Source organism: Pseudoalteromonas sp. 2CM32C (assembly GCF_023161925.1).
Lineage (GTDB): Bacteria > Pseudomonadota > Gammaproteobacteria > Enterobacterales > Alteromonadaceae > Pseudoalteromonas > Pseudoalteromonas marina.
Map to the genome: position 1 here is coordinate 1 of NZ_JALNTI010000013.1, position 57,671 is coordinate 57,671.

The window sequence follows — 57,671 nt, forward strand, 5'->3', positions numbered from 1 at the left end:
GCATTTGCTATGTGAAAGTAGGACATTACCAGGCTTCAAATTGTAGAAAGCCGCTTCAGAAATGAAGCGGCTTTTTTACGTCTGCAGAAAAGTAATATTCACATTCCATTCTCTAAAGCGTAGCGTCTCTTAAGCAAAGCGCCTCTTTGTGAAAAGTGTTTTGGCTATTCAATACACTGGCCTATGGTAGGTAACATTTCACTGTGACTCTCTACCGCTGAGGGCACCATGACATTAACAGGCTCAAATAATAGAGACCTGTTACAGCAGTGTGACGGTTTTTTACTTTCTTGGATAAAATAAAGAACTAAACTAATATCATCTCCATCAAAAATGCCAACCAACGTAAGGTTAAGTCAATTCTATCCCGTGTCTAGATCATAAACTTTTTACCTTTGACTACTGAGTTTTGTGATCTACTTTATTCTTTACATCTCTTCTCATTTTGTTGCAATTTCATTCTTGGCTTACTAAGTGACCTGTGTAAGACTAGCTGTGTTAATTTAGTAAATCAGGTGACATGAATGTCGAATAGTAAAGTTTGGAAACTTATAAGCCTGTTTTGTTTGTTTACGGTGCTTATGGGTTGTCAATCTAAAGAAGAGCAGCTACAACAAACAATTCAAGAGTCTATAAAAAAAGCGGATGCTGAGCTATCACAGCTAGGTAGTGCGCTAGATAATGGCAGTATACGCAATGCTGTGTTACTTAAAGAGTATGGTGCGCTTTTAAAAAAACAACAGCCAGAGCTTTCAAATGTTGTTGATGTAATTACTTTAGATGCTTCGCGCCAAGGTGCACTTTATAGTGGTTTATTACAGCGACTTAAAGAGACTAAAAGTACTTACTTAATCCCCCCTTACGAAGATACGTTGCACAGCATCGATCTTTTACGTGAAGCTGCAAAACCTTCACTGTTCTCTGACGCTTTAACTGATCCAATCAATATGCTTGCTGATATGTCAAAAGGATCCCTAGCTCGCGTTGGTGCTATTAGCCAACAAGCCGAGGGTGAAGGGGTAGGTAACCAGATGGTGGGTAATCCCAACTACGGTAACTGGCAAACAAATAGCAGTGGCATCAGTTTTTGGCAATGGTACGGCATGTACCGTATTTTAGGGGATGTATTTGACAGGGTTGAATACGGAAGCTGGAGTAAACGCCGTAAGTACAGCTATTACAACGATTATGGTCGTTATCGCTACTCAAGCCCTAAACAAATTAAAACACAAAGCGCGCTAGAGACACGTACACGTCAAACATATCAACGCCAAGGTAAGCAGTTCACAAGCCCGTATGCGAGTAAAAAGACTGGTGCATCAGGGTTAAGTCGAAGTAGCTATACACCGCCTAAGAGTCGCAGCAGTTACTCACGTTCAAGTAGCTATAGCAATAGCTCTGGTTCAGTTCGTGACAGTGGAAGCAGAACCTCTCGTGGCGTGAGCCGTGGTAAGTAAAGAATAAAGTTGGAGTTAGAATAATATGTATGAATTTAATGGAATAACTACGTGGTCGCTGCAAGCTTTAGCGATAGACTTTGCAATAATTGTGCTGCTATTTGTTAGCCTTAAATATATAAAAGGCTGGGTTTCAAATTTACATGCCAATGACGAAATAACAGAGCGTGATAATTTTGCCTTTGGTATTAGTTTTGCCGCTGGTTTGGTTGCGCTGGCTATCGTATTAACCGGTGTAAGCAGTGGTGCATTTGCTGCAACGCTTCAGCAAGAAGCACTGCAAATGCTTGGCTATGGTGCGCTTGCCATTGTGTTAATTAAGCTTGGTCACTTTTTTCAAGACAAAGTTGCACTGCGTAAAGTGAGCCTACATGATGAAATTGTTAAAGGTAATGTGACTGCTTCTATCATTGATTTTGGCCATGTAGTGAGTGTGGCAATTGTCATTCGTTCAGCACTGCTATGGGTAGCTACAGAGGGATGGCATGGTTTACCGATTGTCATTGCTGCCTTTGTTATTGGTAGCATCGTGCTGTTATTTGTGAGCCAGTACCGAGTTATGTTATTTAAACGCACAAATAAAAATGGTGACTGTCTTCAACAAGCTATTATTGATGATAACTTAGCTGTTGGTATTCGTTACGCTGGTTATTTAGTGGGTAGTGCATTAGCAATCACAGCGGCAACAGGTGTTGCACCGTATGCTGCAGATAATATTAATGCTAGCCTATTATATTGGGCTGTTAGTGCAGTAGTGAGCCTAGTTGCGTTTATTATTTTACACTTAGTGACCATTAAAATAATTTTATCGGGTTGTGATATTTCTGATGAAGTTAATCGTCAAAAAAATGTGGGTGTAGCAGCTATTTCTGCCGCTGTATCGTTTGCCGTAGGCATCACAATGGCAACCTTATTAGGCGCATAATTCGTGTCATCAACAACTCAAAGCCCAAGTAAGTCTCGCTTACTTGGGCACGATATATTACTTATCACTGTTATGGCTGTGCTCGCTGGGTGCGGCCTTATTTATGAGTACCTACTCTCTCACTATGCCGGCCGAGTACTAGGCTCTGTTGAAAGTGCTATTTACGCCATGATTGGCACCATGATAGTAGCTATGGGGCTAGGGGCTTTTTTAGCGCGTTGGTTTAAAGATGCGTTCACTGCATTTGCTTGGCTAGAAAGCATTATAGCTTTGATTGGCATGGGCTGTATTTTGGCCATAGCAAGCGTGATTGCAGTTAGTTATTCGCTTCCTCATTTGTTCTCGAGCATTTTTAACCTGCCACCTGACGTTGTACTTAATGGCTATGTATTTCAAAAGTTACAAGAATGGTCACGCTTTTTACCTTATGTATTTGGCTTAGTATTAGGACTGTTTATTGGTATGGAAATACCGCTTATAGCGCGTATTCGCCAACATGTGTACGGGCGGTTTTTAGAAAACAATGCAGGAACTATTTATGGTGCAGACTACATTGGGGCAGGTATTGGCGCAGCAATTTGGGTAAGCATAATGTTGGCTATGCCTATCATGCAAGCTGCTGCATGGACCGCTTTATTTAATATTATTGCAGGGCTTGCTTTTTTATGGCGCTACCATGCCCATGTTCGCTTTGCTAAAGCTTTGTTGGTTTGCCATATTTTACTACTTGTGCTGTTTGGCTTTATTTTAGTGCTCGGCAGCAGTTGGATGAACAGCCTAAGCAACGTCTTATATAAAGATAAAGTTATTTATTCTCAAGCGACTAAATATCAGCATGTTGTATTAACAGAACGACTTAGCAAAAATCAACCGCAACCTATTACCGACCTATACTTAAATGGCCGCTTACAGTTCTCAAGTGTTGATGAACAAATATATCATTCAATGCTAGTTTATCCGGCTATGCTTGCCTCTAACCGCCATGATAAGGTGCTAATTATTGGCGGGGGTGACGGTTTAGCATTAAGGGATGTACTAAAGTGGTCGGTAAACGAAGTCACTTTAATTGATTTAGACGGACAGTTACTTAACCTATTTGGCCACGAAGACGATAAGTTTAGCCCGCCCAAAGCCATCACGCAGCGATTAATAAACCTCAATAACGACTCAATGAAAGACCCCAAAGCTAACATAATTGTGGGTGATGCTTTTTTAGAGGTTGAGAAATTACTCGATCAAAACAAACAGTTTGACACTGTTATTATTGATTTACCTGATCCGAATCATCCTGATCTAAATAAGTTATACAGCGATTATTTTTATAATCATGTACGCCAATTACTTGCTCCTGATGGGGCTATGGCTGTGCAATCAACGTCGCCATATCATGCAAAAAAGGCGTTTCTGAGTATAGCTAAAACTGTTAAGGCTGCCGGGTTTGATTACGTGGAGCAATACCAACAAAATATTCCATCGTTTGGTCAGTGGGGGTGGACAATTGCTACCAAAATGGGTCAACCAGCCAGTGCACGAATAAATAATATAGGCGAAATGCCGGTATCGTCACGATGGATAAGTAAAAAATATTTACTAGCAAGTTTTGTATTCCCTAATCAGTATTTTGAACAAATAAATAATATTGAAGTCAATAGGTTAGGTTCTGGGCAGCTTTATGATTATTACCGTTCAGCATGGCAAATAGAGAGTGAATTGTATAAAAACTAACAAAACATGGTTGACATAATATGTCTACCGTGCGAATCTTAACTCAGACATAATATGTCAAACAACAAAAAGGCAGAGACATGGAATTAAACGAACTTTCAATAAAATTAGCTTCTTTTGAAACTGAAGGCGCTAACTTTGAGTCTTTCTTGATTGCCAATCCAGGTGAGCAAGATGTTTTACAAGTCATTGTTGATGGAAATGATGAACTTCCAATTTTTGTTACGCAAACTCAAGAGCAGTTGTTATGTATTAGCTACTTGTTTGGCGAAGACGAAGTGAAAAGTGAATTACGCAACGAGTTAAACGAAACATTGTTACGTTTAAACGTGCCAATTCCACTAAGTGCATTTGCTAAAATCGATAATAAATACGCGATTTTTGGTGCACTGTCGGTAAACTCATCATTAGATGATGTTACCCACGAACTAGTGACATTAGCTGACAACGCGATTGATGCACTAGAAGCCGTGACCTTGTATTTAAACGATTAGTAACTAGTTAGTGGAGTTAAGATTATGAGTATTTTAAAAAAATTATTTACAGCAGTACGTGGCGGCGCGCGTGAAGCGGGCGAAGCAATTGTAGATGCAAATGGTATCCGTATTTTTGAACAAGAAATCGCTGATGCACAAAATGCACTTCACCGTGCTAAAAAAAGCCTGACCGAAGTAATGGCTAAAGAAATGCAAACTAAGCGAAAAATTAGCGCTGTAGATGCATCAATTGCTGAACACGAAGCGTATGCAGGCCAAGCACTTGAAAAAGGTAACGAAGCCTTAGCATTAGAAATTGCAGAAAAAATTGGTGACTTTGAAGCTGAAAAAGCTGAAAACGAGCAAGTATTAGCAGGTTTTAGCAACCACATTGTAACGCTTAAGCAGCAAGTTAAAGACGCTGAAAAGTCGATTAAAGAAAATCAACGTCAGCTTACTATGGTTAAAACCACAGAAAGCGTACAGCAAGCAACAATGGCTGTTAACAGCACGCTTAATACGAATAGCTCTTCGATGACCTCAGCTCGACAATCACTAGAGCGTATTAAACAGCGTCAACAAGACCGTAGCGATCAGTTAGGTGCTGCAAAAGAGCTTGAGTCAGAAGTTAATGGCGACGATTTAAAAGCGAAAATGGCTGAAGCAGGCATTGGCGATACAAGTCCAAAAAGTGCCGATATTTTAGCGCGCATTAAAGCCAAGCAAAACGGCTAATAGTTCGTACATTTACAATAAAAGGTAATTAAGCGTCGCTTAGTTACCTTTTTTGCTTAAGGGATGCTTTATTATGTTTAATTTTTTCAAATCTAAAAAAGAGCCAGAACGTCAGCTTAACCATGCAAGTGAGCTTAAAAAAGGTGACATGTTTACCGTTATAGATTCGTTTGCTTATCCGTCGTGGTTAAAAGGACAAACATTGCGTGTTATTGATGTGCAAACTTATCAATATCAGCACAGTAGTGATACTGAGTTTGTGCTTGAGACAAACAGTGGTCAAGTTGTGTTTTTACAAATAGCACAAGAAGACGGCGAGCAATGGGCTAATTTTTCTATAAAAGTTCAACGAGATGAAGTAGACGATATTTTCACATTAGATGAATTTGCTCGTATTTTTGATGAAGAGTCGTTAACGCATATTGCAGTTAAAAATACTCCTGAGCGTTTTATGCAGTTTTTGGCTAAAAGTTACCAACAAACTGAATCGCCGTTTGTTTGTTATTTTCATAATAAAGACTTTCGTGGTCAAAGCCTACCTCGCTATGAGCAAGACGGTGGCGAGCCTTGTGAAATGATATGTTTAGAATCGCCTGATGAAGGGCATAGTCTAAATATTGAAATTTGGGATGGCGGCGAAACCGAAGTGTCATTAACACTTACGCGTCCAATTACCGATATAGTGGATTTATTTCCTGGAGACGCGAAGTGAGTGATGCTAAAGATAAGTGGTTGCGCCAAGAGCAAGCTGTACGTGCAACACAAATGGCATTTGATTTGAGTAGCGATGTTCAAAAGCAAATAAAAAAGCAAGCAATTGACCAAGAGCTCACGCCATCCGATATGATCCGCAAAATACTTGGCTTAGATGTTAAGTCTAAAAAGACTCGACAGCGCTTATCGTTCAATTTGAATGATGATGAGATAGCGCAACTAGCGAGCCGCTTTGATGTACCAAGCGAAGATAAGCGCGCGGTAAAGCAACAAGTAGCAGAGCTTTTAATTGCGCATACTAAAAAAGCTAAGTAGTTGACCTAAATCCTGGCTTATAAAAGTATGTTAAGTAGTTATTTTAGCTAAATAATAAGATTAAATGGATCGGTACTTCAATGTACTTTTAAATTTTTTATCAAAAGCTAATGAATTGAAAAGCAGTGCTTTTGCGTTCTTTGTATTAAGCCCTTACACTAAAGGTAACAACTATAAAGAAGTACTGCTTTGAATATTATACTGATTACTTACCTAATTATTTTTGCTTTATTTGGTACTGCAGCAAGTTATTTTGTGCGTTTTATATATGCATACTGGGTACTAAAAACCATGCCAATGAAGTACATACTAAAAGCAGGGATATGTGTGCTGCTAGTCGTGGTTATTTCAGCGCTTATTCCGTACTTAAGTCAATAACGCTGAAATAGTACTTAATACTTTATTTATTACTTAATATCTATTGATTGGCATTGCTGGTTAATACACAGCGATTGTACTTCAATAACCGGTAAGCAATCGGTTAGTGATTGTTGCTCATTTTGATTTTTTTCTTGTTCGGTGATTTGCTTTGCAATGCTTTCTGCTTGCTCTTGAGGGGTATTTAGCGTTGAATAAACAGCATATTTGCTCGGCCCGCCACATGCTCGCGCCCCTACTTCAAGTACCTTACACTGAAAGCTTGCTGTACAGCCATTGTTATCAACAATATTGGCAAGTTGGCTATTTAAAGCCGACAAGCTCTGCCCTTGATCGCTATTTACAGATGCTGTTGTTGAGCAACCGCTGAGTAAAAAAATGCTAGCAGCAACACTAAAAATTGATAATTTAACTGTCAATGTCAAACCACTCATATTGTTATCCTTAAAATACACTTACCGCTGAGCCTTCAAGTTTAACACATTTATTTTCAACACACTGAGTGCTTGGTGTTGTTAAATGCTGGCAAATACTCATCATTCCTTTTTGCGCATTAAAATTACTTTCAAGCTCGGTGATTGTTTTGCTCAGTGTTTTTACTTGCTCGTCTTTTGCTGTTTTGGTTGAATAAACTTCAAAGCTACTAGGGCCACCACAGGCGCGACTACCTACTGCAATAACTTTACATTGCATACTTGTATCGCAGCTGGTGTCAGCAATAAGCGTGTTTAATTGGGTTTTAGCTGTCGTAATATCTTCAACCGATACCGCTTTAACACTTGAGTTTGAAAGTTCCTCAACATCACTTTTTGTTTGAGTGGTTTCTTTTAGTGTTTGTTGTTGTGGTTTTATTACTTCAGCAGTGGTTACTGATTCTTTTTCTGCTGGTGTTTTATCTAAACACGCACTTAAACAAAGGGGTAAAACAAGAGCTAATAATACAGGGCGCATAAGATACCTTGATAGTGATGAATAATTCATCACTATCATACACGGTGCATTTTTTACGGCAATAAAAACTCTATAATCAAGTAATTAAAGCCGTATTTAAGGCTTTTTAAAAACTACAAGCCACCTTGTGTGAGCTTAGTCGGGTTGAGCAGTTTTTCGAGCTCTTCACGTGGTAAGTCAGTTTCTTGTTCGGCAACATCAATAATAGGGCGGGCTTCTTTATAGGCTTGCTTGGCTATTTTGGCTGCTTTTTCGTAACCGATCACCGGATTAAGTGCAGTCACTAAAATAGGGTTTTTGGCAAGAGCGCGGTCAATGTTAGCTTGATTTACGATAAATGTGGCTATGGCTTTTTCTGCCAAAGCTTTGGCGCTGTTTGTTAGTAGCTCTATGCTTTGCAAAATATTATAGGCAATAACGGGCAGCATAACATTTAGTTCAAAGTTACCAGATTGACCAGCAACGGTAATTGTAGCGTCGTTACCAATCACTTGTGCGCTAACCATCGCAGCCGCTTCTGGAATGACTGGGTTTACTTTACCCGGCATAATAGATGAGCCAGGTTGTAGGGCTTCAAGTTCTATTTCGCCTAAACCTGCAAGAGGGCCTGAGTTCATCCAGCGTAAGTCGTTCGCTATTTTCATTTGTGCTACAGCGAGTACTTTTAACTGCCCAGACAGTGCAACAATGGCATCTTGTGAACCAATATTATAAAAAAAGTTTTTGCTTGGCGAAAACTGGATCCCCACATTTTTAGTTAGGTTAGTGCAAAATAAGTCTGCAAACTTTGGGTCGGCATTAATACCTGTACCAACAGCTGTACCACCTTGAGCAAGCTCACACACTGGCTCTAAGCTATGGCGAATGCCTGAGGCTGCTTTGTTTACTTGCGATTGCCATGCATTAAGGGTTTGCTCGAATGTAACAGGCATCGCGTCCATTAAGTGAGTGCGACCTGTTTTAACAATAGCGCCTACCTCGCTCTTTTTATTTTCTAAATGTTGCGAAAGGTTTTCAAGAGCTGGCAGTAATGCTTGTTTAACGGCTAGGGCACTACTTAGTGCAATAGCCGTAGGGACTACATCGTTTGAGCTTTGGCCCATGTTTACATCATCATTAGGATGTACAAGCTCCAGTTGAGTACTGGCAAGTGTTGCTATTACTTCATTGGCGTTCATATTAGAACTAGTTCCTGAACCGGTTTGAAACACATCAACAGGAAACTGATCATGATGCTTACCATCAATAATCGCTTGGCAAGCATGCTCTATTGCAGTTGCCTTGGTTTTATTTATAAGCCCTAGCTCACAGTTACTTTGTGCTGCAGCTTGTTTTATATATGCCAGTGCCTTTATAAATTGTGCTGGCATAGTGAGGGCGCTAATAGCAAAGTTATTAACAGCGCGCTGTGTTTGTGCTTGATATAAAGCGTTAACAGGTACTTTTAATTCGCCCATACTGTCTGATTCTATTCTAAAGTTGCTCATTAATGTGCTCCTTAAAAAGGGTTGAATTCGTGACTAAGAATACGAGCTTCACGCTCAAGTAATAAAAATTTAGCACGGCTATTGTGGCTTATGTAGAAACGCTTTAATGCAAGTAATGGTTTGTGTAGCTGGTGTAGGCATTGTTTGCGAATTGCATTATGAGTAAGAGGATCGCACATTTTATTTATAATTTCATGGTGTGTGCGTCTTAGGTAATACTCCTCAAGTAGCGGATTATCAAGTTGTTCAAAGTTTTTAGCTACGTTGAGAGCTGCGTCTATATAATGAGCGACAAGCATTGGGGCATGCAGACCTGGCCTTTTGCAATTAAATGCAAGAGTATGTTGATAGTTATGTAAGGCGTGATTTGAAGACATAAAAAAACCGACTCAACTAATGATAATAGTTATCATTACATTTAATCGGTTTCAGTGTAAATAGTTATTATAAAAATTATTTACGGCGTGTATTTTAATTATATCCGAGAATAAATATCTGGTCTGTTTCATGTTTAGTGATCGCCTTTTGATTATGTTTTGGATGAGAAAGTAAATCAATTACTGTTGCTCTCATATCAAGGGTTTCACTGTGATCATCGGTACTTTTTTCGGTTATAGCTACTGCTGCATCAACAGCGGTATAGGGAGGCATATGCATAATTTTATCCTTTTGTGATTAGTTAATTAACCCTTAAATGGGTCAATTATGTTGCTGCATAATACATACCAATCAAGCCAGCTACATCTAACTACATGATTATATTTAACTTAATAAATAAATCATAATTAGTCACGACAACATATTGCAAATTTGCTTTACTATTGTGCAAACATCCACAATTTTGGTGCACGCAATGACAAAGCCATTTTCACAAGCATGTGAAAACAATAAAGGGCCAATTTTAGAGCATTTAAACTGCGCGTTAAAAAACGTTAAAACAGTATTAGAAGTTGGTTCTGGAACAGGTCAGCACAGTGTGTTTTTTGCTGAAAAATTACCTTATCTACAATGGCATACAAGTGATCGTGTCATTAATCATGAAGGTATTAGGCTATGGCATAGTGAAGTGAATTTAGCTAATTTACATGCCCCTATTGAGCTTGATTTAAACCAGCCATGGCCTATCGAAAAAGTAGATGCTATATATACTGCGAATACATTTCATATTGTAAGTTGGTTATTAGTTGAACGTTTTTTTGACGGGGTTAAACGTCACTTAAATGATGAGGGGATTGTGTGTATTTATGGTCCTTTTAAGTACAAAGGCGAATACACTAGCCAAAGTAATCAAGAGTTTTGCGCCTTTTTAACTGAGCGAGATCCTTTAAGTGGTATAAGAGACTTTGAAGCTGTTTTATTATTGGCCAAGCAAGCAGGGCTTTCGCTTATGAGCGATCATGCTATGCCTGCTAATAACCAGTTACTCGTTTTTAAACGGCAATAACGATGTGCACTGTGCTTTGTAAAGTGCAATATGCTGGCGTTCTCGAAACAGGTAATCTTCAATTGCACTGCTAAAGTCATTGTTAACAATATGGTGGGCTGAAAAAGTAGTAACGGGTTCAAACCCTCTGGCTATTTTATGCTCCCCTTGTGCACCTGAATGAAAGCAGTCGAGTTTATGTTTAATAGCAAATTCTATCCCTTGGTAATAACATAGCTCAAAGTGAAGTGCGTCAATATTTTCGCTTGCCCCCCAGTACCTGCCGTAAAGTGTGTTTTCACCAATTAAACTGAGTGTTGCAGCGATGACTTGACCGTCTTTTTTGGCAAGCATAATAACCAGCTGCGATGCCATAAGTGCATGCAAAAGGGTAAAAAATTCACTGTTTAGATAGCCTAAATGTCCTGAGCGTTTTAAATAGGTGCGCTGATAAAATTCGCAAAACAGCTGCATTATTTCAGGTGTGATATCTGAACCCTGTAGCCACTCAGTAGTAATATTTTGATGTGTTATTTTAGCGCGTTCTTTTTTTAGCGATCTACGTTTACGCGAGTTTAGCGTTGTTAAAAAGTCGTCAAAAGTATCAAACCCTTTATTAAACCATTGAAATTGAACGCCCTCTCTGAGCATCGCTTGCTGCTTAGTGAGTAACGTTGCTTGTGTTTGGTCGCAAAAGTTTATATGCCAGCCAGACCATCCTTGCTCAATGCTGTGTGTGCAGAGTTGCTCTGTAATATAGTTGTATACGACGGTGTGGTTTGTGTGATGAATGGCAATACGTTTACCTTCAATTGGGCTAAATGGCACGCCTGATAGCCATTTGGGATAGTAATGCAAACCATTTTTTTCGTATGCTTCAGCCCATGCCCAGTCAAATACATACTCACCATAAGAATGGCTTTTTACATAACCAGGTGCAAGCGCTATTAAGTTACTCCCTTCATATACAGCTAAATGATAGGGCTGCCAGCCACTTTGCTGTGTTACACATTGGCTTTGCTCTAAGGCGTATAAAAAGGCATGTTGAGTAAAAGGTTCATCACCAAAAAAAGCATGCCATTGCGCTTGGTCTATTTCATTAATATTTTTAAACCATCGATGAGAAAAGCTTTTCATGATGCCGACCTTGTAAATATTGCGCGCTTAATTGTGCGCTCTAATTTGTAATTTTATTGGCACTTATTTTACTTCTAAGCTTCAATTTATTTTTTCAGAGCTTTTAATACTCACGTATTAAAGTGATTTTTTACGATTCGATTAGGCTAATTGTGTTATTAAACACCACGAGTGACCATAATAACTCAGTCACGTAGCGTGATGATAACAATTTTTTGGGTGCTATTTAGTAACTGTTTTTACAAACTGACTCAAGCACTCGGTCAGTTTTGCAAGTTCTATGGGTTTTGCTAAATGTTCGGTAAAGCCTGCTTTTTTAGCTTTAATTTTATCTTCTGGCATGGCATCAGCTGTTAGCGCAATGATGGGTAATGTGTGTTGCGATTTAAACGCTCGAATTAATTCTGTTGCTTTATAGCCATCCATAACAGGCATTTGGCAATCCATTAATACCAAATCAAAATGTTGTTCTTTGATTATATTTACAGCTTCTTCACCATTTTCAACCAAGTGAGGAATGATACCTAAAGATCCCAACATCGCTTTTATTACCATTTGATTCACAGGATTGTCTTCTGCGACCAAAATATTTAAAGACGTAATATCAATATCTTTTGATATGGCTTCTGGCTCTATATCTGGCTCTGATGTTGTTAAGTTAACGGCAAACGTAAAGGTTGACCCTTCACCCAGCTCGCTTTTTAAATTAAGTGTTGCTCCCATTAGCAAACATAGTTCTTTAGCTATTGTTAAACCAAGGCCAGTGCCACCAAATTTTCGAGAGGTTGAACTGTCAGCTTGGGTAAATGCGTTAAATAAGGTGTTGTGTTGGTTTTTTTCAATACCTATGCCAGTATCTGATACTGCAATGCTTAGTTTTACCTTATTGGCAGACACAAACTCTGTATCTATATCGAGCGTAACGCTTCCTTCGTTAGTAAATTTAATCGCATTACTACATAAATTAAGTAGTATTTGTTCTATGCGCATTGCATCGCCTAAAAACCAGGTATCTACAGGTAAGTTACATTTGAGAATCCATTCAATGTTCTTATTTTTCGCACTTTGCTCAAACATTGTGTCAATGCGCGTTACAAGTGCTTTTGGATCAAACGCAATGGACTCTAGTATTAAATGTTGTGACTCTATTTTTGAAATATCAAGAACGTCGTTAATTAGGTTTAATAGACTGTTTGAAGAGGAGTAAATTTTTTTAATGTAGCTGAACAGCTTTTGAGCATCATCACCTTTTTTCGCAAGTGACGATAGGCCAATAATGGCATTTAATGGGGTGCGTATTTCGTGACTCATATTGGCTAAAAATTGGCTTTTAGCGCTATTGGCTAAGTCAGACTGTTTTTTGGCTTTTACCAATGAGCTTGTTCGTTCTGCAACTTGGCGGCTAAGCGCTAGTTGCTGCTGGTTAAATAGCATTAACACTACAATAATAAGTAAACACACAGCGGTTTGTAGCATAAGTAAAAATAAAGACATTTCAATGTTTTGTTGTGAAATGTAGTTTTCTTTAAGTGCTAATTTTATTACCCATTGCTGCCCTCCAAAGTTAATATTGAATGACATTAACTGGCTTTGGGTTGCTTGCTCAAAGTTTTGAGAGTCGTTACTGTAAAAGGCGGGTTCGTTGTCAAATTCAAACACATCAATAGAAAACATTTCAGATTGCTGCTGTGTAATAGCTTGTTCAATAATTTTATGGGCCAAAAATACACCGGTGGCATAACCCTTTATATTTTCATTTTGACCATAAACAGGCGCAAATAGTAGATAGGCGGGTGTTGGTGTTTTTGTTTGGACTAATTGAATGATTTTAGTGCTGATAGGTAAATATTTGATAGCTGGATTTTGCAAAGATGCTTTTCGATCTGGGTTTGAATATACATTAAAGCCAACCGCCTTTTGGTTACTTTCTAAAGGAGCTATATATTTAACAACCACTAGAGGGTCATCATCTTCGAGAGGATCACCAACAATGTTTATATTTTGCCGATAAATTGTTGACATTGTATTACTGAGTGTTTGGCGTTGCGCTTGTGTTATTTGTACATTCCAAGACAATGCTTTAATAAATGAATGCTTTTCAAGTAGTTTATTTGCTGAAGCGTAAAAGTCTTGCTCATTAAACTCAGGTGATGATTGTACTTGGCTTGCTAAGCTTTGCACGGCGATAATACTTTGATTTATATACCTGTATAAACTGTTTTCAATAACTTCAACTTCTCGCTCTGCAATTTTAATTGTATTTTTGCTGTTTTCGCGTTCGTAAATTTGTGCTGTAAGCGCCACAGATATAAATAAAATAGAGCAAACTGCAATGGTTTCAAAGGCTAAGACTTTGCGTTGTCCAGGTGCTTTGGGCAGTAGCGACAATAAAAAAGGTGAGGCAATAAGTACCCCTAATATATCTCCTAACCACCAATAAATAACATGAAGCCAATGGTCCTCAATACTATAAAGTGGGTTAAAGTTACTTAACGCAAATACACCAATATTTGATGATAGTAAGCTTACTAAAACAGCAACTACAGCAATAAAATAAGCAATGTATTTTCGTTTACGAAAATAAAGCGGATTTCCCAACCAATACCTTAATATTGCGGCACCGACCATAGCTTGGATAATAACGCCAAGGGCAATGTAAATGGCCTGAGTAAACGTATTGCCGACCAACATTATTTCATGAGCTGAGTTATCGAATATATTTAAGTTAAATGCAATTGCTGCTGCAAATAAAGGCGGTATAAAACGCCACCACCATATATAACAACCAACTAAAGCAATACCTGCCGGTAGCCAAATAGGGACTATTTGCGAGTTAAATGCAAACGCAGTAAGTCCAACGCCCAGTAAGTAATAAGCGAGGGCGAATAATATGTAGAAAATAATTGATTGAGAGGTTGAGGCGAATATTTTCACATAATATCCATATATCTATGTTTCTGTTTAAGAAATATCAGTATAGCTAACAACTTTGTATTTGCCGTACTTTTATAGCGGAAGCTGCTTTTTAGTGAACGACTGCTTAAGTACCACCGTTGACTCTATATTCGCTATGCAGCTCAAACTACCTAACCGATGTTTAACAAATTGTTCATAGCTTTCAAGATCGTTAGCAATAATTTTTAGTAAATAATCATAGCTACCTGATATTACACTGCACTCTAATACATGAGGTAGCTTTTCTACCGACTGTTCAAATAAGTCTGCCGCGCTAACAGAATTTTGATTTAGCCTAATAAAAGCATATACCAATACGTTCAGTTCAAGTTTTTTAGGATTAATTGACGCGTGGTAGCCCGTAATAACATGCTCTTTTTCAAGTTTTTTGATTCGCCTTAAGCAAGGCGTATCAGACAAGCTAATCGTATTTGCTAAATCTGAAACCGATATTCTGGCATTTTCTTGCAGTGCTGTGAGTATTTGCTGATCTTTTTTATCTAACATTTATTGTTATCTATTTTTAAATTTTTAGTGATTATCACTAATTATAGACACTTTCACTTTGTTTTTTGATGATTTACGCTCACGTTACTCTGTTAGCATTTAAATATAAAAATAATAGAGCAAAATAATGAATACACATACGGCCACATTTGATGATTGGATACGCACTGAGTTTGTAGAGATAAATACTGAATTAGAGCTGCTTTATTGGCAGCAATTCGATAAAGCAAATGTTGAAGGTGTTGGTGAGAAATTAAAGCAACAATTAAAAAGGCAAGGCAATGTATTAATTTCACACTTGTTAGCAGAAGGAAATACCGATCAAGGGTTTGATCGTGCATTTGATTTATTAGGCAATGTTGGATTATTCATGGCTGCATGTCGCCGCCATGAAATAACTGAGCCCAGTAGAGAAACTACTTCACCTTTGGTAGAGGCATCGGCATTGGCAATGCATATTGGTGCGTCGATTGGTGTAACACCGCGGTTTGCTACCGCGCATTTAACCACCCACAATAAAGCTGTTAATGGCACCTATAAGCGCTTTACTAATTTACCTGATGAAAAACTTTTTTTAGATTATAACACTCAAGGTATTTTAGCCTACAAGCGAGCAAGTGATGCCTTATTAAAGATAGTACCACTGGGTATTTCGCACCCTTTGTGTGGTGAATTACTAAAGGCTGCAAAGTACGCGCTCATTAATGTAATTGAATCTAACAATGCACTTTACACACAATTAGATACAGATCGTTTTTTTAACTGCGTTCGCCCTTACTACAAACCATACCGTGTTGGTAAAGAGATTTATCGAGGTGCAAACGCAGGCGATTTTGCCGGAATTAACGTAATTGATATGTTGCTTGGTCTTTGTAGTGCAAATGAGCCAAGCTACTCACAAATGCTGGTGGATAAGTTTTTGTATATGATGCCAGAAGATCAGCAAATATTAAGAGAGTCAATGCGAATACAAAGCTTTATGGACGATTTTTTACAGGCGCAGCAATATAAAAATAGCAACTGGTTTAAATCACATGGAAAGCTATTTATGCAAGTATGTAAGTTACATGGTGACACAGCAATCGGACATCATAACCAATTAGTAGAAAAATTTATTGCGCAACCGTCAAAGCAAATGCACGAGCAACATTTAAGTAAAGTAACGGCAAGTGGACCGCCACTTCATGTATTACTCGATTCGTTAGAAAAGTTGAGGGATAGACGCGCAGCGGCAAAAAGGGACGATATAAAAACGCGGTTTGATGATCTCAATTCATTAAAAGAGTGGGTGAAGTAATATGCTTAAAAATGATTTTTGTATATCTGAAGGTTGCTACTTTTTAAGCCACTCCGTCGGCAGGCCACTAAAAAGTTCTCAACAGTACTTTACAGAGCACTATCTATCACCATGGCAAGATTCAAATAAAGAGCCATGGCAACAATGGTTACCTCAAATAGATGCGTTTACTTCTGCACTAGGTAAGTTATTTAATTCGCCAAGTTCACAATTTTGCCCGCAAGTTAACTTATCAAGCGGTTTAACTAAGTTAGTTATGTCGCACCCTCAATTACAACAAGCACGCTGCAAAGTGCTTATGGCACAAAGCGACTTTCCAAGTATGGGGTTTGTAATGCAAAAGGCGTTACCGCGTTGTGCAGAAATACTGTTTATTCCTGAAGAAGAAGACCTAAGCGATATAACTGTATGGGAGCGTTATTTAACATCCGATATAGATATGGTGTTTGTAAGCCATGTTTATTCAAATACGGGGGTTCAAGCACCGATAAGCGATATTGTACTACGCAGTAAGATGACTAATAGCCTTTCAATAATTGATGTGGCGCAATCTGCTGGAGTGTTGCCTATTGATTTAACAACGCTTGATGCCGATTTCATGATTGGCTCAAGTGTTAAATGGTTGTGCGGCGGGCCAGGTGCAGCCTACTTATGGGTTAATCAAAAGCAGCTGGAGCAGTGTAAGCCAAAAGATGTAGGGTGGTTTTCTCATGAAGACCCCTTTGAGTTTAATATTAACCATTTTAGTTATCATCACAGCGCGCTGAGATTTTGGGGAGGCACCCCTTCTATAGCCCCGTACGTGATTGCTGTGAATAGTATAAATTACTTTGCAGATCTGACAGTTAGAAAGGTAAGAGAGCATAATCTCGCGATGATTTCGAATATTCATCAGCATTTAAGTGAATTTGTTGTATCACCAATACAAAGCAATCAATGTAGTGGTACCGTTATTTTGTTTTTTAAGAATAAACAGCAGCAAATATTAGCAGCGCTGGGTAAAGCAAACATGAGTGTTGACGAGCGCAAACACGGAATACGAGTCTCACCGCATATTTACACAACGAAAAAAGATGTAAACGCGCTTATCAACACCATAAAGCAAGCGCTTAAGGAATTTGACTAAGCAACTGCTTTCGTTGACGTAAAGCATCTATTTGTTGTTGTGTACGCGTAACTTTTGATTCATATGCGCTGGTAATTGGCGCTGTTTTTTTAGCAATGGCGTCAGCAATAGAAGAGGCGCCTAACCGGTTAGCCTGATCTTGTGTAACATAGCTGGCTTGCTTTACTTGCTCTTGGTAAGTTTTTTCTGTTTGTTTAAGTGTTAATTGTAGCTTGCTTATTTCACGTTCTATTTGCTGAACTTCTAAAAAATTGTCTACAGAACTATCTATTACATTATTTGATTGAGTGGGGCTTTTATAGGCTTCAATTATATTGATTTCTTTTAGTGTGATCTGTTCGGCATCTTTTGAGCAAGGTGTTTGGCTAAAGGTAGGAACGCCTTTAATTACACACTTGTATACCGTTGTATTTTGCGAAAAAGAAAAAAAAGGTAGCACTGCGCATGTAATTAACAATATAAACCTGTTCATAGCAAACCTAAAGTGGCTATCGTTTTAGTAATAATGCACTAAGTCATAGCGGGTTACAATTTGTTTAATTTTTATAAATTTTAGGCACAAAAAAACCACAATTAAGTGGTTTATATAGTATATGGTGGAGAGGGAGGGATTCGAACCCTCGATAGAGCTACAAACTCTATACTCCCTTAGCAGGGGAGCTCCTTCGGCCACTCGGACACCTCTCCAACGCATAACCGGTTGTATTGATGATATAAAAAACCACCAACTAAAATATGGTGGAGAGATAGGGATTTGAACCCTAGATAGGCTACAAACCTATGCCGGTTTTCAAGACCGGTGCATTCGACCACTCTGCCATCTCTCCGTGACGCAGAATAATACTTAGGTGATGGGGGTGTGTAAATAGCAAAATGTCTGTTTGCCTAAAAAATAGACGTAAATACGTGTTTTTTTTACAAATTAGGGGAAATTAAGGCAATTATTAATAAAATAAAGAGGTTGCAGCAAACTGTGGGAGCTAAAAAAGAGACTTTTTAGTGGTTGGGTGTTTGCTGCACCGAATAAATAACCATGGTTGGGTGATTATTTATATTGCGCTGCGCCGCCAAGTGCTAATTTTTTTCCAAGCGTATTAAGTCTAGCTAGCATTTTTGCTTTTCGGTTGGTTGGTTTAACTGCAATTTGTGTGTTTGCTGTTTGGTTTAATGTATTTATAGGGTTCATCACTTGGCTCCGGTTTAGGTCTGTTGAAAACATGCGCATTTTGCATGCAAAGCGTACAAAAATAAAACGATAAAAATTACCTGTGAGACATTAGTTATTTTTATCTGAAATGGTGATTGTTAATCAAATGTTTAATTGTGTTTTTTCTGTTTTTTAATTTTTATTTCACCCTGTTGTTTTTTAGTTTGTTGTTTTAAATGTATTTTTACTATTTTTGTTTTTTATTTATGCATATTCGATTGTTTTAAATGGGTAATTATTCAGATTATTTTATTTAGGTTTTTAATCATTGTGTTTGTAGTGTTTTTTATTGCAGCTAGTAGTTATGTTTAGCGCAATAAGAATCGTCAATAATTTGATATTTAAAATAGTAATTGACTTAAAAATACGATTTTTTAATAGTGTGCTTCTCTAATAAATAAAAAGCGCCTGCTATGAGGCAGGCGCTTTAGTGTTAGTTACGTTTAAACGTGTCTAACTGGGGATGGAGCCTCTCAGCTTTTTGCTAAGGGCATAAATTTTGAAGCAAATTACTTGCTGAATATTTTAGTCTTGCTTAGCCACTAAAAATTGGATGATTAAATCTTTAGTGTTATCAAAAACAGGGGGGCATATGAGTTAAATTTATGTCCATAAAACGCTGCTTTTATCTTTATTATTTATAACGATAAATAACGAACGCAGTCTATGTTTGTATAAAGCCATAAAGTTGTTTACTTAGGCAAGTACTAACTAGACCAATAACCCTTATTTTGAGCCGAACAACATAAACGAGAAAAAAGAGACAGAACAGATACAAAAAAGCAGCATTCAATAAAATAAAATGCTGCTGAAGGGATGTTAAATATAGTGAGTTAATTGCGGGTTATTTAACGTGTTTAAAGGTAAATAATTGATAACCTTCTAGCTCAGGAACTAACGTTACTAGCTGCTCTTCTTGTTTTGCAATTTCAGCAAAATTACCGCATAACGAATTAGCTCGTTGCTCTAAATTGTTCGCGTGTAACTCTACTTTCTCTTCAATTTGTGCGCCCATATTTTCCATGCGTTCTTCGAATGCATCCATATCGCCGCCAGAACCTAATAACTCCGATCCAAGCGCGACCAGTATACTACCCATAGATTGCATGACTGCTGATTCAACGGCTGTTTCTATCTGTTTTTCAAACTGATGCTCAAAGTTTTCACCAAATTGGTTAAAACTTTGCTGGCCCATAACAAAGGTGCCTTCTTGATAAAACGTGTTTTCTACTTCTACGCGTATATCGTCCATTAACGATGACATATCGTCTAAGCCATTAATGTTAAAAGCATTACCGACTTCTTCTAAAGCAACACCGGCGATTTTTACGCCGTCTAATGCAATATTAGCGACTTCGGGTAGCTGTATACGTAAGCTATCAGAGTATTGAGTAAGAGCTTGGCGTTGTGAGTTATTAAGCGCTACAAACTCACCGTTTACCATTAAATCGCCATTGTTGTTGAATTGCATAGCTTGGTTTTTTGCTGTAAAAATTTCTAGTTCGTTTGGCTTGATGCGAACGTCATTTTTAAACTCTACGTCGCATTGATCGTTGCTAAATGAAAGTGTTGAATCATTATCGTTGTGTGCCATAGCAACAGGTGTACAGATTAATGCGCTAACTAATAGTAATTTTTTCATGTGATGACTCTATTTTTTGTTGATAACAAATAACTAATAACAAGTTTGGTGCCACTATTTTTTTATCAACAAAAGCAATGGCTTGTGTTTTTTGCTGGGTTTAAAGGTCTGTTTTGTTTTTATTATTAGACTATATTTTAGTGAAATTAACCAACGAATGTAAATTTATAAAAAAAATTTATCGATACGATAAAAAACTCTCACTTTCCACAATTGCAATTTAGCGCTATTTATTCACATTAATGACATGAAGGCTATTTACTATGGCTTTGTGGCTTTACTTTGATGCTAATTTGCACAGCATATTGGTGTTAAATTTTTTAATTTACCAATTACATTAATTAAAGCGTAATTGGTCTCAAACACTTTATGGAGTGGGTTGTGGGTAAGACATTTAGTTACGATGCGCTAGATGATGATTTTGTTGAAGACGAATACGAAATGGTCGGTCGAAATCAACACGATAAAAACAAGCAAAAGGTTAAGAAAAAGTTGGAAGACTACCTTGAGCAAAAACGCTTGCGCAAAAATCTAGGCGAAGATGACTTAAGCGATTACATTGATTAAATTGCACTAGTATAAATACAATACCAATTAATAACGGCAGCTAAGTGCACAGACAAGTACGCTTAAGCAGTTGTTACATTGGCAATAAAGAGGCTAATAGCCTCTTTATTACTTTTTACTGTGTGCTTTTAGCCTTACTTAATGCTTTTTGTATAGTGAGCTCTATCTTTTCTGGCTTAGTAAAAGGGGCATAGCGCTTAATTGGTGTGCCATCGGCTGCAATTAAAAACTTAGTGAAATTCCATTTTATTTTTCGAGTTAAAAACCCCGGTAAAGCTGATTTTAAAAAGCGAAATACAGGGTGTGCATTTTTTCCATTCACATCAACTTTGTCTGTTATTAAAAAACTGACTCCGTAATTTATTAAGCACCCTTGCTCTATTTGCGACGCATTTCCAGGTTCTTGTTGGCCAAATTGATTGCACGGAAAGCCTATAATCACAAGTCCTTGACTGGCGTACTTTTCATGAAGCGCTTGTAAAGATGCGTACTGGTAGGTAAATCCGCATTTACTTGCAGTATTAACAATGAGTACAACTTTTCCCTCAAAACCATCAAAGTTAATAGGTTGGCCCTGTAGACTTGTTGCGCTTAATTGATGAAATTTTTGCATGGTGGCTTCTTATTATTGTTGTTAGGCATACTTTAACGCGGTAAAGGTTTTACATAAAGTATAAAGTTTATTTGTGGAGCGAGACATGTGACCTAACGGCCTTGGTATAGCCTGAGCTAAATTTTGTGTATTGCTTATACCTAATTTCACATCCTTGTAGGTGAAAATAATAAACAATCTTCAGGCTGCTAAAACCTAACTATAGAGGGTAATAAACCCTAATTTAAAATTAGAAACAAACCCATACCGGCAAGTGTTGTGTAATAAATGTTATGTGTTTTATAAGCTACAATAATGGCTACAATAGCGGCACTTAAGTAAGGGTTTTGCCAATGCAGGTTTATGCCTTCGTCACCCAAAAATACAATAGGAACCCAAATAGCGGTAAGTACGGCCGGAGCACTAAAGCTTAAAAATTGCTGCATTTTAGGGCCCACTTTAAATGGCAATGCACGGTGTAAAAATAAATAACGCGTAAAAAACGTAATGCAGGCCATGAGTAAAATAGTGGTCATCATGTTTTAGTGTCCTTTTTCGCTGTTAGCCTTGCCGTTGTATAACCTGCACTCATTGCTAATAATGCGGAGCACACTAGCCATAATTCAAACCCTGTGCTTTTTAACCACGTAGCAGTAATACCCGCCACAATAACAGTCACTAAAGAGGCGGTATTTTTAATACCGGGAATAACCAAGGCGATAAAAGTAGCTGCAATTGCAAAGTCGAGCCCTAAGTTAGTTAAATCAGGAAGCATAGATCCTGCAACAATGCCTATTAATGTCCATATATTCCATGCGATGTAAAAACTAAAGCCTGCACTAAGCGCATAAACTAAACGCACTTTTGTACGATAAGCTTTACGGTGATGAGAAAACGCAAATAATTCATCGGTTAATACAAAGCTAACAGGTAGGCGCCATCGCATTGGTTGATCTATGACTTTATGTCTAACAGCAAGTCCATATAAAAAATGCCGAGAGCTAATTATAAACGTAGTGAATAATATGGTAAGTAAGGGGGTGTTACCCGCCATAAGTTCAATAGCGACAAGTTGAGCTGAACCTGCAAAAACCAGTAACGACATGGCTTGTGTTTCAAGAGCTGTAAATCCATTTTGAATAGCTAAAGAGCCGCAGAGTATTCCCCATGGAATAACGGCTAAGCAAAGCGGAAGCATATCTAAAAAGCCTTTTATTATCGCTTTTTTAACTGGTTGCATAGCATTTACCTTGCTGGCTTGTAGAATGGCAGATAACGACACCTTATTATGAGGTTGATTAGCATTTTAATAATACTGTTTTTTAGAGGGTAAACACAATGACGACGATAAAAGTATGGGATGGGTTTATACGGTGTTTTCATTGGCTGTTAGTCATTAGTATTGCTGTTTTATATTTTAGTGTAGAAGAAGGCATGATTGAGCTGCATTTTGTTGCTGGGTTCTTTACTTTAGCGCTCATTGTTACGCGAATAGTATGGGGGATTTTTGGCAGCCGAACAGCAAAGTTAAGTGGCTTGTTTCACTCACCTAAGGCTGTGTTACAGGGGCTTAAAAAACCGATTGACACCATTGGGCACTCTGCTCCTGGTAGCTATATGGTTCTTGCTTTCTTTACGCTTATATTAACGCAATTAATTACCGGGTTGATGAGTAGCGACGGTATTTTAACTGACGGCCCGCTTGTTGAATATGTATCGAGTGATACGGTCGATTTTGCTAATTGGCTGCATCACCTCAATTTTGACATATTACTGTATGCAATAGGCTTGCATATAGCGGCAATTGTTGTTTACAAAATTAAAGGTAAGCCTTTAGTAAAAGCAATGATTACTGGAGAAAAAGCATCAAAATCAAACAGTGTACAAAGCTCCGTAACTAAGTCGCCTTGGCTCGCATGGGCTATATTTGCAGGCTTACTGCTTATACTCGCATTTACTTGGGGGCAAGAGCCTTTACAGTACTTATTTGGATAAATTTAGCTTTAAATTGGTCCTTAATTACTGGTTGTAAATCTCGGTTACATTCTTTTGTTTGATTGTTGGGGAGTGGGTACTTATAATTAACCCTTCCTTGGCAAGTTAATGGTTTGCAGTATTACTTGTTATTGGTGCTTGTTGTTTATTCATAGTGAATAAACTATGTCACTCTTAAGGTGTAGCCGTGTTTATGCATACGTCGTTGGCCTGCGGGGAATGGTCAACAATTGGTTGCTTAAATCATCACACTCAATTATTTATTGGTGATGTGGTGAAAGTAACTTTTTATGACATGCAAGGAGAGCTAATTAGCTTATCGTTTGATTTTAAAATTACTTCATTTGAACAAGGGGAGCCTCACGCTTGGCCGCGTTTGATAGCAGAATACATTAATGTTCACATTCCTTTGGTTAGTGCAGGAAAAATGACTGAACACGGTTTAGTAGTCGCTTATCGGAATAATAAAATCTTTGCATTGCAAAGTAGCGGTATATGCAAAGCGCATATTGATTTTCATTGTATTGCAAAATGCGACGATCATGACGTGAGTACTCAAAGCTTGTATGAGTATGTTTACCCTGAGCATAGTGAACGCTATAACGCAGGTACTAAGGTGTTACAGCCTAAAGATGGTTGCATATATCAATGTAGGCCTTGGCCTTTTAACGAGTTTTGTCGAAAAGCAAAGGATAAACAGTCAATATTTGAACCAGGGATAGGTAAAAGTTGGGCTATGGCTTGGCTGCAATTATAAATTAGTTAATTACATGTTTCTTCCCATAGGTATTACAGGTTTAGGAATAAATCGGTTGCCTTTAAGCCCACTCAACTATTGAGTGGGCTTTTTTATTTTTATGATAAACTGTGAGCATTATTACTTCTTTAATTTGGTTTATTTGTGCCTAGTTCAGACTACTCTTTACGCTTGTTGCCTCATTTCCCTGTTGCTGAAAAGCAGCCCCACACATTAACTACACATAATAAAAAAAGAACCGACCATTACTATTGGATGCGTGATGATGAGCGCAAAAATGAAAAAGTACTCGCACATTTACAAGCCGAAAATAACTATTGCGATGAGCAATTAGCATGTATTAAACCCTTGCAAAATACCTTATTCGAAGAGTTAAAAGCGCGTATTGTAAAAGACGACAATTCCGTGCCCGTCAAAGATGGAAAATACTGGTATCACTCTGAAGTGCGCGGTGACGATGAATATGCGCGTCATTATCGTAGCACAAGTATTAAAGCTGAAAATAAAGCCCTTTTGCTAGATGTAAACGAACTTGCACAAGATTTTGAATTTTTTGACCTTGGGGAAGTTGCATTAAGCCCTAATGAGCAGCTTATGGCGTATTCACAAGATACTGAGGGTCGCCGTATTTATAACGTTCGTTTTAAAAATATATCAACAGGTGAAATGCTCACTGATGAGCTTGAAAATACAGAAGGGCAAGTTGTTTGGGCAAACGACAATAAAACCGTTTTTTATGTTAAAAAAGATCTGCAAACTTTATTAGGGTACCAAGTATTTAGGCATGAGCTGGGAAGTGCGCAAAGCCAAGATGTGTTGGTGTATGAAGAGCAAGACAGCAGCTTTTTTATGGGACTGGGTAAAAGCCGAGATGAAGCGCTAATTATAATTGATTTGGCATCTACTGAGTCCAACGACACATGGGTGCTTGATGCCAATAATCCGCAAGGTCAATTTAGCGCACTCATGCAAAGAGAAGAGGGTCATGAGTTTGATGTCGATAAGTTAGGTGACACATTTTATATTGTCACCAACTGGCAAGCTAAAAACTTTAGATTGATGACTGCAACCGAGCAGACCATTGCAGATAAAACTCAGTGGCAAGAGCATACAGCCCACAGGGAACATGTATTACTTGAAGGCGTTGAGCTTTTTAATGATTTTTTAGTCCTCAGCGAACGAGAGCAAGGACAAGCACGTTTTGTTGTAGTAAATAAAGAAGGCAAGCGTATGGCGCTTGAGTTCGACGATCCTTGCTATTACGCTGCTGTTGCAATGAACCCAGAGCCCAATGTTAAAACGGCGCGCATTTATTACTCAAGCTTAACCACTCCAGGTTCTTTGTACGATGTTGACCTTATAACGGGTGAAAAAACATTGCTTAAACAGCAAAAGGTATTAGGTGACTTTAAAGCCACAGATTATAAGTCTGAGCGGCTGATGATTACTTCGCGTGATGGCGTCAAAATACCTGCTTCCGTTGTATACCGAAAAGATAGTTTTAAAAAAGATGGCACCAACCCATTATTTCAATATGGGTATGGGGCTTATGGTTACACCATTGATCCGAGCTTCTCTAGCACGTCGCTCAGCTTACTTGACCGTGGTTTTGTTTATGTCATTGCACATGTGCGTGGTTCCGAAATGCTAGGCCGCAATTGGTATGAGCAAGGTAAAAAAACACATAAACAAAATAGTTTTAGTGATTTTATCGACGTAACAAAAGCGCTGGTTGAACAAAAATACTGTGATAGCAGCAAAGTATTTGCATCAGGCGGCAGTGCGGGTGGCTTGCTTATGGGCGCCGTGCTGAATCAAGCCCCACAGTTATATTGTGGCGTAGGGTGTCATGTGCCATTTTTAGATGTACTCACCACTATGTTGGACGAGAGTATTCCACTGACCACCAACGAGTATGATGAATGGGGAAACCCGAACGATCCACAGTTTTATAATGTAATAGAATCGTATTCGCCTTATGACAATATAAGCGCACAAAATTACCCTAATATATTAGTCACTACCGGCCTACATGACTCGCAAGTGCAGTACTGGGAGCCCATGAAGTGGGTTGCTAAAATGCGAGAATACAAAACAGATAATAATATATTGGTATTTAAAACCGATATGGACGCAGGTCACGGCGGCGCATCTGGACGCTTTAAAAGCTTGGAAGAAAAAGCACTTGAAATGGCATTTTTTATTGCGTTGGTTGAATGATACATTTTGTTAAATAAACAAAAAAGCCTCAGTGGTAGCTGAGGCTTTCAAAATAAGAATAACGTTTAGCTTAATCCAAATAAGCTTTTAGCATCCAAACTAGTTTTTCTTGTTCAGAGATGTAGTCTCCCATTAATGATGCTGTACCTTCATCGCCTGCATCACCCGCTTGGTTTAAAATCTCACGTTGCTTTTTAATTAATGTACTGTAGCCCGCTAATATATTTTCTACGGCAGTAACACCATCACTTATGCCTTTTGCTTCTTTTATTTCACTTACTTCAAGGTAATCTGAAAATGCATGTAACGGCGCGCCATCGAGCGTTAAAATACGCTCTGCAATCTCGTCTACTTTCAAAAGTAACAGGTTATAAATTTCTTCAAACTTAACGTGTAATTCAAAAAAGTTACGGCCTTTGATGTTCCAGTGAAAACCACGAGCATTCATATACTGTATTTGGTAGCTACTCAGTAGAGTATTAAGTGATTTTACAATGTCGTCGCTTTTTGCGCTGTTTAAACCAATTGCATTTACATGTGACATAACTTGCTCCTTAAGAACCGTTTGTTTGTTAACTTGAGTAAAGTATTACTTTTTTAGTTAGATTAGTAAAATTGTTTATATCTATAGAATTAATAGTTAAAACCTATTAAATGACTGGTGCATAAGTTTTGTTTGCTCTATACAGACATGGGGTCTAATTATTAAAATTCACCTCATTTTTTTAAAGTGGTTTGTTGCGTAAAATATGATCTAAAACAAGCTTAGACGGGGTTATTAAATTTGTTATTTTATTTTTTGATTTAGGTCAAAAATCACTCTTTTTGAAAGCGCATAATAATGATGCTGAATTAATTAGGAGAGTGAACATGTATGCAAAAACAGGCAAACAAAATAAAGCAGAGTTAATTGTGGTATGTATTGCGCTGGTGGCATTTGTGCTTGGTTTAGTAGCTCATCTAGCGGGTGCAAGTATCGCTAACTCAGACGTGTTTGGTTATATAGCTGCGCCAATCCCGTTGGTGCTCGGGGTTATTGTTATACTAAGTTATAAAATAGCTGAGGCAGCAGAAGATTAACTGCCTTCGCCTAAACACTTTAAAATATAATCGACCACTTCACGTGAGTAAATCATACTGGTATGGCTTAAGTGAAACACTTTGTGTTCTGCCATACCTTTTAGTTTAGTTTCATCAAGAAGAACCGTGCCGTCTGACTTGCTACCCTTTACAATAAGAGGCATTAAGCCGATTGGTAGGTCGCCAGCAATACTATAAAGCTTTGCTTTAAATGGCCAGTTACCATTTTGTGTGAGTAAAAACTCAACGCTATTTTTTAAAAAAGCTTCAAACCCTTTTTGCTTCATTTTATGTGCAATGTGACTGCCTTGATGGGGAGTACCAAGCGTTACTACTTTTGTAACGAATTGGCTCGCGTCTGAGTTAGCTTCTAAGTAAGCTCTAGCCACTAACCCACCCATAGAGTGGCATACTAAGGCTGTGGGCTCATTACCAATAAACTCATCTATTTGTTTAAAAATAGCATCACGATTTGGGTCAAGAGTATTGTATGTAAGGTTTAACACGTTAACGCCTGAGCTCTCTAACCTAGAGCAAAGGGGGCGCATAACAAAGCCAGACATATACAAGCCATGTAAAACAATAACGTGTTTAACTTTCATATAATCCCTAAAGCAACTGCAATTACATTAATTGCTGTGGTTTTATCTCAATATTTGTATTATCAGTGTTAACCCATACCTCACCATCTTGAATGGTGACAGTAAGCTGTATGTTGCGGTCAACTAGGTCTGCAAGTGCCTGTGTTGCTGCATAGTCTAAACTAAAAATACTTAAATTTTTAAATTCGTACAATTTTGGTTGGTGTTTTTGCCACCATATAGCTTGGTTGTTTTCACCGTAGGTATAAAGCACAACTTTTTTAGATTTATTGCAGGCTTTTTTAAGGCGCTTTTCGTCAGGTAAGCCTAGCTCAATCCAAAGCTCTATTTCTTCACTGTAATTTACGTGCCAAAGCTCTGGCTCGTCATCAGCACTTAGCCCTTTGGTAAACTCTAAACCATCACAATAGTTAAGTGCAAACGCGAGCAGGCGAATCATTAACCGCTGGTCAGTTTCCGATGGATGCTGAGCCAGAGTTAAATTTGTGTCTTGATAAACATGGCGATCCATATCGCTAAGCGATAATTGTGCCTTCATAATGGTTGATTTAAGAGCCATAACAACTAATCTAAAAATATTTTCGCCAGTATAGCGCAATTAAATGAATTGCCAGTTAAAATAGCGCTTAAATATACGTTAGGAGTTAAAAATGGCTATCCAGTGGTTCCCTGGGCACATGAATAAAGCCCGAAATGAAATTAAAGAAATAATGCCACAAATGGATGTGATCATTGAAGTGCTTGACGCACGCATTCCTTATAGTAGCGAAAATCCAATGGTGACAACCCTTCGTGAAGGTAAACCGGTCATCAAAATTTTAAATAAGGCTGATTTAGCCGATCCTAAAATGACTCAAGTATGGAGAGACTACTTTGAGCAAGAAAGTGGTGTTAAAGCCATTGCGTTTGGTCATGATAAAGCTGCTGAAGTACACCGTATTAATGAGCTTTGTAAAAAGTTAGTGCCACATAAAGTGGGTGCCGATAAGCAAATAAAAGCCATGATCATGGGTATTCCAAACGTGGGTAAATCTACATTAATTAATGTATTAGCTGGTCGTATAGTGGCAAAAACGGGTAATGAACCTGCGGTTACCAAGGCGCAGCAGCGCATTAAGCTTGAAGACGGCATTATGCTATACGATACGCCAGGCATGCTTTGGCCAAAAGTAGAGAACGAGAATTCAGGTTATCGTTTAGGTGCAACGGGTGCAATACGCGACACTGCACTTGAGTACGAAGAAGTTGCTAGTTACACCGCTGAATATCTACTGCATGCTTATCCTGAACTACTAAAAGCGCGCTATAAGTTAAACGAATTGCCAGAAAGCGATTGGGAATTTGTGGAAATGGCGGGTAAAAAGCGTGGTTGTATTCGTGGTGGTAATCAAATAGACACGTATAAAATGTCTGAAATACTCATTAACGAACTTCGAGATGGCATTATTGGTCGCATTACCATGGAAACACCAGCCATGCGTGAAGAAGAAGAAATAATGGTTGCCGGATTACGCGCCGCTGCAGAAGCTAAAAAAGCTGCTAAAGAAGAAGAGAAAAAACAGCGCCGTGCACGCGCACGAAAAAACCGCCGTTAAATTGTGAGCTTATGTGAGTATGTTGCTCACTAATTTACAGACATAAAAAAAGCCCGTAAGGGCTTTTTTAGTTTCATATCTACCGTCACCGATATGAGCAATGTAGCAAGTAAAATAGTAGGACGGTTACTTATCATCAACATCAAGGGGCGTTGCGGTTAATAACAAGTAACCATAGCTGTTAACGTGCGCCACACGTTGTTTCAGGGTCGAGAAACAAGTTATTCATTCCGTTACAAAGCTGTATGTTCTGCCTTGTTGATAGTGATTATCAATTAGATCTAAGTGTCTGTCAACACTCAAATGCAAATAATTATCATTATCTTGGTGCGCGTTTTTTATTCTCTTTTAAATCGGTATGTTAGCGTTAAATAACTACTCTTTTTTATTTTCACTTAAGCGTAAATTTATTTTATCAACTAGCACTTCATCGAGCTTATTAAACCTGCTAACAATAAGTAAAAAATCACTTCCATCTGTTTTTATTACTTTAATAGTGGTGTTATCTAGTTCAGTTTTACCGTATGAGGTTTCTATTTTATCAATATCATTAAAGTGACTAAGGTCTGACTCAAGCTTTCCAGCATCGTTTTTATAGTAGCTAAAAATATAATTATCAGTTATTCCGTTTCCATCGTCTCGATAGTCAAACATGGCATCACTATAAAAATAGAGAACGTCTTCATTTTCTGGTGTTAGGCGGTTACGTTTTAAAAAGTGAGTTTGATAAGCCCATAACTTTTCGCCTTTTATTATAGCGCTACCAGGTAAAATATTAGCTTCTTGAAGTACACCGAAGAGTAATATTGGCGCAAGCGCCAGAGACATAAAGTACTGTCTGGCTCGCCAGTAAGAGTTGTAATGTAAAGCTTTTTGGTTGGTGTTTGCGTGCTCTATGTAACTCACTAATGGAAGCCATAGAAAAGGCATAACCAGCAATGCGATAGTGGCGTATTCTTCCATGCGGTAAACCAATGTGGTTGCAAGTACTAATAAAAATAAAACAGCAGCCCCCCAGCTTGGGATTATTTTACTTTTACTTGATTGCAATTCACTGTGTTGCTTCAGTGCTTGATAAAGCGGGTAATACCATAAAATGGCGAAAATACCGCGAGCAATAGGCATTATATTAGCATTGCTGTGCTGCTTTATAGCTTTAAAGTTACGGTAGCACCAATAGTTAATATAAATACCTAAGCTTAAAATGCTGTAAATAATAAACTTGCTGACCGATACAGCGTAAAATGGGTTATTTTCAAAAGTAGGGCGCTTTGCCGACTCGAGTCGCCAGTCTGCAATAAAGAAAATAAATAATAAAAGGTAACCGGCAAGTGCGTATTTAAGCCAGTTACCTCCAAGGTTATCGAGTATGTCGGCCGTTGTTTGAGGCGCCTCAGTTGTGTTTGCATACTTTAAAATTGAGTAGTGCGTGGCTGAAATAAGTTTGTTTCGTTGCCCTAGGTAGTCGCTGATTTTATCAGCGGGAATATGGTCTTTCTTTGCGTAAAAGTGATAGCTTAGCGTTAAAATATTATCATTAAAGCTAACGGATGTTTTTAAATAAAAGTAGTCGTTATCAATCTCGTCTTGGCTATTGTCAAACGCCCAGTTTTTTTCAGTAAAATGAAGTTTTATGCTGGTGTCGATTATATTGGGGTATTCAAAATAAAGTGGGTCTTTGCGATTAGTTTGCTTTGGCTCGTAAACACTGTTTTGTATTTCAGAGGCGTAAAAATCAGCTTCATATCCGTCACTGGTTTTTTCCCAAAATTGGCTAATAAGGTACGACTCGCTAGTGATAAACTGACCTGTTTGTTGGTCCTCACTTACCGCCATGGGTTTATCGATTTTGAGCTCGTCAAAAAAACCTTGGTAGTATTCAAGGTATGATTTTGCAACGCTGTCTAGCCCGTTGCGCGCTAAATTACTTCTGCGATTAATAGCCTGAAACTCGGCATAAGAATATTCGGTAGTAAATAGGACCGGTTCTTTTACTGTTTTAGGAATATAAAATTGATCGTTTACTGTTACCTTTATATGCACAGGAGTTTGTGCCATAGGCGTTAATGTATTTTCGCCATTTTTTATAATAAGCGCATATCCGTAATCCGGCTGCGCTAAATAGGGAAGTGTTCCTCGTTGATAACTAATGGTTGGATCCAGCCAATAGCGTTTGCCTTTGTACTCAAGAGTTACAATTACGTGGTTAAAAACGCTTGCTGTGGCCGGTAGTTCTATTAAGCGCTTAGTTTCTTCTGTATCTACAAGAGCAGGGTATGCCTCTATTTTCATCGCTTTTAATAATGAAATGAGTAGAGTTGTTTTATCTTTACAGTCACCATACCGTAGAGATAGCGTTTCTGAGGCAGGTGTTGGCTGATGAGAATTGGTGCCCATTTCTAAACCTAAGTAGCGTATTTCGTCTTGGCTAAAGCGTAATGCTGCGGCAATCCTATCGGCTGTATTGGTATGCTGTGCCTGTATAGATTCTGCTATGGCGTTAATGCTACTAGGTGTTTCGATTGCTGACTCATAAAGTGGTAATGCCCAATTAACAACTTCGTCCCAACTATTATATTCAGAGAGATAAACTTGCATGTATGGGTTGTACCAGGTGGGTGTTTCAGAGTCTTGCGTGAGTAAAGGGGCTTCGAACTCTGATATAGAGTAGTCCGTACCGTATTGGTTTTCAGTCTGTTTTGTTTCGGCAGTGCCATTTATGGTTTTTATATTAAGAGGTGTTTTTTTACCCCATAAAACACGCATATACTGTTGCACTACGGGCACTGACCACCTTAGTGTGCGCCGAGTACTAAATTTATTGGCATAGATAGGATTACTGCCGGTAACACTGTAGCTATAATCGAGCATATCTCCGCTTCGCATATCGTCAACAATGATATTTAAAGAAAGCCTTCCGTTATAAATTTTATCAGCTAATTCAGGCTCGCTCTGGATAACAGATAACCTTGCAGTTGAAAGCTTATCTATGTGCTTACCATCTCTAATTATGGAGAGTGTGTGCAATGTTAGGGTCTGATAGCTTGGGTCAAAATCGAGGCTTAACTGGCTTATATAGTCAACGCCACTTTGATTAAGTGCTTGCATTACTAGGCGTGTGTATCGTTGTTGTTTTTGACGTTCAGGAACATAAGTCTGGTTGTCGAGTAATAGGTAAAGTGTGCCATCGCGCACTTTTGCCATATCACTTTTTTGGGGCTGTTTTACGTCATGTAGGGTGACCCAATTACCAGGTGCATCTATTTTATATTGCGTAGCATAAGCTGGTGCATTACATAGAAATAAAACACATGTTAGTAGCCAATAAAGAGGGTAAAGAAATGTCCGTTTCATTTTTAATTCTTATTATTTGTTATTAATGCATACCACTTATAGGTTTATATAGTGGCCTATTTTTAATCGATATTATCATACAGATTGAATCGTGAAGAGCTTTAGTAATGCGTTATTTTTAAATACTCGCCTGCTTTAACTGTAATTAAATAAACCTTTCTTCAATGTGTTTATGGGAGAATTTATGACTATTTATTTATACCTTAAAGGGCGCAGCTGCAGTAAAAATTATTAAACATAACAATATGCTCGATATCAATAAGGCCTTTTAAGTTACCGATACAAAATTAAAAAGCATTATTTAAAATGCAGTGTTTATGAAATAAAGCCTAACGTTTTTATTGGTTTATATAATAAACAGCGTGTTGTACCGTTAATATATTCTCTTTGTAAAAAAAATATAGTGAATTGATTGCATTTTAAGCGACTTCTATGGTGATGTTCGCTTTAAGTAATGCTATACTCCCGCCGAATAATTTATCGACTTTATTAAGAGTAAAATAATGGCAGATTTATCGAAGTACAGAAACATTGGTATTTTCGCGCACGTTGATGCGGGTAAAACCACGACTACTGAGCGTATCCTGAAGCTTACAGGTACTATCCACAAAACAGGTGAGGTTCATGATGGTGAATCTACTACCGATTTCATGGATCAAGAAGCTGAGCGCGGTATTACTATCCAGTCTGCGGCAGTAAGCTGTTTCTGGAAAGATCACCGTTTCAACGTTATCGATACTCCTGGACACGTTGACTTCACAGTTGAAGTTTACCGTTCACTTAAAGTATTAGATGGCGGTGTTGGTGTATTCTGTGGTTCTGGTGGTGTTGAGCCACAATCAGAAACTAACTGGCGTTACGCGAACGAATCAGAAGTTGCACGTATTATTTTCGTAAACAAATTAGACCGTATGGGTGCTGATTTTTACCGTGTAACTGAGCAAGTACGTAAAGTACTTGGTGCTGTACCATTAATCATGACTTTACCAATCGGTATTGAAGATGATTTTGTTGGTGTTGTAGACGTTCTTACTAAAAAAGCATACGTTTGGGATGACACTGGTCTTCCTGAAAACTACGAAATCACAGATGTTCCTGCAGACATGGTAGAAAAAACTGAAGAATACCATGAAATGCTTATCGAAACTGCTGTAGAGCAAGACGATGATCTAATGGAAGCGTACATGGAAGGTGAAGTACCTTCTGTTGAAGATATTAAGCGTTGTATCCGTAAAGGTACTCGTGACCTTGCGTTCTTCCCAACGTTCTGTGGCTCTGCATTTAAAAACAAAGGTGTTCAACTAGTACTTGATGCTGTTGTTGATTACTTACCGGCTCCTACAGAAGTTGATCCTCAACCTCTTATGGATGAAGAAGGTAATGAAAACGGCGAGTTTGCAATTGTTTCTGCAGACGAACCTTTCAAAGCGCTTGCATTCAAAATCATGGATGACCGCTTTGGTGCATTAACATTCGTACGTATCTACTCTGGTAAGCTTAACAAGGGTGACACTATCCTTAATGCGTTTACTGGTAAAACAGAACGTGTTGGCCGCATGGTAGAAATGCAAGCTGACGAGCGTAAAGAGCTTACTTCAGCGCAAGCGGGCGATATCATCGCTATCGTTGGTATGAAGAACGTGCAAACTGGTCACACTCTTTGTGATCCTAAGCACCCAGTAACACTTGAACCAATGGTATTCCCAACTCCAGTAATCTCGATTGCTGTACAGCCTAAAGATAAAGGCGGTAATGAGAAAATGGGTGTTGCTATCGGTAAAATGGTTGCAGAAGATCCATCTTTCCAAGTTGAGACTGATGAAGATTCAGGCGAAACTATCCTTAAAGGTATGGGTGAGCTTCACTTAGATATCAAAGTAGATATCCTTAAGCGTACTTACGGTGTAGACCTTGTTGTTGGTCAACCACAGGTTGCTTACCGTGAAACTATCACTCGTGAAATCGAAGATAGCTACACGCATAAGAAACAATCTGGTGGTTCTGGTCAGTTCGGTAAAATTGATTACCGCATCAAGCCAGGCGAAGTGGGTTCAGGCTTCACGTTCACATCATCAGTTGTTGGTGGTAACGTACCTAAAGAATTCTGGCCTGCAGTTGAGAAAGGCTTTAAATCAATGATGCAAGAGGGTGTGCTAGCTGGCTTCCCTGTACTTGACGTTGAAGTAGAACTTTTCGACGGTGGCTTCCACGCCGTGGATTCATCTGCAATTGCATTCGAAATCGCTGCTAAAGGCGCTTTCCGTCAATCGATCCCTAAAGCGGGCGCACAACTTCTTGAGCCAATCATGAAAGTTGACGTGTTCACGCCAGAAGATCACGTTGGTGATGTAATCGGTGACCTTAACCGTCGTCGTGGTATGCTAAGCGACCAAGAAGCTGGTTTAACTGGCGTTCGCATTAAAGCTGACGTACCGTTATCAGAAATGTTTGGTTACATCGGTTCACTACGTACTATGACATCAGGTCGTGGTCAGTTCTCTATGGAGTTCTCACACTACGCACCATGTCCAGCTAACGTATCTGAAACGGTAATCGCTGCAGAAAAAGAGAAAAAAGCTGCTAAGTAATTAGCCTTTTAAACTCTAAAAAAAACCCGCACATGTTGCGGGTTTTTTATTGGCTAAAAATTTTTCTAGCTTCTGTGTAATTTATAGTTAGCATATATTTTAAGCATAAAAAAAGGAGCGCTAAGCGCTCCTTTTTAGTGTGATGCACGGTTAATTAAACTTTCTAATTAACTTTGCTTTGAGGTTTTTGATTTTTAGCTTACGAACACGATGAAAACGTTGTACTGGCATTGTTGTTAATTGCTCTGCTGGTAGTGCTGGCAAAGCTTCAGGGTATTGTCCTTTGCTTGGTACTGATACTGTTTGTAAATGTACTTTAAGTGCAGCGAGTGTTTTGCTGTTATCGACTTCACTAGGGCATATAAATATACCTAGTTTTCTGAGCGCTACACCAAACTTAATACTACTCGAGTAACGAACAATGGGAGCTGCAAGTATCAGCCCTAATAAAATAGGTGATAACCACCAGAAAAATACAGGGGTAAAGTAATAAGCAACCCCGCCCCAAACAACTGCAACTACGGTTGAAAATAGTGTATAGCCAAAGGCTTCTTTCCACGACACCATGCGGCCTTCTCGCGGTTGAGCATCCCACGTTACTTTTTTACCTAAAAATACACATACTACAAAGTAAGCATGAAAAACCATCATCAGCGGTGCCACAATAACGGCAAACAAAGTTTCAATAATTGAACCAGCTATGAGTTTAATTGACCCACCAAAACGCTTATTTCTGTGGACTAGGGTAACAATGACCCCCATTAACTTAGGCATTAATAAAATAATAATGGTTAAATAAAGTAATGAGTCAATTAAATCTGTTTTAGCTATTTGCCATGTAGGAAATAACTGATAAGCACGATTAAAATAGACATCACTGTTTAATGCGCGGGTAACGGCATCAATAGTACTTAATGCGAGCATTGATAGCCAAATAAGCGACGATATATATGCTGTTGCACCCAGTAAAAAATGAAACTTACTCATAAGCTTTAATTTATTTGATGACAATAAACCAAGGTGTTGAATATTGCCTTGTACCCAGCGCCTATCACGAATTGCGTAGTCTAATATATTGCTTGGAACTTCTTCATAGCTACCTTCAATTTCAGATAACAACAATACATCCCAATCTGCTGAGTGAAGTAAAGAAGCTTCAACAAAGTCGTGGCTGAGAATTTCACCACCAAAGGGGGCATTCCCTTTTAACGTAGGTAAGCCACAACATTTAATGAAGGCATCGACCCTTATAATTGCGTTATGTCCCCAGTAGTTAGCTTGATCGGTTTGCCAAAAAGCAGAGCCAGTAGCTAGCATGGGGCTGTAGAGTACCGATGCGAATTGTAAAAAGCGACCAAAAAAAGTATCTTGGCGAACCGGAATAGGGATTGTCTGAATAAGACCTGCTTGTGGGTTATTTAGCATGCTAGTTGTTAGCTCAAGCATACACTTGCCAGTCATTATACTGTCTGCATCGAGTACAATCATATGATCGTATTTACTACCCCAGCGTTCACAAAAATCCGTTAGGTTGCCTACTTTGCGGTGTTTATTGTCTTCACGGCGGCGATAAAAAATATGTTTGGCAGTATCTCCTAAGCGCTCGCACATTGCGTGCCATGCATTGAGTTCATTCTCGGCTATCTGCGGGTCTTGTGTATCGCTTAGTAAGTAAAAATCAAAGTGTTCGAGCTGTCCTGTCTCTTTAAGCGACGCTAGACTTACTTCAAAACCAGCAATTACACGGTGGGTGTCTTCGTTGTAAATAGGCATTACAACCGCTGTTTTTTGCTTAGCAATAGCTTGGGCGTGGATCGCGATTGGTTTTATGCGCTTTAAGGTAAGTGGATCGATACGAAATAGCTGTAATACAAACCCTATTGTGCCACTACAAAATGCCGTCACTATCCATGCAAATGTAATAGAAAATAAGACAAGCAGTGCATACTCAAGCAACGTCATGCCGTTTGAGTTAAGTATGTCGAACATGATTGATATGCCATAGCCTGATATGAATATAGCGGCAATTGCAAAAAGCCATACACGAGCTGTTTTAAATGGCATTGTCGTTCCCTTTTTTTGCTTACTTGATGTCATTTGGATACCAAACATAGCTCCATACCTCACTAATGTCTTTGTCACGTAGTTTTAACGATAAGCGCATATCGACGGGGTTGTCGTCTTGTGGTGCAATTTTAAAAGCAACACGCCAGCCGTACCCTTCAGGCAGCTTTTGAACGGATACATCACTTACTTCACCCGTAGTAAGCTGAATATCTGCATTTAACTTAAGTTGTTCAGAGAGAGCATTTAGAGCAGGGCCTGAAAAATCAACAGTGAATTGACGATGACTTTGTGGTGGCGGGTTATCTTCACCGGGCAATGCCGCGCTGCCGATACGAGTACGAACTACATGTGCTTTTTCATGTTTGTTTAAACTGCTATTAAACGTACTCATTTTGTAGCTAAGTTTTAATGAATCACCTGCTTTGAAGGGGGTTTCTGGTACCCAGTAGCTAACAATGTTGTCGTTTGTTTCGGTATCTGTTGGAATTTCTACTAGCTCAACACGGCCATTGCCCCATTCACCCTGAGGTTCAATCCACAGGCTTGGGCGATCATGGTAATGTGCTTCTATATCAAAATAGTTATTAAAGTCACGGTCGCGCTGCGCAAGCCCAAAACCTTTCGGGTTTTCGTACGCAAATGACGTAACGCTTAGTTGCGATGGATTATTCAGTGGGCGCCATACCCACTTGTCATCCTGTGATTGAGTTAACAAACCATCAGAGTCATGCACCTCGGGACGATAATCATCAAAAAATTTTGTGCTATTTTCACCATGATAAAACATGCTTGTTAGTGGTGCGATGCCTAACTTTTTCACGTCTTTACGGGCAAATATTTGCATGTCTATTTTAACGGTTGTGTTGGTAGTAGGGTCAATATTAAATTTATAAGCGCCAGATACTGATGGGCTATCAAGTAATGCAAACAGTACAATGTTAGTTTGTTCTGCTGTCGGTTTTACTAGCCAAAACTCTTTAAACATAGGGAACTCTTCGCCAGATGCTAGCGCTGTATCAATTGCTAATCCGCGAGCTGAAAGGCCATAAACTTGGTTTGGACCTACAACACGAAAATAAGAAGCACCTTGAAACACCATAATCTCATCTTTATAAGTATTAGTATTTAAAGGGTAGTGAAGCCTAAAACCTGCATGGCCAAGCTGTGTATTGGTTGTGCTTTTAGTTAACTCATCTTCTAGCGGTGCAGCCGTTCCATCGTAATTATAAAAGTCAGTATTAAAGGGAAGTCTGCTGTGTTTTGAGTCGCTATCAACAGTATTTATTGTCACCGGTGTTTTGTATAAAAAACCAGGATGAAATAGCTGTAATTCATACAAACCATCATCTTTCCAAACAGCTTGATCTTGCTTAAAACGAATGGAGCGGTAATCCTGATAATTAATGTTATTTAGTGCATCAAGTTCAATATTGTTTGGCGCCTTATAGTCTTCACTGGCTAATTTTTTTGCACGTGCGCTGATAACATCAAATAAACTACTTTGTGAAATAGAGGCTTTGGTGGTACTTGCTAATGCTTGGTTACTAACTGCAAATGTTGAAAGTGCAATAAATAAACCCAAAATCGATTTAGTATGAGACTGCCATCGTGTTGTTAATTTGATAAGTTGCTTCATTTTTTCTTCCTTTATGAAAACGGCTAGGTCACATTTAAAAGTGATTTTTTTACTTAATGGGTAAGCCTAAATTAATCTATGAATTTGATGTTAAGTACTGAAGTTACGAGGTTTGTAAAGTTACATTTAATAAAAAATGAACTACCTAACGCAAAAGATATTAAGGGGGGATAGCTGAAGCTTGTCTGAATTATTTTTACAGAGGAATAAAAAAAGCCGCGAATGCGGCTTTTTATTTCTTACTTTAAGCTAATTATTTCTTTTTAAAACGACGCACTATAGAAAGTGGTGCTAAAAGAAGAGATAACCAAAGCAATGAGCCAGCATCGTTATCATCATCTGAACGCAAGTTATTTACCTTCACAGCAACTTTTTCAGCTTTTGATACATTACCAACGCTATCTTCAACTTGTACAGTAAACGTAATGCGGTTTTCAAATTCATAATCAATTTCACCAGCAACAATTAGCTGACCTTGATCATTAATTGACACACTATCGTTTTCAGACACGATAAATTTAACAACAGGTGAATCTTCAGGGTTAGGATCTGAGTAATCAAGCATGCCAATAACAGTACCTACAGCGCTGTTTTCATCAATAGAGAATACTTGATCTGGGGCAACCACAGGAGTTTGTTCTTCTGGTGTAAGCACAACTTCAGATTTGATATCAACAATCACAGGGTCATGATCAGACGCGCGGTATGCACTTTCTGAGTAAAGAGTAGACTGATGCCCTTCGCTCTTAAACTCTACATTGTAATCAAGTACGATAGGCTCATCGGCATTAATGTGCCAATCTTTAGCAGCCACTACTTTACTAAGTAAAGACTCAGTCGCCACTGCATGGTCAAGGCTACCAGCACGGCCTGAGAAGCTGTAAGAGTAAGCTAATGTATTACCATCAAGCTCAGCAACAACATTTTTGTAGCCTTTTTCGTCAAATTTGCGAATTGGATCTTCCATCGCGTAGGCGTTCATATCACCCACTAAGATAATATCTTCGTCGTCTACACCTGTTGGTTTGCTGTCTAACCAATCAGCAAATGCGCTTGCACCTTCTGTACGGATTTCATTCCAACATGCTTGACCATCGTTTTGATCTTCATTAGCGCCACTTGCACTACCACAACCGCCTTTTGATTTTAAGTGCGCTACAGCAACAGTAAATACTTCTTGCGACTCTAACGATTTAAAGCTTTGTGCGATAGGTGTACGGTTGCTGAAATCAAATGGTGCTGCGGTAGTAATAGCAGCAGACCCTACTTCTTCAACTTTGTTTGCGCGGTAAATAAGTGCTGTCGTAATTGCATCAGTACCAACTTGGTTAACGTTAAAGTCTACAAAAGCATATTCGTTAGCACTGTCAGCATCATTTAGTGCGTTTACTAAACTTGCAATTGCACTAAACTCACCAAAGCCATCGTTTTCAATTTCCATTAAACCAACAACGTCAGCTTGCATTGCGCTAATTGCACTTACTAACTTAGCTTCTTGGCGAACCAACTCTTCAAGTGAGTCAGCACCGCGGCTAGTTGGGAAACCAGCACCTTGGCCGTCACCGTTGAAGTAGTTTAAAACGTTAAAGCTTGCAACACGTAAGTCTGCTTCAGGATTTAGTTCCGGTGCGTCTTCACGTGGATTAGTTGCAATAAACTGCGGTGCAACTGTTGGGTGAATACGGTATGTGCTAAAGCTATACGCTAATGCGCCTGTTACGCTGTTCACACTATCGCCTGTACGTAATGTGTTTTCTGCTGATAAACCTGGGGTCGGGTAAGCAGTAGGATCTGAGTTTTGAACAGTTGAACCGTCATCAACTAAGATTTTTTTAGTTAAGTTTTCTACTTCAACTGCGTTAGCTGCATCGCCAGGCATAGCAACTTGTGTGCCTTGGTATAAACGTTCTGTTGCAAGCTCAACTTCACCGTAACGGCCTAAACCAAAGTTATTTGTTACAACTAACTCTTGTTCTAAAGTAACCAGCATGCCTTCAAAGGCTTCTAAATCATCTTGGCTTGCTAAAGGTAAAGAAATTTTAGTGGCACTTACTGATTGACCCGTTGCACATACCGCAACTTGAACAACATCAGAAATTTGCGTTGAATCGAAGTATTCATCAACTGTACCTTGAACACGTACGTGATCGCCAACGTTTACATCTGTATCTGCAAAGTAAACAAATACACCTTCAGAAGTTAGTGGGTTTGTATCTTCATCAGCGGCAAGAGAGGTTACAAAGAAACCTTTAAGTTCATCATCGCCTTGGAAGTCGGCAGTAACAATACCTTCTAGTTCTACTAGTGTGTCAACGAGTGGGCTTTCGTTTCCTTCGCCTTGAATAGCACTAATTAGCGTTTTGTCTGCAGCACATACGATTGGATCAATTGGATCTGGTTCAGGCTCTGTTCCGCCACCATTACCCGCGTGAGAACCGAGACCAGTAAATTCATTTTGATCGAACTGCGCCCATTCTTCGCTAGGATTAAAGCTAGCATCAGGAGTAACACGACCTGTTACTATTCCATCTTTGCGTCTTAATGTTTTGTTTGCAGTTTCTACCCCGCCTTCTGACCAAGATGAGCCAGGATCTACACCACGTTGGCCGAAGCTATCAACAACTGTTGTTCCTTGCATTAAAACTAAAGCATCATCACCATTAAAGTTTACTACGGAGTCAGATAAATCTGCTTTTGCAATAAGGGCTGCATCAGCTCTTGAGTCAGCATTAACAATAACATAAGTGCTATTAGCAGCAAGAGTACCGCTTAACGTTAATTCAGTAGAAACAGTGCTAGAGCCATTAGAATAGCGCTGCAATGTGTAATCACCTAGAGAGATTTCCGATGATGATGTGTTATATAGCTCTATTGCTTTATTATAGCCACTACCTTCAACATACTCAGATATGATTAAGTTAGCGGACGCTGGTGCACTAAGACCTGCTAGTACAAGCGCCAGTGGCGTTATTTTTGTTTTTAACATTTTTTATTATTCCCGTGTATTTAAATCCCAAAATGGGACACCAGTTTAGAGAATCTAAATGACAAAAATAATACAATTATGTTAATGAATGTAAACGAAAAGGCGGTTTTACCGCCTTTTTATCAATTACTTACTTTTTAGTGAGGTATTGCGCGGCTTGCTTAGCGAAATAGGTTAATATGCCATCAGCCCCTGCGCGCTTAAAAGCGAGTAAAGACTCCATAATTGTGGCTTCTTCGCTCAGCCAACCGTTATCAATCGCTGCTTTGTGCATTGCGTATTCTCCACTAACCTGATATGCGAAAGTAGGTACACCAAATTCGTCTTTAACGCGGCGCACAATATCAAGGTAGGGCATACCGGGTTTAACCATCACCATGTCGGCACCTTCTTGTAAATCAAGCGCGACTTCTCTAATTGCTTCATCTGAGTTGGCAGGATCCATTTGATAGGTTTTCTTATCGGCCCCTTTTAAGTTACCTGCAGAGCCTACAGCATCTCTAAAAGGCCCGTAGTAGCTAGACGCATATTTAGCTGAGTAAGCCATAATACGTGTATGAATATGGCCATCTGCTTCAAGTGCTTCGCGAATAGCGCCAATACGACCATCCATCATGTCAGATGGCGCAACTACATCTGCGCCTGCCTCGGCGTGCGAAAGCGCCTGCTTAACAAGAATTTCAGTGGTTATGTCATTCATTACATAACCTTTATCATCAATAATGCCGTCTTGACCGTGAGTAGTAAATGGATCAAGGGCTACATCGGTAATAACCCCAAGCTCAGGAAAAGCTTCTTTTAAAGCGCGTACAGTACGTTGTGCTAAGCCATCTTCACTGTAGGCTTCTTCAGCCATCAGGGATTTTTTGTCACCAGGGGTTACCGGAAAAATAGCCACGGCAGGTACACCTAAATCTACAAGCTCTTTCGCTTCTTCAAGCAAAAGATCAATCGATAAACGTTCAATTCCAGGCATAGATTCGATGACTTCTCGGCGATTTTTACCTTCTAGTACAAAAACAGGGTAAATAAGGTCATTTACGCTAAGGTGGTTTTCGGCCATTAGACGACGAGAAAAGTCATCGCGGCGCATTCTGCGCATACGAGTATATGGGAAAAGGTCTAGTCCAGATTGGGCCATATTGCTATGCTCCTATTGTATAGTTTCAAAATTAACAACTTGGTTACGACCTTGTTGTTTAGCGCTATAAAGTGCTTTATCTGCGCATTCCGTGAATAACTCAGGGGTATTTATATCATCAGCGATAAATGTATAGACACCGGCACTAATCGTAAATTTAACCTCAGCACCTGCAACGATGACTGGGTTTTGGTATATATGTAGTCGTATTTGTTCTGCTATATCAAAAGCGCCTTGGTTTGCAGTGTTAGGGAGTAAAATTACAAACTCCTCACCGCCATAGCGAGCGACCTCATCCAGCGGTCGTTTCAAAAAGCGTTTGATAATATCAGCAGTTGCTTTTATAACGTTATCACCGCTTAAGTGTCCGTAGGTATCGTTAATTGTTTTAAAGTGATCGATATCAATCATAATAATACTTAGCGGTGTTTGTTCTCTTCGTGAACGACGAAGTTCCATTACCAGTTTCTTATCAAAAAAGCGGCGGTTTTTAGCGCCTGTTAGCGCATCTTCTGTATTTAGCTGTTCAAGCTCTCTGTTTTTTTCTTCAAGTTCTCTAAGTGTTACTTGTAGTTCAAACGTGCGCTCATCTACTTGTGATTCAAGTTCGTACTGAGCTTCTTCTTGAAGTGCGAGCCGCTCTTTTAACAGTGTGTCTTGAGCCGTACTTTCTGCAATCACAGTTTGCTGTTCGATTATCTGCTCATCTCGTTCAGTTATAAATTGCTTCATAACTGCATAACACAAGCAAAATGTACAACTAAAAAATAACACCGATATAATGACCAACCCCATCGTTTCAAAGGTGTACCATCCCATCACGGTTATAATAAAATAAACCGTTACTGCATTAAAAAAGCCTAAAGCTAGTAATAATGCATTTATAGATTTCGAAGGGTGGGAGCGAGTAGATAAGTAGGTTGTTAAAAAGTACAGACTTAAAACAAGAGGGGTTAATATTAGGCAATATGCAGTGACCAACCAGTTAGGAAGTAGCCAAATAAATAATAGAGAGACAGCAAGCAATTTTGTTATTAATTTTTGCACACGTATAATTTTTTGAGCGTGAGGCTTGCACATTTGTTGTTGAAGTGGGAAAAACAACAGCGCGATTAAAATAAGTAATATTGGCATTATTACTTGTTGGATTGTGGGAATATTTGGGTGCAAGTAACGAAATCCAAAGCCGCCAAGGTACGCTAGAAAAAGCCCTAGCGTGAAAGTGATCGCTCCCGCTAGTGCAAAATAGCGCTTTCGAGTAAATCCATACAAAAATATACAGCTTAATGCCAATGCTGCTAAAAAGCCGACCATTAATCCATAAACTAAGTTAAACCCCTCTTTTTGAGTTAAATAAACATCTTGTTGCCATAAACTGATAGGGATACGTAAACCTGATGGGTTACTAACTTTGAGAATAACCCGAGTGGAGGAGCTTGCTGGAAGCGTTAATTTAGTTAACAAAAACTCACTCTTTATAGTACGTTCGTCAAGTGAGAATGAATCACCTAGCCGCATTTCTGACAGTATTTGTGCATTTCTCAAGTGAAACAGCTGAACTTCATTTAAAAATGGATTGTCTATTAAAATTAATGGACTAAAGCGATTATTTAACGTGTTATTTATTTCAAACGTAACCCAAACAGGGCGGCTTTCTAGGCCAAAATTTAACAGTTTGGTGTTAACCGAATGCCATTTATTAGGCTCAAGTTGTAAAGCTGTTTCTATCGATGAAGGCTCAAAAGAATAAGTGAGATTTGTAACGATATGGGATGAAAAATCTGAATTTATTACTACGGTAGACGCAAAGCTTTTAAAAGTGAAAAGCATTATAAGTAGGCAAATAGCAGCCTTTATACTGTTCATTAACGGGCTTCTAAACCAAAAACAGCATAAAAGTTATCTGTTGTTTGCTTCGCCACACTCTTGGCATCTATTTGATATAGCTCAGCAAGTGTTTGGCAGACATACGTTAATAGTGCTGGCTCATTTCTTCGCGACTTAGGCTTTGGTTTAACTGTGCGTGGAATTAAAAAAGGCGCATCAGTTTCTATAAGTAAGCGGTTTAAGGGAATGCTTGGGGCTAAAGCTTGCAATGCTTGTCCGCGTCTTTCATCACAAACCCACCCTGTGATACCAATGTATAGGCCTAATGCTAAATAACTTTTGAGTGCGCTTTCATCTCCTGTAAAGCAGTGAAGCACACCGCGAACATTGAACTCCGTAAGAATATTGATCATGTCATCACTCGCATTACGCTCATGCAAATAAACCGGTAAATTTAACTTTTCGGCTAGTGCAAGTTGGCGTCTCAATACGCTACGTTGAACACTTCGAGGCGAAAAATCACGGTTATAATCAAGCCCGCATTCACCAATAGCAACAACCTGAGGTTGAGTGGCAAGCAGTGTTAATTGGTCTTCTAATGAATCAGTTGCTGTTTTGGCATCATGTGGGTGAATACCGGCGGTTGAAAACAAGTGAAAGCTTTTAGCAAGTGCTAAAGATTGCTCACTCGTTGATATGTCGCAACCAATAAGCAGCATTTTTTCGACACCCGCGCTTTGAGCACGGGAGATGATATCTGAATGCTCACCATCAAACTGATGGTTTGCTAAGTTAACGCCAGCATCAACCAGTGTGTAAGGCATTACTTAGTTCGTTTAACGCGAATAGAACGGTTTTGACCATCTTTTCGTAATAAAAATGAGTTAAATGCACCGCGGGTAATGGTTACAGCATCAGACTTTTTCAAACGCATGCTATCAGAACCAACTTGGCGCCATTTTTGGTTGTTATCCAAAGTGATGATCAGCTCGCCATAGGGGGCTTTGTCAACAGATGTTACCGCTGCTTTTATTTCACTGTCTTTTTCTGCTCGGTCTTTTTTGTGCTCTAAACCAAAGTCATCCTTTGGCGCTTCAACTGCAACAACAGGGACATTGGTGGCTGTTGTTGGCGCTTTAACTTTTTGGGTTACTGTTGATTGTGTAAGTGGTTTACCCGCCATTGTATTGTCGTAACACAAGAGGCGGTTAAAGTCATTTTCGATAAAGCTACACGCTTTTAGCGCTTGAGTATTAATGTCTGATTGCGCAGAAAATGCAGGTGCGCTCAATATAACCAGTAGTGAGAGTATTTGTTTTTTCATTTTATTCCTCAACTTCTTCTCGTGGTTTAGCGGTGTAAAATTTCGCTAAAATTAAACCTAATTCAAACAAAAGCAACATCGGAAATGCTAATAATGTCTGCGATAAAACATCGGGCGGCGTTAAAAACATCGCCACAACAAAAACACCCACCACAATATAAGGGCGCTTTTCTTTTAAGCTCGTTGTTGTCGTTGCACCACTCCAGCACAAAAGCATAATAGCAACTGGAATTTCAAATGCGACGCCAAACGCAAAAAACAGCTTTAATACAAACCCTAAATAACTACTTATATCTGGCGCTAGGGTCATCATTTCAGGCCCCGTATTGGTAAAAAAACCTAAAATAATGGGTAGCACTACAAAATAACAAAATGCGATTCCGCCATAAAATAGTAAAATACTGGAAGCAAGAATAGGCATCAGCATTTTCTTTTCATGCTGATATAATCCCGGCGCTATGAACCCCCAAATTTGATGCAATATCCAAGGTATAGACGCAAATAATGCAACAAATAAAGTCAGCTTAAATGGGGCAAAGAAGGGGGCAGTGACATCGGTTGCAATCATGGTTGCAGTGCTTGGCAAATGAGAGACTAACGGCTGTGCAACAAACGCGTATATATCGTTTGCAAAATACACTATTGCAATAAAAATAACTAAAATACTCAACAGTGATTTTATAAGCCTGTCACGCAGCTCTATTAAATGAGCTACAAACCCCGATTTTACTTCCTCAACCATTTTTATTTATACCATTTAGTAAGTTGACCATAGAAAGGTAAATTAAATTCACTTTTTTTCATCAATTTGTTGGTTAGGTTCTGATTCTTGTGGCTGTTTTTTATAGCTGTGAGTCACTGATTCTGCAGCCTGTTTTAGCTCACTTAATGAGCTTTGTAATTCAGGGCTTAAGTCTTGTAGGTTTTGTTGCTCAGCTTTTTTTAGGTTTTCGTGGAGCTCGTGTACGCGCAATTCTTCACTCACTTCAGCTTTAACTGAGTTAGCAAGAGATTTAACAGTTTTGATCCAGCGACTAACCGTTCTTATTGCAACGGGTAAACGTTCAGGCCCTAATACAACAAGCCCTACAATAAAAACAACAACTAGCTCCCACATGCCCATGTTAATTAAGCCTTATCGGTGTCTTTTGTTTTTTCAGTATCAGTCGTCGTTTTTTGTGACGTTTGAATTTGTTCAGGGGAGTCTGTTTCAGTTGGTTTTTCATCCGACATTGCTTTTTTAAACCCCTTAACAGCACCGCCTAAGTCACCCCCCATGCCGCGTAATTTTTTAGTACCAAAAAGAAGTACAATGATTGCCAAAACAATCAATAATTGCCAAATACTAATGCCGCCCAATCCCATGGTTCTCTCCAAATAATAAAATGATTAAATGTATATTTTAAATACTAATTATACGCCCTAAACCGTAAATAGCACTTTGTTTATGTGTGTCGCCATGCCGCAATAAAACACGCGGCGGAACAGGTTGCTGTAACGCCCGCAGCAATTAAATCATGTTGCAAATAACACAGTGCAGACACTACCAAAGTAGCACTCCCCAACAAGCTAAGCACTAACGCTTTATGAGAAGCTGGCTTTACAACTGCGTGGGTGCGCACTGGGCGCTTTAAGTTTTGATAAATCAAGTCAGGTAACTCAGGCATTTTTTCAGCCCAAAATGGTAGGTTTGCATACATTTGTTTTAAGACAGATAGCGGCCCTACTTGTTCTTTAACCCACTGCTCTAAGAAGGGTTTAGCCGTTTTCCATAAATCTAGTTGAGGATAAAGCTGTCTCCCCAGCCCTTCAACATAGAGTAATGTTTTTTGAAGTAGCACCAATTGTGGTTGCACCTGCATATTAAATCGACGCGCGGTGTTAAATAAATTTACCAGTACATGCCCAAATGATATTTCAGCAAGAGGCTTATTAAAAATAGGTTCGCAAACAGTGCGAATAGCAAATTCAAACTCTTCGATACTGGTATCTTCAGGAACCCATCCAGAGTCAACATGTAGTTGGGCTACTTGACGATAGTCGCGGTTAAAAAAGGCGATAAAGTTTTCTGCTAAATAGCGCTTATCTTCTTTGCTTAAGGTACCAACAATACCGCAATCAATACCAATATATTTAGGGTTTTCGGGATGCTCGCGAGATACAAAAATATTACCGGGATGCATGTCTGCATGAAAAAAACTATCCCTGAATACTTGTGTAAAAAAAACTTCTACACCACGTTCTGCAAGCAATTTCATATTTGTATTTTGCGCTATTAACGACTCGGTATCTGACACGGGTATACCGTAAATACGCTCCATCACTAACACGTTGCTTCGGCTGTAATCACTGTAAACAGTAGGGATATAGAGTGCATCTGAATCATCAAAGTTACGTTTTAATTGAATGCCATTGGCACCTTCACGCATTAGGTCTAATTCATCAAGCAGTGTTTTTTTATACTCTTTTACTACTTCAACAGGGCGCAAGCGTTTTGATTCGTTATGAACATTAGCAAGCACCTGAGCAAGCTTTTCCATTAATGCTAAGTCTGCATTTATTTGTTCATGGATGTTTGGGCGAATTACTTTAATAACAACATCTTGCTCAATATTATCGTTGTCAACTAGTGTTGCAGTATGCACTTGTGCTATTGATGCAGATGCCAATGGCGCTTGTGAAAATTCACTAAACAGCTCGCTAATGTCATTAATATCGAGTGCATTTTCTATAATTTGTTGCGCCAATTCACCTTCAAAAGGCTGAACTTGGTCTTGCAAAAAGGCAAGCTCTTGCGCGATATCGTGAGGAAGTAGATCGCGACGTGTTGACAGCATTTGGCCAAATTTAATCCATACAGGTCCTAGCTCTTGTAATGCTAAACGTAAGCGCAGTCCTGCAGGTTTTTCTTTATGCTGATTTCGTAGCCAAAATAAACACCCCCTGGCAATTTTTGCAAACCAAGGTGTTTTACTTTTAGGCACTAATTCGTCTAAACCATAGCTAAGTAATGTTTTAGTGATGTAATACAATCGTGAAGAAGACACAAAAAGTCCTTAGCGTGTTTTGGCGCTTAATAAAGTGTTTATACGCTGCTCTATGGCGGCAACTTGGCCTTTTAGCTCTCGGTTTTGTTGTTTAAATTGTGCAAGTTCTAAAGGGTGAATTGTAACAGCTAGCTCGTCTTGAAATAAGCTTGTTAACGTGGTGCTTAGTTGTGCGTTAATTTTGCTACCATGGCGCTTTAGCGACATAAAATGCAAATAAAGTTGTTGAGCTGGTGCATCGCCAATATAGTTTGATAGCTGTTCGGGCCAATCTATGTCTAACCCTGAAAATGCACCGCTATATGCTTGCGCTATATTCAAGTCGCCTTGTAAATCGAGTTTATCTTGACGAATTAGCTGTGTAAGCATGGCTGGGTTTTTAAGAGCAACAAGCGTGTCTATATCGGCGCTGATCATGCAATCGCTATAATCGCTGTTGTTAGCGGCATAAAGGTGTAATTTTTCGTCAGCAAAAACAACGTGTATGGTTTGCTGCCAGTCTCTAACTTCAACAAGTAAACGCTGTTGTTTTACCGTGTTTAGCTTTTGGGCAACGTTAGGGTCGAGTTTAAGTGCTTGATTTAAAATGCGCTCAACAAGCGAAAGTACAAAGTTAGGTAGCATCAAAAAGGTCGATGTATTTGTATTATCACTGCTTTTTTCAGTTGCTTGATCAAGCGCCATGACTCTGTGCCTTAATATTTAAAACCACGGTGAAGGGCAACAATTCCGCCTGTTAGGTTTTGATATGTTGTTTGTTCAAACCCAGCTTCATCCATCATAGCTTTAAGCGTATCTTGGTCTGGGTGCATACGAATTGACTCTGCTAAATATTGATAAGATTCACTGTCGTTAGCAACTAGCTTGCCCATTGTTGGCAGTAAATTGAACGAGTAAAAATCATACGCTTTGCTAAGTGCTTCGTGTTTTGGCTTAGAAAACTCTAATACTAACAGACGACCACCTGGCTTTAGTATGCGATACATTGAGCGCAGCGCCTTGTCTTTGTCGGTTACATTACGTAAACCGAAGGCGATGGTGATCACATCAAAGCTGTTATCTGGAAATGGCAGCATTTCAGCATTCATTTGTACGTAGTCAATATTGCCTACAAGGCCTAAATTATGAAGCTTTTCACGACCTACTTTGAGCATAGATGAGTTAATATCGCCCAAAACCACTTGGCCAGTTTCACCGACCAGTTGACTAAATTTTGCAGTTAAATCGCCTGTACCACCGGCTAAGTCAAGAACATGATGGCCTTTACGCACGCCTGAACTGGCTATAGTTTGACGTTTCCATAAACGGTGGACACCAAAAGACATTAAATCATTCATTACATCGTACTTAGCCGCAACAGAGTGAAATACATCTGCAACCATTGATGCTTTTTCGTTTTCAGCAACGGTTTTGTAGCCAAAGTGCGTGGTCTTTTCTGGGGTCTCGTTCATGATTAATCTCTATCGTGGCAATAAGCACTAGTGTACTTTATTGTGCACCGAAGGTGCAATTTGAATATGATTTATCAGGTATTTTATTGGCCGGCGGTAAAGCTACTTTGGCCAAGAGAGCGGGCTTTAAATGCCGCGTGTGATGCCTTTTTAGCCAGTTGGTTAAAGTCTTCTTTTTGCTGATGCTGAGCGATTCCAAGCGATAAGTTAATGCTGGGCAGTTTTGCGCCACTTTTTGAGCTTACAAAACGCAGTTTTTCTACACCTTTACGAACTTTTTCAGCAATGAGAATCGCTGTTTCAGGGTCAATATCAGCTAATAAAACAGTGAACTGATCTTTAGCGGTACGCCCCGGTAAACCACTTTGCATTACATACTTTTGAACTTGTTTAGCCACTTTATTTAAAATCACTTCACCAATAATATCGCCAAAGTTATCAACAAAATGCGCTAAATTATCGATTTGAATGGCAATGGCACAAATAGACTTGTCTTGAGTCGCCCATAATTCAGTTTGTTGGGTTAAGTAATGGCGTTTAAATAAGCCAGTTTGACTATCTATAATGTGTTGCTTACGAAGTTGAGAAAGCTGTTTTTGTGTTCTTTCGTGTAGTTTTTTTGCTCTCGTTAGCTCTTGTTTAAACTTTTTATGTTGAGCGAGTAACTCAGCAGTTTGCTTATCAAGTTTGTTAAGTGCTTGGCGGCTTTGTTCTATATTGTTTTCGTCAAGCGAATGAACACATTCACTCACTTGATCTGCAAAGCGACTGATTTGTTTTTCTGTATTTTGCGCATTGTTAGACAATGAAGTAATAACGCCGTCTACGTTTTGAATCATCGACACTTGCGTATTGTGTCCGACATTTAAAAATTCAAAGTAAAGTTGCTCTATTAATACGCCATCAATGTTTTCATCGGTAGAAATAGCGCGATCTAATGTTTTATTTAATTTTAAATTTGCTTGGCTAACGTAGGTGTAAACAACTTGAAAGTTCAGGGGCGTTGGCGGCAATGCATAGCGTTCTAAGAACATACACACTTGAGTCATTTTCTCTTGAGCAATAGCCATGGAATCATGGAACATCATTATTTAATACCAACTAAGTACGCATCAATGCTTAATTTATAATTTCATTCCATGAGTCGATTGTGCGTCCAAGCTTTTTTATTATTTTTTACTACTGTATTCGTTATAACTGCTATTAAAAAGCAAAAATAGGGCCAAGGGAACTTAAATTTTACTTTAGTCGCTTAATAGCTGTTTTTCTCATCAATTAGGCTTGTTTTTAGCTCATTTAATATGATTTATCGTCTAATAAATACTTTTTAAAACTGTACTTTTAGAGTCGATTTTTATTTAAAACTTCATCTTACAGTGGTGGTTTTAGTATTAAGGTAAAGGCACGTTATAAAGTGTGGCTATTGCAAATGAGCCTGATAGCGCAGTGTAATAACTATATGCTGCTACCATAGCTTGTGCCCTTTTATTGAATAAGCTTTAAGCCTGGAAGGGCGTTACCATCTAAGATACTTGTCTCATTTACTTGCTATTTACTGAGTCTGCGATAGCTTTGTGAAATTCATTATCTGACTAAATTTTATTATGACGAATAATTTATTACTTAAGCCAATCCGCAATACACTTATCAGCATGACGCTTTTATGTACTTTAAGTGCCTGTCAAACCACAAACTATAACGCCGATAGTCAGTTTACAGCGGTTGCAGATAGCATTGTTGATTACCGACAAAGTTCCAGCCCTTACGGCAACATTGAGGGTGTTAATGGTTATTTGTTAGCGAATCTATCGCCTGAGTTTTTAGAGCAGCAATACAATAAAAAAACTCAGTTCTTGGCTGAGCTAGACGCCTTAGATGCAGCGTCCCTGAGTGATGAAAACCAAATAAACTTTAGTATTATTCGCGCTCAAGTACAAAACAGCGTTGACGAATATGTATTTAATGCTCATTACATGCCGCTAACTTCTGAGTACGGTTTTCATTCTGGCTTATCGTATATTGTAAACAGCAGCCAATATAAAACACTGCAAAATTATCAAACCTATTTAGCACGTTTGGCTCAGGTCCCTCGCTTTTTTGAACAAAATATTTATTGGATGAAAAAAGGTCTTGAAACAGGTTTAACGCAACCTAAAGCGGTGCTTGAAGGGTACGAAGAATCAATATCAGCCTATATAGTTGCGGATGTTACAACGTCTGAATTTTATAAACCATTTTTAAAAAATAACGCAGGCTTGCCAGAGGGTGAATTTAAATCACTTCAGCAGCAGGCGCAGTCTGTAATAAAAGATAAAGTAATTGAATCATATAAAAATTATTTAGCTTTTTTTACACAGGAGTATCGCCCCGGTGCGCGCACTTCGATAGGTATTTCAAATACGCCAAACGGCGAATCGTTTTATAAAAATAGAGCTAAATATTACACCACTACCGAGATGACCCCTAAAGAGATACACGAGCTGGGGTTAAAAGAAGTTGCACGCATTCGCGGCGAAATGGAAGCCATTATAAAAGAAGTCGAGTTTGAGGGAACATTTGCAGAGTTCATTCACTTTTTACGAACCGATCCGCAATTTTATGCAACCACACCGGAGGAGCTACTTAAAGAGGCAGCATATATAGCAAAAAAAATGGACGCACAACTGCCTAAGCTTTTTCATACCTTGCCTCGTAAACCGTATGGTGTTGCGCCGGTACCCGCGAGCATAGCGCCCAAATACACAACGGGTCGCTACTCAGGGTCAAATAGAGATGATGAGGCGGGCTATTATTGGGTGAATACGTACGCACTTGATAAACGCCCACTGTATGTATTAGAAGCGCTCACTTTGCACGAAGCGGTACCGGGTCATCATTTACAAATATCATTAAATGCAGAATTAGAAACCTTGCCACGTTATCGTCGAGATGCGTATTTATCGGCATTCGGTGAAGGTTGGGGGCTTTACTCTGAGTACTTAGGCATTGAAGCGGGCTTTTATCAAAGTCCATATAGCCGATTTGGTCGTTTAACTTACGAAATGTGGCGAGCTGCTCGTTTAGTGGTAGACACCGGTATGCACATGTATGGTTGGAGCAGAGAGCGCGCTATGCAGTTTATGAGCGAAAATACAGCGTTGTCGTTACACAATGTGAAAACCGAAACCGATCGCTATATAACTTGGCCTGGCCAAGCACTGTCATACAAAATTGGCGAGCTTACGATTAAACGTTTACGTAAAGAGGCTGAGCAAGCACTTGGGCACAGTTTTGATATTAGGGAGTTCCACCATCAGGTATTACGCCATGGCTCTGTCCCTTTATCTGTTTTAGAGGCGCAAGTACGTTTATATATTAATGAAGAGTTAGCCAAACAGAAGAGTTAACTTACAGATGGTTAATTCTTGAATGCATAAAAGTGTTATGTCATTTTGGATATAGCACTTTTTTATTTTTACAGCAGCGGATCACCAATGAACAACTTTATAATGTTTAGTATTGACGTATTTGCGAGTCTATTTATTGTTTTTTTAGGCTTATTAGTTTTAATTGTGGCCGTTTTTTATATCCGCGATGTTACACAAACAAAGCATGCAATTAGGCGAAATTACCCTGTAATTGGACGCTTTAGGTATTTTTTTGAACGTCAAGGCGAGTTTTTTAGACAATACTTTTTTGCCCTCGACAGGGAAGAAATGCCTTTTAATCGTGCCGAACGTAGTTGGGTTTATCGCGCTGCAAAAAATGTAGACCGTACCGCGGCATTTGGATCTACACAAAGTTTAGAGGTCACAGGTACAGTAATGTTTATGAACTGCGCCTTCCCTACGCTTGATGAAGAAGCGCTTGCGCCAAGTGAAGTAACGCTTGGTCCCTATTGCCAAACACCTTATTCAACCAATTCTTTATTTAACGTATCGGGAATGAGCTTTGGTGCGCTATCCAAGCCCGCTGTGCGTGCTCTTTCTAAAGGGGCAAAGCTCGCTGGCTGTTGGATGAACACGGGGGAGGGGGGCTTGAGCCCTTATCATCTTGAAGGTGGCGCAGATTTAGTTTTTCAAATTGGGACCGCGAAATACGGGGTACGCGATGAAAATGGCCAGCTCAGTATCGAAAAACTCAAACAGATTGCAGCACACGAGCAGGTTAAAATGTTTGAGCTTAAAATGAGTCAAGGTGCTAAACCCGGTAAGGGAGGCATGCTTCCTGGGCGCAAAGTGAATGCTGAAATAGCAAAAATACGCGGTATTCCTGAGGGCGAAGATTCTATTAGTCCCAATGGGCACCCTGAAATTAAAAACCCCAGTGATATTCTCGATATGATTGCGACGGTACGAAATACCACAGGTAAACCAACTGGCTTTAAGGCTGTTATTGGTGCGTATGGCTGGTTAGAAACCTTATTTGCTGAAATAAATCACCGTGGTATTGAGTCGGCTCCTGATTTTATTACCATTGATAGTGCTGACGGTGGAACCGGCGCTGCTCCTCAGCCCTTAATGGATTCTGTGGGATTACCACTTCGTGAAAGTTTACCGCTAGTAGTCAATATGCTTGAAAAACACGGACTGCGTGATCGCGTTAAAATCATTGTTTCGGGTAAGCTTATTGTGCCTTCTAAGGTTGCTTGGGCGTTAGCGCTTGGGGCCGATTTTGTTGTGTCGGCTCGCGGACATATGTTTGCATTAGGGTGTATTCAAGCAATGCAATGTAACAAAGATTCTTGCCCTACCGGTATTACTACTCATAACGAACGCTTGCAGCGCGGTTTAAACGTTGCGGATAAAGCGCAGCGAGTGGCTAACTATAATAAGTATATTCACTATGGCGCGGGGCTTATTGCTCACTCATGCGGTGTAACAAGTGCACGAGAGCTTAAACGCGAACATGTGCGTATAGTTCAAGAAAGTGGCCTTTCGGAGCCATTAGATAAAATTTACGAAAATTATAAGTAGGTTAAAATAAACAGATGTAATAGGTGCGTGTTTATTTTGAGTGGTTCCAAAAATGAAGTAAGGAAAGCGTGTGTTCAATAGTAAATTACCTGACGTTGGTGTGAGTATATTTAGCCAAATGAGTGAGCTGGCGAATCAGTTCTCTGCAATTAACCTTTCGCAGGGGTTTCCTGAGTTCGACACACCAAACTTTTTAAAAAGTCAGATTACTCATTATGTTCAACATGGTGTTAATCAATATTCTCCTTCAAGTGGTGTACCTAAATTACAGCAGCAAATTGCAAGTTTGATACAAAAAAAATACGCTACAGAGCTTAATGCTGCAAAGCAAATAACCATCACATCGGGAGCAACCGAAGCTCTTTTTGTTGCCATTCAAACAATAGTTCGCCCAAACGACGAAGTCATCGTATTTGACCCAGCTTATGACGCTTATAAACCCGCGATTGAGCTTGCAGGCGGGAGGTCCGTACATATTGCATTAAAGGCCCCCGACTATACGATTAACTGGCGTACGGTAGAGCAAAAAATTACAAAGCACACCCGCGCTATTGTTATAAACACGCCTCATAATCCAACCGCTAAAGTGATAACTCAGCAAGACATTACAGAGCTTAAAAGGTTGGTTGGTACTTACAAACTATATATTGTAAGCGATGAGGTGTATGAGCATATTGCATTTGATGGGCAACCACATTTAAGTGTATTACGAGATAAAGAACTGTTAGCTCAAAGTTTTGTTGTTTCGAGCTTTGGTAAAACATTTCATTGTACAGGTTGGAAAATGGGTTATTGCATTGCCCCTGAACATTTAGCGAGCGAGTTTAGAAAAATTCATCAATATGTGACCTTTTCTAGCTTCACACCTGCTCAGCATGCATTGGCCGACATGTTAGAACAACAAAGCGAGCATGTAGATTCGCTCAGTGATTTTTATCAACAAAAGCGCGATTTACTTATACGTCATTTACTCGGCAGTCGATTTACAGTTTTACCAAGCCAAGGAACCTACTTTTTATTGTTAGATTATAGTGATGTATCTGATTTAAACGATGTTGAATTTTGCCATTGGCTAGTTGAGCAAGCAGGTGTTGCGGCAATACCTTTAAGTGTTTTTTATCAAACGCCACCGGGTGATAAAGTTATCCGCTTATGTTTTGCAAAAAATGATGAAACCCTAAAAGAGGCAGCCCATATTTTATGTCAACTTTAACGCTTACATTGGTGCAAAGCTCTCTTCACTGGCTTGATAAAAGCGCTAATTTAGCGATGCTTGATAAGCAGCTAGAGGCGCTAACAGAAAAGCCTGACCTTATTTTATTACCTGAAACGTTTGCCACTGGTTTTGCTATAAACCTTGACTGCGCGGAGCCAGAAAATGGCTTGGTGCTTACGTGGTTAAAACAACAAGCAAAAAAACATAATGCAGT

54 protein-coding genes and 2 tRNA genes (1 of these 56 running past the window's edge) are annotated in these 57,671 nt (G+C 39.1%); 22 read left to right on the forward strand and 34 right to left on the reverse strand.

The annotated features are described in order from the left end of the window. Nucleotides 1-524: 524 nt before the first annotated feature. From MTF67_RS17140 to MTF67_RS17175, 8 genes are all read left to right on the forward strand, one after another. A complete protein-coding gene (locus MTF67_RS17140) occupies nucleotides 525-1,457 on the forward strand; it encodes a CHAD domain-containing protein (RefSeq protein WP_006793815.1) in 933 nt (310 codons plus the stop codon). A gap of 25 nt (nucleotides 1,458-1,482) precedes the next feature. After that, on the forward strand, nucleotides 1,483-2,382 hold the full coding sequence (locus MTF67_RS17145) for a DUF350 domain-containing protein (RefSeq protein WP_008128289.1): 900 nt from the start codon (nucleotides 1,483-1,485) through the stop codon (nucleotides 2,380-2,382). Nucleotides 2,383-2,385: 3 nt separating this feature from the next. Continuing rightward, a complete protein-coding gene (locus tag MTF67_RS17150) occupies nucleotides 2,386-4,107 on the forward strand; it encodes a polyamine aminopropyltransferase (protein ID WP_248520235.1) in 1,722 nt (573 codons plus the stop codon). Between the two features lie 80 nt (nucleotides 4,108-4,187). Beyond that, on the forward strand, nucleotides 4,188-4,601 hold the full coding sequence (locus MTF67_RS17155) for a DUF2170 family protein (RefSeq protein WP_006793818.1): 414 nt from the start codon (nucleotides 4,188-4,190) through the stop codon (nucleotides 4,599-4,601). A 24-nt stretch (nucleotides 4,602-4,625) separates the two neighbouring features. Continuing rightward, nucleotides 4,626-5,318 carry a PspA/IM30 family protein gene (locus MTF67_RS17160; RefSeq protein WP_006793819.1) on the forward strand — a complete coding sequence of 231 codons (693 nt, stop codon included), beginning with the start codon at nucleotides 4,626-4,628 and terminating at the stop codon, nucleotides 5,316-5,318. A gap of 73 nt (nucleotides 5,319-5,391) precedes the next feature. Beyond that, complete coding sequence (locus MTF67_RS17165; protein WP_006793820.1) at nucleotides 5,392-6,030, forward strand: DUF4178 domain-containing protein; 639 nt, start codon at nucleotides 5,392-5,394, stop codon at nucleotides 6,028-6,030. After that, on the forward strand, nucleotides 6,027-6,347 hold the full coding sequence (locus MTF67_RS17170; protein WP_006793821.1) for a hypothetical protein: 321 nt from the start codon (nucleotides 6,027-6,029) through the stop codon (nucleotides 6,345-6,347). Before MTF67_RS17165 ends, MTF67_RS17170 begins: the two co-directional genes overlap by 4 nt. A 189-nt stretch (nucleotides 6,348-6,536) precedes the next feature. Next, complete coding sequence (locus MTF67_RS17175) at nucleotides 6,537-6,725, forward strand: hypothetical protein (RefSeq protein WP_006793823.1); 189 nt, start codon at nucleotides 6,537-6,539, stop codon at nucleotides 6,723-6,725. A 29-nt stretch (nucleotides 6,726-6,754) separates the two neighbouring features. On the opposite strand, the gene MTF67_RS17180 is transcribed toward MTF67_RS17175, so the two are convergent. From MTF67_RS17180 to MTF67_RS17200, 5 genes are all read right to left on the reverse strand, one after another. Next, on the reverse strand, nucleotides 6,755-7,159 hold the full coding sequence (locus tag MTF67_RS17180; protein WP_006793824.1) for a hypothetical protein: 405 nt from the start codon (nucleotides 7,157-7,159) through the stop codon (nucleotides 6,755-6,757). Between the two features lie 10 nt (nucleotides 7,160-7,169). After that, entirely contained in the window at nucleotides 7,170-7,676 is a 507-nt protein-coding gene (locus MTF67_RS17185) for a hypothetical protein (RefSeq protein ID WP_010558104.1), read from the reverse strand. A gap of 113 nt (nucleotides 7,677-7,789) precedes the next feature. Next, nucleotides 7,790-9,163, reverse strand: coding sequence for a class II fumarate hydratase (locus MTF67_RS17190; RefSeq protein WP_248520237.1), 1,374 nt, complete (start codon nucleotides 9,161-9,163; stop codon nucleotides 7,790-7,792). Nucleotides 9,164-9,174: 11 nt separating this feature from the next. Beyond that, nucleotides 9,175-9,540 (reverse strand): hypothetical protein, encoded by a 366-nt coding sequence (locus tag MTF67_RS17195; RefSeq protein ID WP_248520239.1) that lies wholly within the window; start codon nucleotides 9,538-9,540, stop codon nucleotides 9,175-9,177. A 94-nt stretch (nucleotides 9,541-9,634) separates the two neighbouring features. After that, on the reverse strand, nucleotides 9,635-9,820 hold the full coding sequence (locus tag MTF67_RS17200; RefSeq protein ID WP_010558102.1) for a hypothetical protein: 186 nt from the start codon (nucleotides 9,818-9,820) through the stop codon (nucleotides 9,635-9,637). Nucleotides 9,821-10,016: 196 nt separating this feature from the next. On the opposite strand from MTF67_RS17200, the gene MTF67_RS17205 reads away from it, so the two are divergent. Further along, on the forward strand, nucleotides 10,017-10,607 hold the full coding sequence (locus MTF67_RS17205; protein WP_248520240.1) for a DUF938 domain-containing protein: 591 nt from the start codon (nucleotides 10,017-10,019) through the stop codon (nucleotides 10,605-10,607). Here the strand turns inward: MTF67_RS17205 and MTF67_RS17210 are convergent. The 3 genes from MTF67_RS17210 to MTF67_RS17220 form a co-directional block, all read right to left on the reverse strand. Beyond that, complete coding sequence (locus tag MTF67_RS17210; RefSeq protein ID WP_248520241.1) at nucleotides 10,584-11,723, reverse strand: GNAT family N-acetyltransferase; 1,140 nt, start codon at nucleotides 11,721-11,723, stop codon at nucleotides 10,584-10,586. The two genes, MTF67_RS17205 and MTF67_RS17210, sit on opposite strands and share 24 nt — an antisense overlap. Before the next feature lie 222 nt (nucleotides 11,724-11,945). Beyond that, the gene (locus tag MTF67_RS17215) at nucleotides 11,946-14,657 is read right to left on the reverse strand and encodes an ATP-binding protein (protein WP_248520242.1); all 2,712 of its coding nucleotides are present in this window, start codon (nucleotides 14,655-14,657) and stop codon (nucleotides 11,946-11,948) included. A 72-nt stretch (nucleotides 14,658-14,729) separates the two neighbouring features. Then, nucleotides 14,730-15,185 carry an Lrp/AsnC family transcriptional regulator gene (locus MTF67_RS17220; protein WP_008128312.1) on the reverse strand — a complete coding sequence of 152 codons (456 nt, stop codon included), beginning with the start codon at nucleotides 15,183-15,185 and terminating at the stop codon, nucleotides 14,730-14,732. 127 nt (nucleotides 15,186-15,312) lie between these two features. Between MTF67_RS17220 and MTF67_RS17225 the strand changes: the two genes are divergently transcribed. Next, nucleotides 15,313-16,482 (forward strand): monodechloroaminopyrrolnitrin synthase PrnB family protein, encoded by a 1,170-nt coding sequence (locus MTF67_RS17225; protein WP_138741162.1) that lies wholly within the window; start codon nucleotides 15,313-15,315, stop codon nucleotides 16,480-16,482. 1 nt (nucleotide 16,483) lies between these two features. Next, nucleotides 16,484-17,608 (forward strand): aminotransferase class V-fold PLP-dependent enzyme, encoded by a 1,125-nt coding sequence (locus MTF67_RS17230; RefSeq protein WP_248520243.1) that lies wholly within the window; start codon nucleotides 16,484-16,486, stop codon nucleotides 17,606-17,608. Here MTF67_RS17230 and MTF67_RS17235 read toward each other — a convergent pair. From MTF67_RS17235 to MTF67_RS17255, 5 genes are all read right to left on the reverse strand, one after another. Further along, nucleotides 17,592-18,080 carry an RNA-binding protein gene (locus MTF67_RS17235; protein WP_138741163.1) on the reverse strand — a complete coding sequence of 163 codons (489 nt, stop codon included), beginning with the start codon at nucleotides 18,078-18,080 and terminating at the stop codon, nucleotides 17,592-17,594. The two genes, MTF67_RS17230 and MTF67_RS17235, sit on opposite strands and share 17 nt — an antisense overlap. A 122-nt stretch (nucleotides 18,081-18,202) precedes the next feature. Continuing rightward, nucleotides 18,203-18,295: transfer RNA gene (locus MTF67_RS17240), tRNA-Ser, on the reverse strand. Between the two features lie 49 nt (nucleotides 18,296-18,344). Beyond that, a tRNA-Ser gene (locus MTF67_RS17245) sits at nucleotides 18,345-18,435 on the reverse strand. A 218-nt stretch (nucleotides 18,436-18,653) separates the two neighbouring features. Continuing rightward, a complete protein-coding gene (locus tag MTF67_RS17250) occupies nucleotides 18,654-18,794 on the reverse strand; it encodes a hypothetical protein (RefSeq protein ID WP_008128321.1) in 141 nt (46 codons plus the stop codon). An 865-nt stretch (nucleotides 18,795-19,659) separates the two neighbouring features. Continuing rightward, entirely contained in the window at nucleotides 19,660-20,457 is a 798-nt protein-coding gene (locus MTF67_RS17255) for a YggN family protein (RefSeq protein ID WP_248520244.1), read from the reverse strand. A 381-nt stretch (nucleotides 20,458-20,838) separates the two neighbouring features. Between MTF67_RS17255 and MTF67_RS17260 the strand changes: the two genes are divergently transcribed. Beyond that, nucleotides 20,839-21,024, forward strand: coding sequence for a hypothetical protein (locus tag MTF67_RS17260; protein WP_010558095.1), 186 nt, complete (start codon nucleotides 20,839-20,841; stop codon nucleotides 21,022-21,024). A 115-nt stretch (nucleotides 21,025-21,139) separates the two neighbouring features. On the opposite strand, the gene MTF67_RS17265 is transcribed toward MTF67_RS17260, so the two are convergent. From MTF67_RS17265 to MTF67_RS17275, 3 genes are all read right to left on the reverse strand, one after another. Beyond that, nucleotides 21,140-21,637 carry a glutathione peroxidase gene (locus MTF67_RS17265; RefSeq protein WP_248520245.1) on the reverse strand — a complete coding sequence of 166 codons (498 nt, stop codon included), beginning with the start codon at nucleotides 21,635-21,637 and terminating at the stop codon, nucleotides 21,140-21,142. A gap of 218 nt (nucleotides 21,638-21,855) precedes the next feature. Continuing rightward, entirely contained in the window at nucleotides 21,856-22,155 is a 300-nt protein-coding gene (locus MTF67_RS17270; protein WP_006793840.1) for an AzlD domain-containing protein, read from the reverse strand. Further along, on the reverse strand, nucleotides 22,152-22,856 hold the full coding sequence (locus MTF67_RS17275; RefSeq protein ID WP_008128327.1) for an AzlC family ABC transporter permease: 705 nt from the start codon (nucleotides 22,854-22,856) through the stop codon (nucleotides 22,152-22,154). Before MTF67_RS17275 ends, MTF67_RS17270 begins: the two co-directional genes overlap by 4 nt. A gap of 98 nt (nucleotides 22,857-22,954) precedes the next feature. Here MTF67_RS17275 and MTF67_RS17280 point away from each other — a divergent pair, with 98 nt between their 5' ends. The 3 genes from MTF67_RS17280 (at nucleotide 22,955) to MTF67_RS17290 (ending at nucleotide 26,588) form a co-directional block, all read left to right on the forward strand. Then, nucleotides 22,955-23,611 carry a cytochrome b/b6 domain-containing protein gene (locus MTF67_RS17280; protein ID WP_248520246.1) on the forward strand — a complete coding sequence of 219 codons (657 nt, stop codon included), beginning with the start codon at nucleotides 22,955-22,957 and terminating at the stop codon, nucleotides 23,609-23,611. Between the two features lie 193 nt (nucleotides 23,612-23,804). Beyond that, a complete protein-coding gene (locus MTF67_RS17285; protein ID WP_248520247.1) occupies nucleotides 23,805-24,368 on the forward strand; it encodes a chitin-binding protein in 564 nt (187 codons plus the stop codon). A 144-nt stretch (nucleotides 24,369-24,512) separates the two neighbouring features. Beyond that, nucleotides 24,513-26,588, forward strand: a complete 2,076-nt coding sequence (locus tag MTF67_RS17290; protein WP_248520248.1) for a S9 family peptidase — start codon at nucleotides 24,513-24,515, stop codon at nucleotides 26,586-26,588. A gap of 70 nt (nucleotides 26,589-26,658) precedes the next feature. Here the strand turns inward: MTF67_RS17290 and MTF67_RS17295 are convergent, their stop codons facing one another. Then, on the reverse strand, nucleotides 26,659-27,132 hold the full coding sequence (locus tag MTF67_RS17295; RefSeq protein ID WP_006793845.1) for a Dps family protein: 474 nt from the start codon (nucleotides 27,130-27,132) through the stop codon (nucleotides 26,659-26,661). Nucleotides 27,133-27,458: 326 nt separating this feature from the next. Here MTF67_RS17295 and MTF67_RS17300 point away from each other — a divergent pair, with 326 nt between their 5' ends. Further along, nucleotides 27,459-27,668 (forward strand): hypothetical protein, encoded by a 210-nt coding sequence (locus MTF67_RS17300; protein ID WP_008128335.1) that lies wholly within the window; start codon nucleotides 27,459-27,461, stop codon nucleotides 27,666-27,668. Here MTF67_RS17300 and MTF67_RS17305 read toward each other — a convergent pair. Then, entirely contained in the window at nucleotides 27,665-28,270 is a 606-nt protein-coding gene (locus tag MTF67_RS17305; protein ID WP_006793847.1) for an alpha/beta hydrolase, read from the reverse strand. The genes MTF67_RS17300 and MTF67_RS17305 overlap by 4 nt on opposite strands. A 22-nt stretch (nucleotides 28,271-28,292) precedes the next feature. Continuing rightward, the gene (locus MTF67_RS17310; RefSeq protein WP_033019669.1) at nucleotides 28,293-28,829 is read right to left on the reverse strand and encodes a YaeQ family protein; all 537 of its coding nucleotides are present in this window, start codon (nucleotides 28,827-28,829) and stop codon (nucleotides 28,293-28,295) included. Between the two features lie 91 nt (nucleotides 28,830-28,920). Here MTF67_RS17310 and ylqF point away from each other — a divergent pair, with 91 nt between their 5' ends. Beyond that, entirely contained in the window at nucleotides 28,921-29,865 is a 945-nt protein-coding gene (ylqF, locus tag MTF67_RS17315; RefSeq protein WP_006793849.1) for a ribosome biogenesis GTPase YlqF, read from the forward strand. A gap of 375 nt (nucleotides 29,866-30,240) precedes the next feature. Here the strand turns inward: ylqF and MTF67_RS17320 are convergent, their stop codons facing one another. Then, entirely contained in the window at nucleotides 30,241-33,219 is a 2,979-nt protein-coding gene (locus MTF67_RS17320) for a DUF3857 domain-containing transglutaminase family protein (protein ID WP_248520249.1), read from the reverse strand. Nucleotides 33,220-33,722: 503 nt separating this feature from the next. Between MTF67_RS17320 and fusA the strand changes: the two genes are divergently transcribed. Further along, on the forward strand, nucleotides 33,723-35,807 hold the full coding sequence (gene fusA, locus MTF67_RS17325; RefSeq protein WP_006793851.1) for an elongation factor G: 2,085 nt from the start codon (nucleotides 33,723-33,725) through the stop codon (nucleotides 35,805-35,807). Between the two features lie 150 nt (nucleotides 35,808-35,957). Here fusA and mdoH read toward each other — a convergent pair whose 3' ends face one another. The 14 genes from mdoH to MTF67_RS17395 all read right to left on the reverse strand — a co-directional run bounded on the left by mdoH (nucleotide 35,958) and on the right by MTF67_RS17395 (nucleotide 52,356). Next, nucleotides 35,958-37,919: a glucans biosynthesis glucosyltransferase MdoH gene (gene mdoH / locus MTF67_RS17330; RefSeq protein ID WP_033024986.1), complete on the reverse strand. Its 1,962-nt coding sequence runs from the start codon at nucleotides 37,917-37,919 to the stop codon at nucleotides 35,958-35,960. Further along, nucleotides 37,891-39,510: a glucan biosynthesis protein G gene (locus MTF67_RS17335; protein WP_248520250.1), complete on the reverse strand. Its 1,620-nt coding sequence runs from the start codon at nucleotides 39,508-39,510 to the stop codon at nucleotides 37,891-37,893. The genes mdoH and MTF67_RS17335 overlap by 29 nt, the downstream gene beginning before the upstream one ends. 253 nt (nucleotides 39,511-39,763) lie before the next feature. Then, nucleotides 39,764-42,496 carry an ExeM/NucH family extracellular endonuclease gene (locus tag MTF67_RS17340; protein WP_248520251.1) on the reverse strand — a complete coding sequence of 911 codons (2,733 nt, stop codon included), beginning with the start codon at nucleotides 42,494-42,496 and terminating at the stop codon, nucleotides 39,764-39,766. 130 nt (nucleotides 42,497-42,626) lie between these two features. Further along, nucleotides 42,627-43,637, reverse strand: a complete 1,011-nt coding sequence (hemB, locus tag MTF67_RS17345) for a porphobilinogen synthase (RefSeq protein ID WP_248520252.1) — start codon at nucleotides 43,635-43,637, stop codon at nucleotides 42,627-42,629. Between the two features lie 12 nt (nucleotides 43,638-43,649). Next, nucleotides 43,650-45,503: a diguanylate cyclase gene (locus MTF67_RS17350; protein WP_248520253.1), complete on the reverse strand. Its 1,854-nt coding sequence runs from the start codon at nucleotides 45,501-45,503 to the stop codon at nucleotides 43,650-43,652. Further along, nucleotides 45,503-46,288, reverse strand: a complete 786-nt coding sequence (locus tag MTF67_RS17355) for a TatD family hydrolase (RefSeq protein ID WP_248520254.1) — start codon at nucleotides 46,286-46,288, stop codon at nucleotides 45,503-45,505. The genes MTF67_RS17350 and MTF67_RS17355 overlap by 1 nt, the downstream gene beginning before the upstream one ends. After that, nucleotides 46,288-46,788: a hypothetical protein gene (locus MTF67_RS17360; protein ID WP_006793858.1), complete on the reverse strand. Its 501-nt coding sequence runs from the start codon at nucleotides 46,786-46,788 to the stop codon at nucleotides 46,288-46,290. The genes MTF67_RS17355 and MTF67_RS17360 overlap by 1 nt, the downstream gene beginning before the upstream one ends. A 1-nt stretch (nucleotide 46,789) precedes the next feature. Next, on the reverse strand, nucleotides 46,790-47,530 hold the full coding sequence (gene tatC, locus MTF67_RS17365; RefSeq protein ID WP_006793859.1) for a twin-arginine translocase subunit TatC: 741 nt from the start codon (nucleotides 47,528-47,530) through the stop codon (nucleotides 46,790-46,792). Nucleotides 47,531-47,578: 48 nt separating this feature from the next. After that, nucleotides 47,579-47,911, reverse strand: a complete 333-nt coding sequence (gene tatB / locus MTF67_RS17370) for a Sec-independent protein translocase protein TatB (RefSeq protein WP_006793860.1) — start codon at nucleotides 47,909-47,911, stop codon at nucleotides 47,579-47,581. 5 nt (nucleotides 47,912-47,916) lie between these two features. Next, a complete protein-coding gene (gene tatA, locus MTF67_RS17375; RefSeq protein WP_008127151.1) occupies nucleotides 47,917-48,153 on the reverse strand; it encodes a Sec-independent protein translocase subunit TatA in 237 nt (78 codons plus the stop codon). Between the two features lie 80 nt (nucleotides 48,154-48,233). Further along, nucleotides 48,234-49,835 (reverse strand): ubiquinone biosynthesis regulatory protein kinase UbiB, encoded by a 1,602-nt coding sequence (gene ubiB / locus MTF67_RS17380; protein WP_248520255.1) that lies wholly within the window; start codon nucleotides 49,833-49,835, stop codon nucleotides 48,234-48,236. Between the two features lie 9 nt (nucleotides 49,836-49,844). Beyond that, nucleotides 49,845-50,519 carry an SCP2 sterol-binding domain-containing protein gene (locus MTF67_RS17385; protein WP_248520256.1) on the reverse strand — a complete coding sequence of 225 codons (675 nt, stop codon included), beginning with the start codon at nucleotides 50,517-50,519 and terminating at the stop codon, nucleotides 49,845-49,847. An 11-nt stretch (nucleotides 50,520-50,530) separates the two neighbouring features. Next, nucleotides 50,531-51,286, reverse strand: coding sequence for a bifunctional demethylmenaquinone methyltransferase/2-methoxy-6-polyprenyl-1,4-benzoquinol methylase UbiE (ubiE, locus tag MTF67_RS17390; RefSeq protein WP_006793864.1), 756 nt, complete (start codon nucleotides 51,284-51,286; stop codon nucleotides 50,531-50,533). An 83-nt stretch (nucleotides 51,287-51,369) separates the two neighbouring features. Next, the gene (locus MTF67_RS17395) at nucleotides 51,370-52,356 is read right to left on the reverse strand and encodes a GGDEF domain-containing protein (RefSeq protein WP_006793865.1); all 987 of its coding nucleotides are present in this window, start codon (nucleotides 52,354-52,356) and stop codon (nucleotides 51,370-51,372) included. 534 nt (nucleotides 52,357-52,890) lie between these two features. On the opposite strand from MTF67_RS17395, the gene MTF67_RS17400 reads away from it, so the two are divergent. From MTF67_RS17400 to MTF67_RS17415, 4 genes are all read left to right on the forward strand, one after another. Next, on the forward strand, nucleotides 52,891-54,672 hold the full coding sequence (locus MTF67_RS17400) for a DUF885 domain-containing protein (RefSeq protein ID WP_248520257.1): 1,782 nt from the start codon (nucleotides 52,891-52,893) through the stop codon (nucleotides 54,670-54,672). An 87-nt stretch (nucleotides 54,673-54,759) separates the two neighbouring features. After that, a complete protein-coding gene (locus MTF67_RS17405) occupies nucleotides 54,760-56,241 on the forward strand; it encodes an FMN-binding glutamate synthase family protein (protein ID WP_006793867.1) in 1,482 nt (493 codons plus the stop codon). 70 nt (nucleotides 56,242-56,311) lie between these two features. Next, the gene (locus MTF67_RS17410) at nucleotides 56,312-57,454 is read left to right on the forward strand and encodes a methionine aminotransferase (RefSeq protein WP_039038483.1); all 1,143 of its coding nucleotides are present in this window, start codon (nucleotides 56,312-56,314) and stop codon (nucleotides 57,452-57,454) included. Then, nucleotides 57,442-57,671: the 5' portion of an amidohydrolase gene (locus MTF67_RS17415; protein WP_248520258.1), read on the forward strand. The gene runs 544 nt beyond the window's last position; 230 of the gene's 774 nt are visible here — the first part of the coding sequence; it begins with the start codon at nucleotides 57,442-57,444; the stop codon falls past the right edge of the window. The genes MTF67_RS17410 and MTF67_RS17415 overlap by 13 nt, the downstream gene beginning before the upstream one ends.

Bases quoted from the DNA above. Each gene is read 5' to 3' on its own strand.
- MTF67_RS17140 (WP_006793815.1), top strand. From the start codon at position 525: ATGTCGAATAGTAAAGTTTGGAAACTTATAAGCCTGTTTTGTTTGTTT.
- MTF67_RS17145 (WP_008128289.1), top strand. From the start codon at position 1,483: ATGTATGAATTTAATGGAATAACTACGTGGTCGCTGCAAGCTTTAGCG.
- MTF67_RS17155 (WP_006793818.1), top strand. From the start codon at position 4,188: ATGGAATTAAACGAACTTTCAATAAAATTAGCTTCTTTTGAAACTGAA.
- MTF67_RS17160 (WP_006793819.1), top strand. From the start codon at position 4,626: ATGAGTATTTTAAAAAAATTATTTACAGCAGTACGTGGCGGCGCGCGT.
- MTF67_RS17165 (WP_006793820.1), top strand. From the start codon at position 5,392: ATGTTTAATTTTTTCAAATCTAAAAAAGAGCCAGAACGTCAGCTTAAC.
- MTF67_RS17180 (WP_006793824.1), bottom strand. From the start codon at position 7,159: ATGAGTGGTTTGACATTGACAGTTAAATTATCAATTTTTAGTGTTGCT.
- MTF67_RS17185 (WP_010558104.1), bottom strand. From the start codon at position 7,676: ATGCGCCCTGTATTATTAGCTCTTGTTTTACCCCTTTGTTTAAGTGCG.
- MTF67_RS17190 (WP_248520237.1), bottom strand. From the start codon at position 9,163: ATGAGCAACTTTAGAATAGAATCAGACAGTATGGGCGAATTAAAAGTA.
- MTF67_RS17195 (WP_248520239.1), bottom strand. From the start codon at position 9,540: ATGTCTTCAAATCACGCCTTACATAACTATCAACATACTCTTGCATTT.
- MTF67_RS17200 (WP_010558102.1), bottom strand. From the start codon at position 9,820: ATGCATATGCCTCCCTATACCGCTGTTGATGCAGCAGTAGCTATAACC.
- MTF67_RS17205 (WP_248520240.1), top strand. From the start codon at position 10,017: ATGACAAAGCCATTTTCACAAGCATGTGAAAACAATAAAGGGCCAATT.
- MTF67_RS17210 (WP_248520241.1), bottom strand. From the start codon at position 11,723: ATGAAAAGCTTTTCTCATCGATGGTTTAAAAATATTAATGAAATAGAC.
- MTF67_RS17220 (WP_008128312.1), bottom strand. From the start codon at position 15,185: ATGTTAGATAAAAAAGATCAGCAAATACTCACAGCACTGCAAGAAAAT.
- MTF67_RS17225 (WP_138741162.1), top strand. From the start codon at position 15,313: ATGAATACACATACGGCCACATTTGATGATTGGATACGCACTGAGTTT.
- MTF67_RS17230 (WP_248520243.1), top strand. From the start codon at position 16,484: ATGCTTAAAAATGATTTTTGTATATCTGAAGGTTGCTACTTTTTAAGC.
- MTF67_RS17235 (WP_138741163.1), bottom strand. From the start codon at position 18,080: ATGAACAGGTTTATATTGTTAATTACATGCGCAGTGCTACCTTTTTTT.
- MTF67_RS17250 (WP_008128321.1), bottom strand. From the start codon at position 18,794: ATGAACCCTATAAATACATTAAACCAAACAGCAAACACACAAATTGCA.
- MTF67_RS17255 (WP_248520244.1), bottom strand. From the start codon at position 20,457: ATGAAAAAATTACTATTAGTTAGCGCATTAATCTGTACACCTGTTGCT.
- MTF67_RS17265 (WP_248520245.1), bottom strand. From the start codon at position 21,637: ATGCAAAAATTTCATCAATTAAGCGCAACAAGTCTACAGGGCCAACCT.
- MTF67_RS17270 (WP_006793840.1), bottom strand. From the start codon at position 22,155: ATGATGACCACTATTTTACTCATGGCCTGCATTACGTTTTTTACGCGT.
- MTF67_RS17275 (WP_008128327.1), bottom strand. From the start codon at position 22,856: ATGCAACCAGTTAAAAAAGCGATAATAAAAGGCTTTTTAGATATGCTT.
- MTF67_RS17280 (WP_248520246.1), top strand. From the start codon at position 22,955: ATGACGACGATAAAAGTATGGGATGGGTTTATACGGTGTTTTCATTGG.
- MTF67_RS17285 (WP_248520247.1), top strand. From the start codon at position 23,805: ATGCATACGTCGTTGGCCTGCGGGGAATGGTCAACAATTGGTTGCTTA.
- MTF67_RS17295 (WP_006793845.1), bottom strand. From the start codon at position 27,132: ATGTCACATGTAAATGCAATTGGTTTAAACAGCGCAAAAAGCGACGAC.
- MTF67_RS17300 (WP_008128335.1), top strand. From the start codon at position 27,459: ATGTATGCAAAAACAGGCAAACAAAATAAAGCAGAGTTAATTGTGGTA.
- MTF67_RS17305 (WP_006793847.1), bottom strand. From the start codon at position 28,270: ATGAAAGTTAAACACGTTATTGTTTTACATGGCTTGTATATGTCTGGC.
- MTF67_RS17310 (WP_033019669.1), bottom strand. From the start codon at position 28,829: ATGGCTCTTAAATCAACCATTATGAAGGCACAATTATCGCTTAGCGAT.
- ylqF (WP_006793849.1), top strand. From the start codon at position 28,921: ATGGCTATCCAGTGGTTCCCTGGGCACATGAATAAAGCCCGAAATGAA.
- MTF67_RS17320 (WP_248520249.1), bottom strand. From the start codon at position 33,219: ATGAAACGGACATTTCTTTACCCTCTTTATTGGCTACTAACATGTGTT.
- fusA (WP_006793851.1), top strand. From the start codon at position 33,723: ATGGCAGATTTATCGAAGTACAGAAACATTGGTATTTTCGCGCACGTT.
- mdoH (WP_033024986.1), bottom strand. From the start codon at position 37,919: ATGTTTGGTATCCAAATGACATCAAGTAAGCAAAAAAAGGGAACGACA.
- MTF67_RS17335 (WP_248520250.1), bottom strand. From the start codon at position 39,510: ATGAAGCAACTTATCAAATTAACAACACGATGGCAGTCTCATACTAAA.
- MTF67_RS17340 (WP_248520251.1), bottom strand. From the start codon at position 42,496: ATGTTAAAAACAAAAATAACGCCACTGGCGCTTGTACTAGCAGGTCTT.
- hemB (WP_248520252.1), bottom strand. From the start codon at position 43,637: ATGGCCCAATCTGGACTAGACCTTTTCCCATATACTCGTATGCGCAGA.
- MTF67_RS17350 (WP_248520253.1), bottom strand. From the start codon at position 45,503: ATGAACAGTATAAAGGCTGCTATTTGCCTACTTATAATGCTTTTCACT.
- MTF67_RS17355 (WP_248520254.1), bottom strand. From the start codon at position 46,288: ATGCCTTACACACTGGTTGATGCTGGCGTTAACTTAGCAAACCATCAG.
- MTF67_RS17360 (WP_006793858.1), bottom strand. From the start codon at position 46,788: ATGAAAAAACAAATACTCTCACTACTGGTTATATTGAGCGCACCTGCA.
- tatC (WP_006793859.1), bottom strand. From the start codon at position 47,530: ATGGTTGAGGAAGTAAAATCGGGGTTTGTAGCTCATTTAATAGAGCTG.
- tatB (WP_006793860.1), bottom strand. From the start codon at position 47,911: ATGGGCATGTGGGAGCTAGTTGTTGTTTTTATTGTAGGGCTTGTTGTA.
- tatA (WP_008127151.1), bottom strand. From the start codon at position 48,153: ATGGGATTGGGCGGCATTAGTATTTGGCAATTATTGATTGTTTTGGCA.
- MTF67_RS17385 (WP_248520256.1), bottom strand. From the start codon at position 50,519: ATGGCGCTTGATCAAGCAACTGAAAAAAGCAGTGATAATACAAATACA.
- ubiE (WP_006793864.1), bottom strand. From the start codon at position 51,286: ATGAACGAGACCCCAGAAAAGACCACGCACTTTGGCTACAAAACCGTT.
- MTF67_RS17395 (WP_006793865.1), bottom strand. From the start codon at position 52,356: ATGGCTATTGCTCAAGAGAAAATGACTCAAGTGTGTATGTTCTTAGAA.
- MTF67_RS17400 (WP_248520257.1), top strand. From the start codon at position 52,891: ATGACGAATAATTTATTACTTAAGCCAATCCGCAATACACTTATCAGC.
- MTF67_RS17405 (WP_006793867.1), top strand. From the start codon at position 54,760: ATGAACAACTTTATAATGTTTAGTATTGACGTATTTGCGAGTCTATTT.